Annotated in this window: 54 protein-coding genes, 1 pseudogene and 1 riboswitch; of the genes and pseudogenes, 39 read left to right on the forward strand and 16 right to left on the reverse strand. The window is 37.8% G+C overall.

Annotated features, from left to right (window positions below; genetic code table 11):
* Positions 1–121 precede the first annotated feature (121 nt).
* The 5 genes from CWR48_RS05740 to fabG all read left to right on the forward strand — a co-directional run bounded on the left by CWR48_RS05740 (position 122) and on the right by fabG (position 4,780).
* Complete coding sequence (locus tag CWR48_RS05740; protein WP_115772233.1) at positions 122–976, forward strand: branched-chain amino acid ABC transporter permease; 855 nt, start codon at positions 122–124, stop codon at positions 974–976.
* A gap of 98 nt (positions 977–1,074) precedes the next feature.
* A complete protein-coding gene (locus tag CWR48_RS05745; RefSeq protein ID WP_115772235.1) occupies positions 1,075–2,115 on the forward strand; it encodes a branched-chain amino acid ABC transporter permease in 1,041 nt (346 codons plus the stop codon).
* A complete protein-coding gene (locus CWR48_RS05750) occupies positions 2,093–3,118 on the forward strand; it encodes a 3-oxoacyl-ACP synthase (RefSeq protein WP_115772460.1) in 1,026 nt (341 codons plus the stop codon). The genes CWR48_RS05745 and CWR48_RS05750 overlap by 23 nt, the downstream gene beginning before the upstream one ends.
* A 1-nt stretch (position 3,119) precedes the next feature.
* Positions 3,120–4,025 (forward strand): intracellular short-chain-length polyhydroxyalkanoate depolymerase, encoded by a 906-nt coding sequence (gene phaZ, locus CWR48_RS05755; RefSeq protein ID WP_115772237.1) that lies wholly within the window; start codon positions 3,120–3,122, stop codon positions 4,023–4,025.
* An 11-nt stretch (positions 4,026–4,036) separates the two neighbouring features.
* Complete coding sequence (gene fabG / locus CWR48_RS05760; RefSeq protein ID WP_115772239.1) at positions 4,037–4,780, forward strand: 3-oxoacyl-ACP reductase FabG; 744 nt, start codon at positions 4,037–4,039, stop codon at positions 4,778–4,780.
* A gap of 152 nt (positions 4,781–4,932) precedes the next feature.
* On the opposite strand, the gene CWR48_RS05765 is transcribed toward fabG, so the two are convergent.
* The 4 genes from CWR48_RS05765 to CWR48_RS05780 all read right to left on the reverse strand — a co-directional run bounded on the left by CWR48_RS05765 (position 4,933) and on the right by CWR48_RS05780 (position 6,574).
* Positions 4,933–5,169 (reverse strand): type II toxin-antitoxin system RelE/ParE family toxin, encoded by a 237-nt coding sequence (locus CWR48_RS05765; protein ID WP_281270250.1) that lies wholly within the window; start codon positions 5,167–5,169, stop codon positions 4,933–4,935.
* Positions 5,170–5,268: 99 nt separating this feature from the next.
* Entirely contained in the window at positions 5,269–5,493 is a 225-nt protein-coding gene (locus CWR48_RS05770; RefSeq protein ID WP_115772241.1) for a type II toxin-antitoxin system Phd/YefM family antitoxin, read from the reverse strand.
* A gap of 619 nt (positions 5,494–6,112) precedes the next feature.
* Positions 6,113–6,247: a shikimate kinase gene (locus tag CWR48_RS21170; RefSeq protein ID WP_211316722.1), complete on the reverse strand. Its 135-nt coding sequence runs from the start codon at positions 6,245–6,247 to the stop codon at positions 6,113–6,115.
* A gap of 51 nt (positions 6,248–6,298) precedes the next feature.
* Positions 6,299–6,574 carry a hypothetical protein gene (locus tag CWR48_RS05780; protein ID WP_115772243.1) on the reverse strand — a complete coding sequence of 92 codons (276 nt, stop codon included), beginning with the start codon at positions 6,572–6,574 and terminating at the stop codon, positions 6,299–6,301.
* A gap of 168 nt (positions 6,575–6,742) precedes the next feature.
* Between CWR48_RS05780 and CWR48_RS20360 the strand changes: the two genes are divergently transcribed.
* On the forward strand, positions 6,743–6,892 hold the full coding sequence (locus CWR48_RS20360; protein ID WP_170140710.1) for a hypothetical protein: 150 nt from the start codon (positions 6,743–6,745) through the stop codon (positions 6,890–6,892).
* A 330-nt stretch (positions 6,893–7,222) separates the two neighbouring features.
* Here CWR48_RS20360 and CWR48_RS05785 read toward each other — a convergent pair.
* A pseudogene (locus CWR48_RS05785) lies at positions 7,223–7,748 on the reverse strand (phosphotransferase); the annotation flags it as partial.
* Positions 7,749–7,915: 167 nt separating this feature from the next.
* Here CWR48_RS05785 and CWR48_RS05790 point away from each other — a divergent pair.
* Positions 7,916–9,097 (forward strand): uroporphyrinogen decarboxylase/cobalamine-independent methonine synthase family protein, encoded by a 1,182-nt coding sequence (locus CWR48_RS05790; RefSeq protein WP_115772245.1) that lies wholly within the window; start codon positions 7,916–7,918, stop codon positions 9,095–9,097.
* Positions 9,098–9,596: 499 nt separating this feature from the next.
* Here CWR48_RS05790 and CWR48_RS05795 read toward each other — a convergent pair whose 3' ends face one another.
* The 3 genes from CWR48_RS05795 to CWR48_RS05805 form a co-directional block, all read right to left on the reverse strand.
* On the reverse strand, positions 9,597–10,079 hold the full coding sequence (locus CWR48_RS05795; protein ID WP_115772461.1) for an HXXEE domain-containing protein: 483 nt from the start codon (positions 10,077–10,079) through the stop codon (positions 9,597–9,599).
* A gap of 207 nt (positions 10,080–10,286) precedes the next feature.
* Positions 10,287–10,904, reverse strand: a complete 618-nt coding sequence (locus CWR48_RS05800; RefSeq protein WP_115772247.1) for a hypothetical protein — start codon at positions 10,902–10,904, stop codon at positions 10,287–10,289.
* A 525-nt stretch (positions 10,905–11,429) separates the two neighbouring features.
* Positions 11,430–11,939, reverse strand: coding sequence for a DUF3231 family protein (locus CWR48_RS05805; protein ID WP_115772249.1), 510 nt, complete (start codon positions 11,937–11,939; stop codon positions 11,430–11,432).
* 966 nt (positions 11,940–12,905) lie between these two features.
* Between CWR48_RS05805 and CWR48_RS05810 the strand changes: the two genes are divergently transcribed.
* The 22 genes from CWR48_RS05810 (at position 12,906) to CWR48_RS05910 (ending at position 40,732) form a co-directional block, all read left to right on the forward strand.
* A complete protein-coding gene (locus tag CWR48_RS05810) occupies positions 12,906–14,387 on the forward strand; it encodes an acyl-CoA synthetase (protein ID WP_115772251.1) in 1,482 nt (493 codons plus the stop codon).
* Positions 14,388–14,536: 149 nt separating this feature from the next.
* Positions 14,537–14,636, forward strand: a riboswitch (purine riboswitch).
* A gap of 174 nt (positions 14,637–14,810) precedes the next feature.
* On the forward strand, positions 14,811–15,302 hold the full coding sequence (purE, locus tag CWR48_RS05815) for a 5-(carboxyamino)imidazole ribonucleotide mutase (protein ID WP_115772253.1): 492 nt from the start codon (positions 14,811–14,813) through the stop codon (positions 15,300–15,302).
* Complete coding sequence (purK, locus tag CWR48_RS05820; protein ID WP_245976733.1) at positions 15,289–16,419, forward strand: 5-(carboxyamino)imidazole ribonucleotide synthase; 1,131 nt, start codon at positions 15,289–15,291, stop codon at positions 16,417–16,419. Before purE ends, purK begins: the two co-directional genes overlap by 14 nt.
* A 51-nt stretch (positions 16,420–16,470) precedes the next feature.
* Positions 16,471–18,696: a phosphoribosylformylglycinamidine synthase subunit PurL gene (gene purL / locus CWR48_RS05825; protein ID WP_115772257.1), complete on the forward strand. Its 2,226-nt coding sequence runs from the start codon at positions 16,471–16,473 to the stop codon at positions 18,694–18,696.
* 101 nt (positions 18,697–18,797) lie between these two features.
* Complete coding sequence (purF, locus tag CWR48_RS05830; protein WP_115772259.1) at positions 18,798–20,168, forward strand: amidophosphoribosyltransferase; 1,371 nt, start codon at positions 18,798–18,800, stop codon at positions 20,166–20,168.
* Positions 20,169–20,194: 26 nt separating this feature from the next.
* Entirely contained in the window at positions 20,195–21,214 is a 1,020-nt protein-coding gene (purM, locus tag CWR48_RS05835; protein ID WP_115772262.1) for a phosphoribosylformylglycinamidine cyclo-ligase, read from the forward strand.
* Entirely contained in the window at positions 21,211–21,777 is a 567-nt protein-coding gene (purN, locus tag CWR48_RS05840) for a phosphoribosylglycinamide formyltransferase (RefSeq protein ID WP_115772263.1), read from the forward strand. The genes purM and purN overlap by 4 nt, the downstream gene beginning before the upstream one ends.
* Positions 21,778–21,790: 13 nt before the next feature.
* Complete coding sequence (gene purH, locus CWR48_RS05845; RefSeq protein ID WP_115772265.1) at positions 21,791–23,326, forward strand: bifunctional phosphoribosylaminoimidazolecarboxamide formyltransferase/IMP cyclohydrolase; 1,536 nt, start codon at positions 21,791–21,793, stop codon at positions 23,324–23,326.
* Between the two features lie 31 nt (positions 23,327–23,357).
* Complete coding sequence (purD, locus tag CWR48_RS05850; RefSeq protein ID WP_115772267.1) at positions 23,358–24,605, forward strand: phosphoribosylamine--glycine ligase; 1,248 nt, start codon at positions 23,358–23,360, stop codon at positions 24,603–24,605.
* 153 nt (positions 24,606–24,758) lie between these two features.
* Positions 24,759–26,501: an adenine deaminase C-terminal domain-containing protein gene (locus CWR48_RS05855; protein WP_115772269.1), complete on the forward strand. Its 1,743-nt coding sequence runs from the start codon at positions 24,759–24,761 to the stop codon at positions 26,499–26,501.
* Between the two features lie 276 nt (positions 26,502–26,777).
* Positions 26,778–27,839, forward strand: a complete 1,062-nt coding sequence (locus tag CWR48_RS05860) for a DUF3048 domain-containing protein (RefSeq protein ID WP_115772271.1) — start codon at positions 26,778–26,780, stop codon at positions 27,837–27,839.
* 21 nt (positions 27,840–27,860) lie between these two features.
* A complete protein-coding gene (locus tag CWR48_RS05865; protein WP_115772273.1) occupies positions 27,861–28,163 on the forward strand; it encodes a YerC/YecD family TrpR-related protein in 303 nt (100 codons plus the stop codon).
* 153 nt (positions 28,164–28,316) lie between these two features.
* Positions 28,317–29,000 (forward strand): heptaprenylglyceryl phosphate synthase, encoded by a 684-nt coding sequence (gene pcrB, locus CWR48_RS05870; protein ID WP_425453884.1) that lies wholly within the window; start codon positions 28,317–28,319, stop codon positions 28,998–29,000.
* 17 nt (positions 29,001–29,017) lie between these two features.
* Complete coding sequence (gene pcrA / locus CWR48_RS05875; protein WP_115772275.1) at positions 29,018–31,243, forward strand: DNA helicase PcrA; 2,226 nt, start codon at positions 29,018–29,020, stop codon at positions 31,241–31,243.
* Between the two features lie 12 nt (positions 31,244–31,255).
* On the forward strand, positions 31,256–33,259 hold the full coding sequence (gene ligA, locus CWR48_RS05880; protein WP_115772277.1) for an NAD-dependent DNA ligase LigA: 2,004 nt from the start codon (positions 31,256–31,258) through the stop codon (positions 33,257–33,259).
* A 14-nt stretch (positions 33,260–33,273) separates the two neighbouring features.
* Positions 33,274–34,521 (forward strand): CamS family sex pheromone protein, encoded by a 1,248-nt coding sequence (locus tag CWR48_RS05885; RefSeq protein WP_115772279.1) that lies wholly within the window; start codon positions 33,274–33,276, stop codon positions 34,519–34,521.
* A gap of 283 nt (positions 34,522–34,804) precedes the next feature.
* Positions 34,805–36,088, forward strand: coding sequence for a tetratricopeptide repeat protein (locus tag CWR48_RS05890; RefSeq protein WP_342772436.1), 1,284 nt, complete (start codon positions 34,805–34,807; stop codon positions 36,086–36,088).
* An 18-nt stretch (positions 36,089–36,106) separates the two neighbouring features.
* The gene (locus CWR48_RS20365) at positions 36,107–36,244 is read left to right on the forward strand and encodes a hypothetical protein (protein WP_170140711.1); all 138 of its coding nucleotides are present in this window, start codon (positions 36,107–36,109) and stop codon (positions 36,242–36,244) included.
* A gap of 243 nt (positions 36,245–36,487) precedes the next feature.
* The gene (gene gatC / locus CWR48_RS05895) at positions 36,488–36,778 is read left to right on the forward strand and encodes an Asp-tRNA(Asn)/Glu-tRNA(Gln) amidotransferase subunit GatC (RefSeq protein ID WP_115772283.1); all 291 of its coding nucleotides are present in this window, start codon (positions 36,488–36,490) and stop codon (positions 36,776–36,778) included.
* A 14-nt stretch (positions 36,779–36,792) separates the two neighbouring features.
* On the forward strand, positions 36,793–38,259 hold the full coding sequence (gene gatA, locus CWR48_RS05900; RefSeq protein ID WP_115772285.1) for an Asp-tRNA(Asn)/Glu-tRNA(Gln) amidotransferase subunit GatA: 1,467 nt from the start codon (positions 36,793–36,795) through the stop codon (positions 38,257–38,259).
* On the forward strand, positions 38,259–39,689 hold the full coding sequence (gene gatB / locus CWR48_RS05905; protein WP_115772287.1) for an Asp-tRNA(Asn)/Glu-tRNA(Gln) amidotransferase subunit GatB: 1,431 nt from the start codon (positions 38,259–38,261) through the stop codon (positions 39,687–39,689). Before gatA ends, gatB begins: the two co-directional genes overlap by 1 nt.
* Before the next feature lie 137 nt (positions 39,690–39,826).
* On the forward strand, positions 39,827–40,732 hold the full coding sequence (locus CWR48_RS05910) for a diacylglycerol kinase (protein WP_115772289.1): 906 nt from the start codon (positions 39,827–39,829) through the stop codon (positions 40,730–40,732).
* A 591-nt stretch (positions 40,733–41,323) separates the two neighbouring features.
* On the opposite strand, the gene CWR48_RS05915 is transcribed toward CWR48_RS05910, so the two are convergent.
* The 3 genes from CWR48_RS05915 to CWR48_RS05925 are packed head-to-tail and all read right to left on the reverse strand — an operon-like array spanning position 41,324 to position 44,908.
* Positions 41,324–43,207, reverse strand: a complete 1,884-nt coding sequence (locus CWR48_RS05915) for a PTS fructose transporter subunit IIABC (protein WP_115772291.1) — start codon at positions 43,205–43,207, stop codon at positions 41,324–41,326.
* Positions 43,208–43,250: 43 nt separating this feature from the next.
* On the reverse strand, positions 43,251–44,162 hold the full coding sequence (gene pfkB, locus CWR48_RS05920; RefSeq protein ID WP_115772293.1) for a 1-phosphofructokinase: 912 nt from the start codon (positions 44,160–44,162) through the stop codon (positions 43,251–43,253).
* A complete protein-coding gene (locus CWR48_RS05925; RefSeq protein ID WP_115772295.1) occupies positions 44,159–44,908 on the reverse strand; it encodes a DeoR/GlpR family DNA-binding transcription regulator in 750 nt (249 codons plus the stop codon). The genes pfkB and CWR48_RS05925 overlap by 4 nt, the downstream gene beginning before the upstream one ends.
* A gap of 161 nt (positions 44,909–45,069) precedes the next feature.
* On the opposite strand from CWR48_RS05925, the gene CWR48_RS05930 reads away from it, so the two are divergent.
* The 5 genes from CWR48_RS05930 (at position 45,070) to CWR48_RS05950 (ending at position 48,750) form a co-directional block, all read left to right on the forward strand.
* Entirely contained in the window at positions 45,070–45,618 is a 549-nt protein-coding gene (locus CWR48_RS05930; protein WP_115772297.1) for an RNA polymerase sigma factor, read from the forward strand.
* Positions 45,615–46,073: an anti-sigma factor family protein gene (locus tag CWR48_RS05935; protein WP_115772299.1), complete on the forward strand. Its 459-nt coding sequence runs from the start codon at positions 45,615–45,617 to the stop codon at positions 46,071–46,073. Before CWR48_RS05930 ends, CWR48_RS05935 begins: the two co-directional genes overlap by 4 nt.
* Positions 46,073–47,146, forward strand: a complete 1,074-nt coding sequence (locus CWR48_RS05940) for a hypothetical protein (RefSeq protein WP_115772301.1) — start codon at positions 46,073–46,075, stop codon at positions 47,144–47,146. The genes CWR48_RS05935 and CWR48_RS05940 overlap by 1 nt, the downstream gene beginning before the upstream one ends.
* Positions 47,143–48,042 carry a hypothetical protein gene (locus CWR48_RS05945; protein ID WP_115772303.1) on the forward strand — a complete coding sequence of 300 codons (900 nt, stop codon included), beginning with the start codon at positions 47,143–47,145 and terminating at the stop codon, positions 48,040–48,042. The genes CWR48_RS05940 and CWR48_RS05945 overlap by 4 nt, the downstream gene beginning before the upstream one ends.
* A gap of 132 nt (positions 48,043–48,174) precedes the next feature.
* On the forward strand, positions 48,175–48,750 hold the full coding sequence (locus CWR48_RS05950) for a DUF6434 domain-containing protein (RefSeq protein ID WP_115772305.1): 576 nt from the start codon (positions 48,175–48,177) through the stop codon (positions 48,748–48,750).
* A gap of 126 nt (positions 48,751–48,876) precedes the next feature.
* Here CWR48_RS05950 and CWR48_RS05955 read toward each other — a convergent pair whose 3' ends face one another.
* The gene (locus CWR48_RS05955; protein WP_115772307.1) at positions 48,877–49,335 is read right to left on the reverse strand and encodes a CBS domain-containing protein; all 459 of its coding nucleotides are present in this window, start codon (positions 49,333–49,335) and stop codon (positions 48,877–48,879) included.
* 186 nt (positions 49,336–49,521) lie between these two features.
* On the opposite strand from CWR48_RS05955, the gene rlmD reads away from it, so the two are divergent.
* The gene (gene rlmD, locus CWR48_RS05960; RefSeq protein WP_115772309.1) at positions 49,522–50,901 is read left to right on the forward strand and encodes a 23S rRNA (uracil(1939)-C(5))-methyltransferase RlmD; all 1,380 of its coding nucleotides are present in this window, start codon (positions 49,522–49,524) and stop codon (positions 50,899–50,901) included.
* A 613-nt stretch (positions 50,902–51,514) separates the two neighbouring features.
* Here rlmD and CWR48_RS05965 read toward each other — a convergent pair.
* The 4 genes from CWR48_RS05965 to CWR48_RS05980 form a co-directional block, all read right to left on the reverse strand.
* Complete coding sequence (locus CWR48_RS05965; protein WP_115772463.1) at positions 51,515–52,423, reverse strand: sensor histidine kinase; 909 nt, start codon at positions 52,421–52,423, stop codon at positions 51,515–51,517.
* 20 nt (positions 52,424–52,443) lie between these two features.
* Positions 52,444–53,193, reverse strand: coding sequence for an ABC transporter permease (locus tag CWR48_RS05970; RefSeq protein WP_115772311.1), 750 nt, complete (start codon positions 53,191–53,193; stop codon positions 52,444–52,446).
* Complete coding sequence (locus CWR48_RS05975) at positions 53,190–54,104, reverse strand: ABC transporter ATP-binding protein (RefSeq protein ID WP_115772313.1); 915 nt, start codon at positions 54,102–54,104, stop codon at positions 53,190–53,192. The genes CWR48_RS05970 and CWR48_RS05975 overlap by 4 nt, the downstream gene beginning before the upstream one ends.
* Positions 54,105–54,199: 95 nt before the next feature.
* A complete protein-coding gene (locus CWR48_RS05980) occupies positions 54,200–54,880 on the reverse strand; it encodes a response regulator transcription factor (RefSeq protein ID WP_115772315.1) in 681 nt (226 codons plus the stop codon).
* A 446-nt stretch (positions 54,881–55,326) separates the two neighbouring features.
* Between CWR48_RS05980 and CWR48_RS05985 the strand changes: the two genes are divergently transcribed.
* From CWR48_RS05985 to CWR48_RS06000, 4 genes are all read left to right on the forward strand, one after another.
* Positions 55,327–55,689, forward strand: a complete 363-nt coding sequence (locus tag CWR48_RS05985; RefSeq protein ID WP_115772317.1) for a PadR family transcriptional regulator — start codon at positions 55,327–55,329, stop codon at positions 55,687–55,689.
* Positions 55,650–56,420, forward strand: a complete 771-nt coding sequence (locus tag CWR48_RS05990; protein WP_115772319.1) for a VanZ family protein — start codon at positions 55,650–55,652, stop codon at positions 56,418–56,420. Before CWR48_RS05985 ends, CWR48_RS05990 begins: the two co-directional genes overlap by 40 nt.
* A 62-nt stretch (positions 56,421–56,482) precedes the next feature.
* Positions 56,483–56,980 (forward strand): VanZ family protein, encoded by a 498-nt coding sequence (locus CWR48_RS05995; protein ID WP_115772321.1) that lies wholly within the window; start codon positions 56,483–56,485, stop codon positions 56,978–56,980.
* A gap of 154 nt (positions 56,981–57,134) precedes the next feature.
* Complete coding sequence (locus CWR48_RS06000; protein WP_115772323.1) at positions 57,135–57,566, forward strand: SRPBCC family protein; 432 nt, start codon at positions 57,135–57,137, stop codon at positions 57,564–57,566.
* Positions 57,567–57,671: the final 105 nt, after the last annotated feature.

Consider the following 57,671-nt stretch of genomic DNA (forward strand, 5'->3'; position numbering starts at 1 on the left):
TGGAAAGCAATTTTACATTATTGATGATGGCATGACCGTTCATAGCGGACAGATGGTTGAATTGAAAGAAGATAAGATCTTAATGAAAAAATACCTTGGTATTTCTTAAGGGGGAAATCACATGGAATTAATTAGTACATTAGTGATTAATGGGCTTGCGACAGGCATGCTAATTTTCCTCCTCGCTGCCGGGTTAACACTGATCTTCGGTCTAATGAGCGTACTGAACTTTGCTCATGGAGGATTATTCATCTGGGGTGCCTATACTGGTGTGTGGAGCTATCAGCTAAGTGGCAGCTTTATTATTGGGATTATTGTTGCGATATTAACTGGATTATTGTTCGGACTTGTTACGGAAAAACTCATTATTAGACCGGTATACGGCAATCATATTCAACAAATTTTAATCACATTAGGCTTCATGCTCGTTCTGCAGGAATTTATCAAAGTTGTATTTGGACCGAATCAAATAGCAGTCGCACCTCCTGCTTTCCTGCAAGGAAGTTTTTATGTTGGCGACGTCATTATCATTAAATATCGCTTATTCATTATCATCATTGGTATCCTCGTTTATTTTGTTTCGATGTTTATCTTAAAACGGACGCGGATTGGATTAATTGTTCGGGCAGGTGTGATGAATAAAGAAATGATTCAATCGCTCGGGATTAATATTCGCCTTGTGTTCATGCTGGTTTTCATGGTCGGTGCTGCGATGGCTGCCCTTAGTGGGATGCTGCACGCTCCATATTCCGGAGTGATTTATGCGGAGATGGGATTGGAATTTTCAATTTTAGCATTCATTGTAGTGGTGATCGGTGGGATGGGGAGCTTTTCTGGATCATTATTTGCAGCGATCTTAGTCGGTATAGCGCAAGCATTCATGGCATATTATGTCCCAGCGCTTTCACTTGCGGTAAATATGCTTTTAATGACAGTTGTGCTTATCTTTAGACCACAGGGCTTGTTCAGTAGGTAAGAAAGTATAACGACTTTCTTACTACATAAGTGCAACTAAGGCTGTCACCCAAAAAGCTCGGTGACAACCAAGTCTTCTAAAAGCGAAGGGGTGAAAATATGAATCTAGCAAGAGTTGAAAAAAGTACGTGGATTTATCTCGGTATCAGTTTGTTATTAATCGTTGTTCCGATCATCGTAACTGGAAGAAGTATGCAATTTATTATTATACAGTTTTTTATTTTCGCGATATTTGCAATGAGCTATGACATCTTATTAGGCTATACGGGAATAATTTCATTCGGACATGTCATGTTCTTTGGGATTGGAGCCTATGCCACTGCAATTATGATGAATCGATTTGATTCAACGATTCTTTCTTTTATTTTGGCAATAATGATTGCCACCGTGTTGGCAGCAATTGTCAGCTTAATTGTCGGTATGCTGACCCTAAGGCTGAAGAGTCATTTCTATGCAATGCTCACGTTAGCACTTGCAGGGTTATTCTTAGTTGGGGCTGAGAAGTGGCGATCTTTAACTGGTGGAAATGATGGGTTTACCTTTAAGCTGCCAGAAATACTCCGTGATTCTCATAACTTATATATGCTCTGTCTTCTCTCACTTGTGCTGATTTTCTTCGGACTAAGACGCTTAACGAAATCGCCGTTTGGTCGTGTGTTAATGGCGATACGAGAGAATGAAAATCGGACGGAATCACTAGGTTATAAGATTGTCCATTATAAGGTAATTGCGAATGTTGTCGCAGGGGTTGTTGCCAGCTATGCTGGCGTGCTTTATTCGATTTCCCTCCGTTTTGTAAATACGAGTGTTTTTGCTACAGACATGACGATTGACGTACTGTTAATGACGATTATCGGCGGTGTCGGAACGTTAATTGGACCGATCATAGGTGCGGGATTAGTAGAATTCGCTCATCACTGGTTATCTAGTTTGGCAGATGTTCACTGGATTTTCGAGCGCTGGATAATTTTATATGGAATTGTCTATATTCTCATCGTTATCTTTTTCCCACTTGGTATTGTAGGTACAATCCAAAAGAAATTCTTCCCCAGGCAGAATATCCAAAAGAAAAAGAAGCGAATGGACAGGGAAAATCCAGAGGAAGGAATGGATGAAGATGAACGCTATCGGAATGGTTAGTACAGGAATTTATCTGCCTAAAAAACGGATGACTTCAAATGAGTTAGCGAATGAGACAGGTATTCCTTTGCACGTTGTCGAAGAAAAAATGGGGATAAAGGAAAAAACATTGCCAGGTGACGAGGATCATACGGCATTAATGGGAATACATGCCGCAAAAAGGGCAATTAAAAAAGCAATGATTGACCCGAAAGAAATTGACCTCGTCATTTATATTGGTGAAGAACATAAGGAGTATCCACTTTGGACAGCGGGTATTAAATTACAGCATGAAATTGGTGCAAATAATGCATGGGCGTTCGATACGGCACTGCGCTGTGGGACAACAATTATGGCTTTGAAGCTGGCAAAAGATATGATGACAGCAGACGATGAAATCAATATAGTACTGCTCGCTGGCGGTTATCGCAATGTAGATTTTATCAATTATCAAAATCCAAAAACCCGTTTCATGTTCAATCTTGGAGCCGGCGGAGGAGCAATTATTTTGCGAAAGGGTTATGAGCGAAATCAACTGCTCGGAACGCATTTGATAACGGATGGCTCTTTTTCTGAAGATGTTGTTATTCCGGTTGGCGGCACGAAAAGTCCGATTACCCAAGATACATTAGCAGCTGGACACTATCAGTTCGATGTATTAGATCCACAAAGAATGAAGCAGAGATTAGCAGAAAAATCGATGAAAAATTTTATTATTTGTATTGAAAAGGCTTTGGCGAAAAGCGGCTATTCAAAACAGGATATTGACTATGTAGCACTCCTGCATATGAAACGTTCTGCACATTATTGCGTACTGGATCAACTAGGCGTAGCCCGCGACAAATCAATCTATTTAGAGGACTATGGTCATATCGGGCAAATGGATCAAATTCTTTCACTTGAATTAGCTGAGCAGCAAGGAAAACTAAAGGATGGTGCAATCGTTGTACTTGTGTCAGCAGGGATTGGCTATGCATGGGGAGCAAATGTAATAAAATGGGGAAAAACGAAGGAGGATATGTAAAATGGCAGTTGTTGAATTGAAGAGAATACTACTTAATAACGGGGAAGAGCTTGCATATCGTGAAAGAGAGGGTGGAGAGGATATTGTTGTTTTAGTTCATGGCAATATGACTTCATCCGTTCATTGGGATGTTGTAATTGAAAATCTTGCACCAGAATATAAAGTATATGCAGTTGATTTACGGGGCTTCGGCGAGTCAAGCTACAGGAAGCCGATTTCAGCGATTAAGGATTTTGCAGATGATTTAAAGTTGTTTGTTGAGACACTTCAGCTACAAAATTTTGCATTAGTGGGCTGGTCACTTGGTGGAACGGTTTGCCAGCAGTTCTGTGCAGATTATCCAGGGTATTGTAATCGACTATTTTTACATGCCTCTGGTTCTTCAAGGGGATATGGATGTTATCCACTAGGGGAGGATGGCCTGCCGGACGTTGCGAATCGATATCAGACATTGGCGGAAGTTAAAGAAGATGATAAAACAAAGATTGTTCAAACAGCCTATGATACGTTAAATTATGATTTCCTTAGACAAATGTGGGATATGGTAATTTATGTTGATCATAAACCAGACCCAGAAAAGTACCAAAAGTATTTAGAAGACATGACGACACAGCGGAATCTGGCAGAATGTTATCATGCATTAAATATCTTTAATTTGAGTTCCGTCCATAATGGGGTGGTTGATGGCGAAAATCGGATTAAAGATATTCAAATACCAGTGAAGATTGCTTGGGGAGAAAATGATATGGTCGTGACAAGGCAAATGACGGAAGAATTAATCGCCGATTTTGGGGAAAATGCAAGTAATCATGAGCTAAAAGGATGTGGCCATTCCCCGCAGGTTGATAATCTTGAGCAATTAATAGATGTGATGGAAACGTTCTTAAAAGGTGAGAAAACGAGGTAAGGGGTGCTGAGATGAAGCGATTGCAGGATAAAGTAGCAATTATCACTGGGGCGGCAAATGGAATTGGACTCGAGGCAGCAACAATATTCGCAAGGGAAGGCGCAATGGTTATTATTGCTGATTTCAACGAAGAACAAGGCTTATATAATGAAAAGAAACTATTAGAAAAAGGACTTACATGTAAGTTTATCCAAGTAAATGTCGCAGATCGGGCAAGTGTTGATCAATTAGTAGATGATGTCGTTCGTGACTATGGAAAAATTGATATTTTAGTAAATAATGCAGGAATTACACGGGATGCAATGCTTTCGAAAATGACGCATGCGGAGTTCCAGCAAGTGATTGATGTCAATTTAACAGGTGTATTTCATTGCACACAGGCAGTCCTTCCATCGATGGTCGCGCAAGGAAAGGGGAAAATTATTAGCACATCATCTGTTTCAGGAGTTTATGGAAATGTCGGTCAGACGAATTATGCTGCAGCAAAAGCGGCTATTATTGGGATGACAAAAACATGGGCAAAAGAGCTTGCACGCAAAGGAATTAATGTCAATGCGGTTGTCCCGGGGTTCACGGAAACGAGCATGGTGGAAGCAGTACCAGATAAAGTAATCCAAAAAATGAAGGAACAGATCCCAATGCAGCGGCTTGGAAGACCAATTGATATTGCAAATGCTTATTTATTCCTGGCATCTGATGAATCGGATTATGTAAATGGCCATGCATTGCATGTTGATGGCGGGATTATGATGTAAATACAAGAAGAGATCTATCCGATTCAGTTAAATAGTTCATTGTCATCTATAATAGGAAAAACCGTCAACCAAGAGAATGAATGCCTTGATTGACGGTCTAATGCCAGGTTACGTCCACAAATCTGTTAAACAAAAACTTAATCCACCTATTATTAACAAAATAACTTTGTATATTCTGTCTGTGTATCAGCGATATGATAAATATAAATTGAATCCTCGACCTTACGATAAATTGCTACATGCTTTTTAGAAATTAACATTCGATAACCTAGTTCACTCAACCATGTATCTGGTGTCATGGAACCCGAATCTGGGAAATCCTCCAGCCGTCCAATTGTATTCAATATATGGTCACTGGCCTTCGTTGCCGTTTGCAAATCAAACTGTATCGAATAATAATCCTAAATTTTTTAAAATCTTCCCAGGTAGAAGGCAGAATTTCAATTTTATACTTCATCTGCTCGCTCACTTAATCTTTTCCTTGCCTTCTAAATACTGAGGGTTTCTGCTCCACTGATTCTTTCCTGCTCTGCCTGCAGAACTTTTGCACGAAGCTGTAAAATTTGTTCCCTTTTTTCAAAGGCATCAATGCTCATGAGAACCATATCCCCTTCGCCATTCTTTGTTATATATATAGGTTCTTTGGTTTCCTTTGCAAGATTTGATATTGTGGAGTAATCATTTCTTAAGGCTGCTGATGGTTTTATTATCATAATTCCACTCTCCTTATATCAATTTATTGATATAATTACACCTTTATTTTTGTATGAGGTATAGTGATAAAATACCTACACATCAATACTAATATAATATTTCCATAGTATTATCAATGTTTTTAATAAAACAAGGTGACCATATCAATGATCTTCTTGTTTAATAATCGCACCTGTTTGTAGAATATTCATTGCTGTACTAATCGAAATAAAATCTCGGCATAGAGTTCTTCAACAGATATAGAACTTTCAAGCTTTAAAACCGGACTTTTTGAAATCTCCATTTTGTATTTCTGCTCAGCATAGGTACCCGCCATACTCTTATCTTTTGCTGACCAATATGTTTTGCACCATTCCAAAAAGTCATTTGTATATTCATCATTTTCATCGAGCCACATTTTCTAAGGCTGTTTCGATTAGATTCCCTATTTCTCAGTCTGTCCATACGAGTGCCTTCATCCAGAGAAAGAAAAACTAAAAGGTCTCGGTTAATAAACCCATTTGGACACCAAATAAAGATAGATCCCGAAATCACATAACTACTGTAAGAGTTAACATCTTTTTCATACAATACCCTGTGCATTTCAATCGGGTTATTTTCTGTAAAAGTATCATCTTTTCAAAGATAATTATCTGTATCAATCCATTTGATATTTTCCTTTTCACTGATATACCTTGCTAAGGTGCTTTTTCCAGTTCCCCTGAGCCGCCTATTATTTGAATTTTCACTTTCACCTTCCGTTTTTAATATTATTTCTTATCGAATTAACGCATCAGTTAGCACAATAACCGTTAATCTTTACATTTAAGGTTCTTGAAACCCGAATATAGCGACGAAAGAAAGAACTCCAAAGTAAATGAGCATCAATGAATTTATTAAAACTAAAACTTTTCGTGTCGTTCCTTTTGCACAAAAAGAAGCACTTATGACACCCAAAATATTTATAAAGATGGGTGTAAATAAACTTATTCCAAATAAAAAATCAACAAAGGCAATTTCCCAACCTTGGGAGAGATACATAAGCATAAAAAATGTAAGTAAGAAACAAATAACCGATAGAATCGCAAAGAACTTTTTCATACACTCAATCCCCTTATTTCGACCTTATTCAATTAAACTGCACCTCCAATAAGAAAGAGTGCTTCTCCTTGTTTAACAAACGCACCCGTTAAAACAGTAACCGGAAGTATACGCTTACATAATAAATGAATTAGTAGAAATAATAAACAAAAAGGGTGGAAATCTCAAATGAAAAAAATAACTATACTAATTTTTCTATTAACATTATTATCCTTAAATGCTCAGTTTGCTTTAGCTGAGTCTATAACTGATAAAGAGCCTTGGAGTAAGTACCCTGATAATTCAGGATTGACTTTCAAAGATGTTGATTTTTTTTAAACTTCTCTTGATAAGAAGGAGTATGTTGAATTTGAAGATGCAAAGTTAAATATTCGGGAAAAAATTTATTATAAAGACATTAACAAAATCTTATCCAAAGCTGACAAGTACGGTGAATCAAGATCTGCTGGAGAGGGATATCATCCTAAAAGACAAGTAGATGTATTTGTAATGGTAAGTGAGGATGGAAAAAAATGGCTACTGCGGTTTTTGATGCTGAAACTAAGAGACCCATTTCAGGAAATTCAAACTAAAGATTTTTGAACTTTTAGCATAAAATCGATTAACTTGTTGAACAATCGCACCAGTTCGTTCAACAAAACTTTCCCCTTAAATCCAATTCTTTCCATTTTCACGATTGGATTTAATATCGTTAAGATAAGGTTCAAGATGCCCTTCATCTATCATTTTTTCAAACGCCATATCGTCTTCTTCGGCTTTTCTTTTAATTGTTTTACATAACCATTCTAATCGTAGCAATACCATTTCCAAATAACCTTCGTCTATTCCCTCGATACCATAGGATTCAAAAAATAATTTAACCCTTTGTTTTATACGATCAGCATGCTGTAAGGAATTATAATGAACTGCCTCACCTGTTTCAAAATGATTAACTCTACTTAATGGGATGCAAGTGTAAAGAGTAAAGAGTATAGGCTATGTCCCAAAGTCTTGGACCAGGACCAGCAACATCAAAATCAATAATACCTACTGGATTTTCGTGATTAAAAATAATGTTATAGATGGCAAAATCATTGTGACATAGCACTTCAAATGGCTAAGGGGTGTTATCGATTGGATGCCAACTTTCTTCGATTAAAAAATCACTTACAGTATCATGATAAAGACGGAGCATCAACTAGCTAATATATATCCAGTACCTAAAAGAATCCATAGAAAAAGAAAGAAGCTTGATATAGGTAAAAGCTATGGCAAACGGTAGTTTTTAGGTGTTACACTATGGATGCGTTTTTATGTTAGGATTTATTTAACAAAAAGTTTAAGGGAAAGGAAGTTGATTGAATGTCAGGATCAGAACGTTTTTTACTTGTTGGTTCGCTCTTGCGACCAGATGAATTACAAACTTATAACCGCGAAATTGAAAGTCGAGATGATATAACTTATCCCTTCTATGATGACTTAGAAGGCTACGCAGAAACAGAAGGAAAAGCCGTTTCAGAAGTTGTCAATAAGCAAATCGAAGCTGGTATTCCAGAAGTAACGGATGGAGAATTCCAACGTTCTATCTGGCACTTGGACTTTGTTTGGGGCTTGGATGGTGTGGAGCGTTCAATCGGTGATTCAGGTTGGAAGTTCCAAAATGATACGGATGGTTTTGAAGAAGGAACATTTGAAACTCGTAAAGATATCGATGTCAAAGTCGTAGCTACTCTTCACTCTAACAACCATACTTTCATCGACCACTATAAACGTGTTAGTGAAGAGGCCGGGGATCACTCAGTTAAATTAACCATACCATCACCTGCTCAAATTTATAACGAATTTGTGCGTTCAATGTCTGACGAGAACGGTTATTCAAACGATGTTTACCCAACGACAGATGATCTTGGTGAAGGCTTGGTTCAAGCTTGGAAAGAATTCGTAGACGAGTATACAGCTGTGGGTGGTGAAGTACTTCAGTTTGATGACTGTACTTGGGCACTCTTCTCTAAAGACAACCCAATTGGCTACTATACTCAAGATGGAGCTACTGACGAAACTGTTAAAGCGCATGCAGAAAAACTTGTTTCCTTAAACAATGCAGTAGTTGACTATGCCCATGAAAAAGGCTTAACAGTATATACTCATAACTGTCGTGGTAACTACGGCTCTCGTTATGCTATGGGTGGTTCTTACGAGCATGTTGCTAACTATTTCTTAGCTAATCAAAACTATGACCGTTTCTACTTAGAGTGGGACGATGACCGTGCAGGGAACTTAGTAGCCTTAGAAGCTTTCAAAGATAAACCTGAAACAGAAGTAGTTATTGGGTTCTTATCATCGAAAAAATCTGGTCTAGCAGATAAAGAAGCTGTTTTAGCAGAGCTTGAAGAAGCAGCAAAATACATCCCTAAAGACAAACTGTACCTCTCACACCAGTGTGGTTTCGCATCATGTGACGGCGGAAATGACCTTACTCACGAACAACAGTGGAATAAAATCAAACAAGGCCAAGGAATCGCCCAAGCATTCTGGGGCGAGTAGATGAAAAGTTAGTTCCAGACGGTCCCACCATTTTTAACAAAAGAACGAAGCTCTATCGGAATAAATATATAGAATAATAAGATAACAAAAAGAGTGCAGAAATCTGCACTCTTTTAGCATCATTTATGATACGGTTCTCCGTGACGTATCTAAGTGCGGTTTTTAATAATTGATTCTTACTTTTTATAACCTTAACGGATTTGTCTATTTTGGCATTTAATTCATGTATGGGTAGGACAGTAAATTTCCTGCATATCCAAAAGACCCTCAACATACCACCAATGTATAAAATGGTGTATATTAAAGGTCTTCTGATTATGGAGCTTATTTAAGTAAAGCACCAATTGAAGGATATACCTTCACAAACTTTGTTGATTATCTACTGTATAGGGTCGAACAACAGAAAAAACTACATCAGCAATTTCCCGACGAGTATTTTTCTACAAACCTACTTTATTAGTATGAAAAATTGATTTTCCTGTGTTAAAGATTTCATTCGTTAATAATTTATTAAACTTCCCCCTAACATAAACAAAAGAGGTATCATAGCTAATAGAATCATTCCAATTACAACTGTTGAAATAACTATTTCTTTGAGAGTAACCAAATTTAAATTATATAATTTATATAGTATAACAGTGTTGATTGGTATATTTAATAATAGGGCTGTGGCTAAACCAGGTGCGTACGTTTTCATTAATAATGTAACAATTAAATGCGGAAAAATTGCATTAAAAATCATAGAGCCTAAAAAGCCAATAAATGCCCACTTTATTACATTTGATTCGGAAAAGTATAAATACAGAAAGGTCATTAAATATGCAAGTGCGGTAATAATCAGAACAGCAAAATGAAATTCATTGGTTGTTACTGCTTTTTGAAAAGATGAATCGAGCTGAGACCATCTAGGTAACCATAAGGCTTCTTCTAAATTATGTAGTGTAATTGCTAAGCAAAAGAATATCACATAATAATTTTTCATATTATCCACCTTTAATTTTAAGGATTGCGTGTTCAACTAATCTTCCCCTTTAGTTCAATAACTCTAAAAAATAGTAACGTAATATTCGAAAAAATCGTTCAAAGAAAAAGACGATTGTTCTGGTAATCGCCTTGGTTAACTATTGCACCCATTAGTTGAGTTAATTTTCCATTGCTGTTTCCAAGAATGTATGAAATTTGCACGAAATCACTTCGCTTCAACATTTAAAATATTGCCGGTACGTTCCATATATGTAAACCGGTATGTTTTGCCTTCTTCTATCCGAAATACGTCCAGCAGCAGCGTAAGCTCACGTTCTTCTGTTTCGATAAGTGCTACCTCTGACTTGCCGTCACCGGTATATACATCCACAACTTCAAATTCATCTACCTTCGTCACACCATTTAGGTAATCCTTCATATCTCCAACACTATTAGTTGTTAAAGAGTATATTTCGCGAAAAATAAATACAGCTATAGCTAAAAAAATAATTCCCGCTACTCCCCATGCAAACACCTGATTCTTGCTTACTTTTTGGGGATTTTTCATTGTGGTGAGGAGGCTGGCATAAATAAAATAGAGCATTATGGTCATCCCAGCCAAGTATAAAAAGACAGTTCCTATGTAATTGAACATAAATGCGTAATAAAGATTTGTAATAAAAAATGTACTATTTAAGACAATAAAAAATACACCTAACAAAACAAAAGCAACCATTGTAATAAGGAAACCATAGATAATTCTTAACCTCTTGCGATTTGCAAAATCACGTTTCGTTTGATCTGGGTCTTGCGAATACCTCCGCTTTTTTCTCGGCCGACTCACTTAATCTCCCCCATTAAATACTCTTTAGCTTTTAGTGTTTCTACGATAAAAATAAAAAACCCTTATTGAAGAAAAAGACGATCTTTTCGATAATCGCCTTATATAACTTTTGCACCCGTTAGTTGAGTAAGAAATATATGTAATACGTTAAAATTACTTCCTACCTTCAACATTTGTGAATGATTCATAATCAAATAATATCACGAAGTAATCAAGTATTGACCAGTTGATTCCAAAACTACGGAAGGTGAGTTTCCATTAGCTGCTTCTTGAGGAATTTCTAGTAAAATCCATAGTCCGCATTGAATATAATAACTATTCCCGCTCCAAGAAATACAGATCAACATCATTATCGAAAAAGCCAGCTATTATTATAATTCTATTGTTCGTAAAAGTCACATTTTCCATAATGGAAATAAACGCTGTTTTATAGGTCATAAACGGCATGAATGCATAGGACAAATCATATTATTATGATGCATAGAATAAAAAAATAGAGCAGATTAATTAATCTGCTCTATTCATTCAGCTTTCTGCTTTACCCAGGTGAAGTGGTGGTGGAACGAGCCAGCCCTTCTCTTTATTTAAACGTAGAACTTTTGCTCCAAATGCTGCTTTCTGTGTATGAAACTGTCCAAACATCATTGCAATATCCTCACGTATGGACTGACCCATCACTCCACTACATGCAACCAATCCTGCCGCTACGTCTGCAGAAAGTCCCGCTGCAATTTCCGGATCCGTAATACGCGCTCCTGCTGGAATATCCTCCAAAGCTGCTTTTGGTCGATCCGGAGGGGTTGGTGGAAGTCCTACACCATTTGCTATTAAAAGTTTTTCCATTTCTGTAACTTCTTGTTTCCCTTGCTGGATAGCCTCATCAATTAGTTCTACAAGGTCTGCATCACCTGCATGATTACGAGCTGTTTGGTATCCTGCAATTTTACCTTTTGATGTCATAACCGCTGTCCAGATACCATACACTTCACCGTAATGCATCGGTTCGTCTGTCGGATTTCCACTAAGAATTCCCATTGTAATCCTCCTAACCAGATTTATATTATGTGCCATCTTTCCTTAATCTGCACATTTAATGATTATCATTCCCAGAAAAGGTTGGCTTATTCTACAGTAACCATAGATAATTGGCCAAGACCAAACCGGTTAAGAAAAAAGTTGAGAAATTAACTTATCTATACATCGGAAACTGCCTCTATTACTACTATATCCGTTATTACTATACAGCTCCATTTCCGTTTGAAAGTGTTTTTGATAAAAATACATATGTCTTTGAGGGTCACTATACTCATACCTCTTTGCTAGCAGGCCATATAAGTTTGATTCTGATTATAGATTTTTAACTTTTGAAACAAATGCATGTGAAAAGTCCACCCAAGATAATTTAGTTCCTTAGACAGGATATTCGCCCATCCGTATTTGGCTTCGCTAAACCGTCTTTCCTTTATTGGAAAATAAAATTTGTTTATTTACAGTGCTGTTTAAACTTCATTTATTCATAAATTTTATCTGCATTTTTGTAAGGTAATTTTTCAGATTGAATGATATCTTCACTTAAGAACTTGTTAGAAGTCCAAGAAAATAACAGCATATATGCAAATTTGTTTCAAAAAAGGCAGGTTACCCTGCCTTTTTTATACTATTTTATAATTAGTATTTATATAGGAATATTAGATATTAGATTCATACTCTTCTTCAACTGCACCGTTAGTTTAGGAACTTCTCTTCACAAACTCTATTTTTAATATATCATATTTGTTATTCAGCTCTGAATTATCTTATATCTAATTTGGAAAATAACATACGAAATACCAAACTAGTTCTCATAAGAATTAGCACGTTGATAATATCTATTGTCACTCTGTTAATTGTCGTGTGAATTCATATGTTAATTGATGTCTTAACGATGTAACCACCATGTAACTCCTTAAGTCTATACTTTTCTTACAGAATTATTTCCGGACTTAAAGGAGGAGTAGTTATATGGATTATAATATCAATTGGTTTGAGAACCGTGTGAAGTTAACGCCAAATGCGGTCGCAATTATTGATTCAGATACAGATGATGCATGGACATATGAACAATTGCAGCAACGCGTCACTAAAATGGTGAATTATTTCCATCTGCATGATGTGCGGAAAGGGGATCGAGTGGCAATCCTGGCTCCAAATCATATCGGCTATTTTGATTTTCTGTTTGCTGCAATGAAGATAGGGGCTATTTTCCTTCCAATAAATTGGAGATTATCTGAGGCGGAATTGGAATATTTGCTACAAGATGCAGAACCGAAAATCATTGGGGTGGCGCCAGCATTGGCAGGAAAAATAAGTATACTTCCCAATAATGCTAGTTTCATTAATATTAGCCACAATCAATATATCGATCATTTACCATCGAAGCAAATGACAGTAACTACGATTCTAAATGAAGCGGATCCACTCGTAATGATCTATACAGGTGGAACGACTGGGAAACCAAAAGGGGTAATTTTGTCCCATCGATCGATATTATGGAATGCTTTCAATACCATTATCAGCTGGGACTTGAACAGTGAGGATACGACGCTTACCTGCCTGCCAATGTCCCATACTGGTGGATTAAATGTGTATACATTGCCACTTTTGCTAGCTGGCGGAAAGGTGGTTATTGCTTCTGAATTCCATGCCGAAAAGGCTGTCAGCGATCTCGTGAAATATAAATGTACTGTCGTATTATTTGTTCCTACGATGTATCATATGATGATTCAAACGGATGCATTTAAACAAACAACTTTTCGTGACATGAAGGTGTTTGTATCGGGAGGCGCACCATGTCCGCATAAAATTTATGAAGCATTTGCTGAGAAGGGACTTGCGTTTAAAGAGGGCTATGGATTAACAGAGGCGGGTCCTAATAATTTCTACATCCATCCCAGCGTTGCAGGCGCCAAGTTAGGATCAGTCGGGAAACCAATGCTGTTTAATGATATTCGCATCATGAATGAGCATGGGGAAGCAACAGAAATAAATGAAGTCGGAGAATTATTAATACGTGGAAATCACGCGTTTGAGTATTATTGGAACAAGCCAGAAGAGACGAAACAAACAATAGTCAATGGCTGGATTCACACTGGGGATCTTGCGAGGAAAGATCAAGATGGCTATGTATATATTGTTGGCAGAAAGAAGGATATGATTATAACTGGCGGGGAGAATGTTTATCCGCTGGAAATAGAACAGTGGCTTGAAGCCCATTCTAATATTGATGAAGCGGCTGTAATTGGTCTACCGGAAGAAAAGTGGGGAGAGGTTGTTACTGCATTTGTTGTTTTAAAAAATAAAATGACAGAAACAGAGCTGGAAACCTATTGCAATCAAAAATTGACAAGATATAAGGTGCCGAAGAAATTTTTTATTATTGCTGCTCTGCCAAAGACAGCTATCGGGAAAATAAATAAAGTTGCATTGCAAAAAGTGAACGAGTAAAAATGCCTGGATTCATACATCTTTTCATAAATCTGGGCAGTAAATATAAAGGTTATTTAACCAAAAACCGAACGTTAAACGAAATTAATAATAAATCGTTCGATATTTTATTGACAGTGCTACATTGAATTTGTTATGCTTAACACGACAAAAGAATACGGAAAACACCTCGTATATACCTAAGGATATGGCTTAGAAGTTTCTACCTAGCACCGTAAATGCTAGACTATGGGGAAGATGAGTCATTGTGGAGTGCAATGACCTGTTTTTGCAACGAAGTTTATTCATCTTCTCATAGCTACTGAGGAAGGGGAATGAACTTTTTTCTTTTTAATCTGGGAAGTGGCATAAAACTATCCTTGTGTACTGTGTTCGATGAAACTATCGTTATCTAAAAATTTAAATAAAAGAAAGAGGGATTTCATGGCAAATGTTGGTGTGATAATGGGAAGTATCTCAGACTGGGAAACAATAAAGCATACATGTGAAGTACTTGAGGAATTAAACATCGATTATGAAAAAGATGTCATTTCCGCCCATCGTACACCAGATGAAATGTTTACATATGCGAAGTCTGCTCGGGAACGAGGCTTAAAGGTTATTATTGCAGGAGCGGGTGGTGCAGCACATTTACCTGGCATGGTTGCATCGCAAACAACGCTGCCTGTAATCGGCGTTCCTGTACAATCAAGAACCTTGAATGGTTTGGATTCCTTATTATCAATTGTACAAATGCCTGGTGGTGTACCGACAGCGACAGTTGCTATTGGCAAGGCGGGGGCTACTAATGCTGGGATTCTAGCAGCACAAATTCTTGGTGCTTTTGATGAAGGTATTGAAGAAAGATTAGTAAACTACCGGAAGAAGATGCAGGAAAAAGTGAAAGAAATGAGGGATGAACTTGCTAGAAAGTAAAGTGATATTCCCATCACTCACGATAGGGATTATTGGCGGTGGGCAGCTTGGCAGAATGATGGCGATTGCCGCTAGATATATGGGATATAAGGTTGCAGTATTGGATCCAACACCAAATTGCCCAACAGCCCAGGTTGCAGATAAACAGATTATTGCACCGTACGATGACATGAATGCAATTAAAGAGTTAACGGCAATCAGTGATGTTGTAACCTATGAATTTGAAAATGTTGATTTGGAAGCTGCAAGATTTATAGAAGCAGAAGGAAAATTACCACAAGGAGCATTTGCGCTAGAGATTACACAGAATAGGGAAAAGGAAAAGCTGTTAATGAAAGATGCTGGTTTACCAATTCCGCCATTTCGGGTTGTGACAAGTGGAAAGGAATGTGAAGCAGCATTACAAAACATCACATTTCCTGCAGTAATCAAGACCTGTCGAGGCGGTTATGATGGAAAGGGACAAATAAAATTAAATTCAAACGAAGATATACCGCAAGCAATCGATTTTGCCAAGAAGAATAAGCACTGCATTATCGAACAATGGATAACATTTGATCAAGAGATTTCCGTCATCTTTACAAGAACAACTGCAGGCCAAATTGAATTTTTCCCAATTGCGGAAAATGTGCATCGTGATCATATTTTATACAAAACGACGGTACCGGCAAACATTAAAGAAACGATTCGTGCACAAGCATATAATGCAGCGGAAATTCTGGCGGAAAAGATGAATATTGTTGGAACATTCGCGATTGAAATGTTCGCTAAAGAAGATGAGATTTATTTGAATGAAATGGCTCCACGCCCGCATAATTCCGGGCATTACACGATTGAGGCATGCAATATTTCGCAATTTGCCCAGCATGTCCGAGCAATCTGTGGGTTACAGCTGCCAGCGGTTCAACTCCTTCAGCCTTCTGTGATGATCAATATTTTAGGCGAAGCGATGGAAGGAGTATTAAACGCAATGCCCTCTGTGAAAGATGGCTTCATCCATCTATATGGAAAAGACGAACCGAAAACGAAGCGGAAGATGGGGCATGTCACTTTTATTGGCCAAACAAAAGAAATAGTAGATGAGCAGGTACAGCATTACGAAGCAACAATAATGTAATTGGAATTTGCATACAAAATATCATCATTCAATTTTTGGAGGGAACCATTGATGTCACAACATAAAATTAATCCAGAGCAAATTGGAAACGAGAAGATTTATAGAGAAATGGGATTGACAGACCAAGAATATGAAATGGCAAAAGAAGCTTTAAAGCGTCAACCCAACTATACCGAAACAGGAATTTTCTCTGTTATGTGGTCTGAGCATTGCAGCTATAAAACCTCGAAACCATTACTTAAGAGGTTCCCTACAAAGGGTAAACATGTATTACAAGGACCTGGTGAAGGTGCTGGAGTTGTCGATATCGGTGATAATCAAGCAGTTGTATTCAAAATTGAAAGCCATAATAGTCCTTCAGCAGTAGAACCATTTGAAGGTGCTGCAACAGGTGTTGGCGGAATCGTTCGTGATGTATTTTCCATGGGTGCAAAGCCAATTGCTGCACTGAACTCACTGCGTTTTGGCAATTTAGATAATGACCATACAAAAATGTTATTTTCAGAAGTTGTTCGTGGGATTGCTAGTTATGGAAATGTTATTGAGGTTCCAACGGTTGGCGGTGAAGTTCAGTTCGACGCACAATATGAAGAAAATCCACTCGTAAATGCAATGATTGTTGGACTTGTTAATCATGAGGACGTGCAAAAGGGAATTGCTGCAGGTGTTGGAAATACGGTCATCTATGCTGGTGGTGACACAGGGAAAGACGGTATTCATGGTGCAACTTTTTCTTCTGATGTTGTCGATGGAGGACAAGAAGAAAATTCTTCTGCAGTCGCAATCGGCGATCCACATATCGGCAAGAAGCTAATCGCAGCATGTTTAGAAGTGATTCATTCCGATGCATTAGTAGGAATTCAAGACATGGGTGCGGCTGGATTAACTTCATCTGCAAGTGAAATGGCGGCGAAAGCAGGAACAGGAATTGAAATGAATCTTGACCTCGTGCCACAACGTGAAGCAGGAATGAATGCATATGAAATCATGCTTTCCGAATCACAGGAACGGATGCTGCTTGTAGTTAAAAAAGGGCAAGAGCAGGAAATCCTAGATATTTTTGCGAAGCATGATGTCGATGCAGCAATTGTCGGGGAAGTAATTGAAGATAAAGCTTTCCGCATTAAGCAGCATGGCGAGCTAGTAGCAGATATCCCTGTATCTGCACTAACAGATGATGCGCCTGTATATCATTTGCCATCACAAGAAGCTGCATATTATAAAAAGTTTCAAGCAATCGAAAATACTGTACCACAGGTTGGTGATCATCAGGAAATGCTCCGAAGCTTATTACAGCAGCCAACGATTGCGAATAAAGAATGGGCATACAAGCAATATGATTCAAAAGCACAAGGAAACACAATTGCAGGACCAGGCTCTGATGCAGCAATTGTAGGAATTGAAGGTACAGACAAAGCAATTGCGATGACGACGGATTGTAATTCCCGTTACATTTACTTAGACCCTGAGGTTGGTGGAAAGATTGCTGTTGCTGAAGCAGCTCGTAATCTCGTTTGCTCTGGCGCGAAGCCATTGGCGATTACAGATGGCTTGAATTACGGAAACCCTACAAGTCCCGAAGTATTTTGGCAAATGGAGAAGAGTATCGATGGTATCAGTGAAGCATGTTTAGCACTTGAAACACCTGTTATTAGTGGAAATGTTTCGCTTTATAATCAATCTAAAGGGGAAGCAATCCTGCCAACACCAATCATTGGCATGGTCGGGCTAATTGAAAATACAACGCATGTAACAGCGAATCACTTCCAAGAAGATGGTGACCTTGTTTACTTAATCGGTGAGACGCTTCCTGAATTTGGTGGAAGTGAATTGCAAAATATTGTAAAAGGAAATTATTCAGGGAAAGCTCCAGTAATCGATTTGGAAGTTGAAGCAACACGACAACAACAGCTTAGCGATGCAATCAAGCAGGGGATCGTACAATCTGCACATGACTTATCTGAAGGTGGATTGGCAGTAGCTTTAGCGGAAAGTACATTCAATGGCCAGGATCTAGGTGTTCAAGTAAGTCTATCAGGTGAAGCAACTGTAGTATTATTTAGTGAATCACAATCACGATTTTTAGTAACGGTAAAAGAAGAAAATAAAGCACAATTTGAAAGTTTAATCAGTGATGCAAATCAAATTGGTCTTGTTACAGGCGATGGTAAACTATCAGTCAATGTAAATGACAAAACAGTAATCGATGATAAGGTTGCGGAACTTCATAAACTATGGAATGAAGCGATTCCTAATTTAGTAGCAGAGAAGCATTAATTAAAGGAATAAGCCAGGCTAATATTTATTTGCTTCGTGACCTTGAATAAAGTTTCAAGGAGCAATTGGTCTATAAATCTGGGGAAAAAGAGGAATGCATAATGTTTGGAATTTGGGGGCATGAAAAAGCAGCCGAACTAACGTACTATGGATTACATTCCCTTCAGCATCGTGGACAAGAGGGAGCTGGAATCGTTGTTAGTAGTGGGGAAAAACTAGAGCTTCATAAGGATACGGGATTAGTTAATGATGTTTTCACGCGTGCAAATTTCCCCGATCTCTTAGGAAATGCTGCAATTGGTCATGTTCGATATTCCACCAATGGGGCGAAGGGGATCGATAATGTACAACCATTATTGTTCCGGTCGCAAACGGGAAGTATGGCACTCGCTTTAGAAGGGTACATCATGAACGGACAAGAGCTTAGGCGTGAGCTTGAGAACGAAGGAAGTATTCTGCAAACCTCATCAGATACAGAATTACTTGCACATTTAATTCGCAGGAATGGGCATGAGGTCAGTGAAGAAACCATTGCAAGTGCATTACAATTGTTTGTCGGTGCATATGCATATTTAATTATTAAGGAAGATAAAATGTATGCAGCCCTTGACGCCTCAGGAATTCGCGCATTGTCAATTGGGAGATTAGGAGATTCCTATGTTGTAGCGTCGGAAACCTGTGCATTTGACCAAATCGGCGCGACATTTGAACGAGAAGTTATGCCAGGTGAACTCGTTACGATTAGTAATGAGGGAATAAAGTCTACAAGATTTGCAATTCGCGAGCCGCGGAAGATGTGTGCGATGGAATATGTTTATTTATCAAGACCAGATAGCGACGTGAATTATGTGAATGTTCATGCATCTCGCAAGCGCATGGGCAAGGAATTAGCGAAGGAAGCCCCAGCTGATGGAGATATTGTAATTGGTGTTCCAGATTCCAGTATTTCAGCTGCAATTGGCTATGCAGAGCAATGCGGTCTGCCATACGAAATGGGAATAATCAAGAATCGTTACGTTGGTCGGACGTTTATCCAGCCATCACAAGAATTACGTGAGCAAGGGGTAAGGATGAAGCTGGCACCTGTTCGCGGAATTGTTGAAGGGAAACGGATCATCATGATTGACGATTCGATTGTACGTGGAACGACGAGTAAGCGAATTGTCCATATGCTGAAAGCAGCAGGGGCAAAAGAAGTGCATGTTCGTATTGCCTCACCGTCGATACAGCATCCATGCCATTATGGGATCGACATGTCAACAAGAGAAGAATTAATTGCAGCCAATCATACCGAAGAAGAAATAGCAAAGATTATTGGTGCAGATAGCATTGCATTTCTATCGGATACAGGACTTGAGGAGGCAATCGTTAAAGATAAAACGATCAATCAAGGCGTATGCATGGCATGTATGACAGGAAAATATCCAGTCATGGAAAATGAGAAAATAGATAGTAAGTTTACAACGCATTAATATAGAAGAGGATGTGTCATCATATCATGTCAGATGTTTATAAGGAAGCTGGGGTAGATGTAGAAAAGGGTTATGAAGCTGTCGAGCGGATGAAGAAGCATATCGCAAAAACGACTCGGCCTGAAGTATTAGGCGGCATTGGTTCATTTGCAGGGCTATTTGATTTAACAAACTTTAATTATAAAGAGCCTGTGATGGTTTCTGGAACAGATGGCGTGGGAACGAAGCTGAAGCTTGCCTTTCAATTAGATAAACATGATTCTGTTGGCATTGATCTCGTTGCAATGTGTGCGAATGATATTGTTGCCCAAGGTGCGCAGCCACTATTTTTCCTTGATTATATTGCTTGTGGAAAAAATGAGCCGGAGCGGATTGAACAAATCGTTGCAGGTGTTGCCACTGGATGTGTAGAAGCAGGTGCAGCATTAATTGGCGGAGAAACTGCAGAAATGCCAGGGATGTATCAGGATAATGAATATGATCTAGCAGGCTTCGTTGTTGGCATTGCGGAGAAATCAAAGCTTATTACTGGGGAATCGATTGAAGCAGGTGATGTTGTGATTGGGCTAGCATCAAGTGGCATTCATTCGAATGGCTATTCACTCGTACGGAAAATCATCAATGCACTTGATTTGAATCAAACATATGAAGGATTATCCCAGCCGCTTGGCGAGTCATTACTTACACCAACGAAAATTTATGCGAAACCGGTAGCAGCAGTTCTAGAAAAGATAGAGATAAAAGGGATTTCGCATATTACCGGTGGGGGTTTTTATGAAAACTTCCCACGAATGATGCCAGCAGGACTAGGGGTAGAACTCGCAAAAAATAGTTGGGATCTTCCAGAAATTTTCCCGTTCTTACAAGAAAAAGGTGCAATACCGGAGAAAGAAATGTACGGCGTATTTAATATGGGGATTGGTATGGCATTAGTTGTGGCAGAAAAAGATGTTGATAGTACCATCGCTATCCTTGAAGAAAAAGGGGGAAAAGCAACAGCAATCGGCAAGGTAGTCGCGAATGAAGGGGTGCATTTCACATCATGAGCAAGGTGAGGGCAGCGGTATTTGCATCTGGGACAGGGAGTAATTTCCAAGCAATAATAGAAGCTAGAGATTTAGCTTGTGAAATTGTTCTACTGATTTGTGACAAGCAAAATGCCTTTGTTATTGAGATAGCAGAGAAATATCAGATTCCAACGTTCGTTTTTAATGCAAAGGAATTTGCATCAAAACAAGCATATGAAGCGAAAATCGTAGACGAACTAAGAAAAAAAGAAGTATCGTGGATTTTCCTTGCAGGCTATATGCGAATTGTTGGTTCAACATTATTACAAGCATTTCCCGGAAAAATCGTAAACATTCATCCGTCATTATTACCGGATTTTCCAGGAAAGGATGCAATCGGGCAAGCATATCAAGCGGGGGTCAATACAACTGGTGTAACGGTACATTATATTGATGAAGGAATTGATACGGGTCCAATTATTGCACAGGAATTGGTAGTCGTTTTCAGTGAAGATACAGAAGAGACTTTGAAAATGAAAATTCAAGAAGTAGAACATCAACTATATCCAAGCGTAATTAATCAACTTTTACAAACAAAGTGAGGGCTAACATATAATGAAGAAACGTGCATTAATTAGTGTTTCAAATAAGGATAATTTGCAAGCATTTGCTAAAGGCCTTGATCAATTAGGCTACGAGATTATCTCAACAGGTGGCGGAACATTCCAAACGATTAAGGATGCTGGTGTCGAGCCAATCCTAGTAGAAGAAATCACAGGATTTCCGGAAATTATGGATGGTCGTGTAAAAACATTACATCCGCTTGTCCATGGAGGAATTCTAGCGAAACGTGCAAATGAAGCACATATGAAGCAAATGGCAGAAAATAATATTGAACCGATTGATATTATTGTCGTGAACCTTTATCCATTCAAAGAAACGCTGGAAAAGATAAGCGTATCGAAAGAAGAAATCATTGAAAATATTGATATTGGTGGACCGACAATGCTTCGAGCGGCTGCGAAGAACTTCGAGGACATGATTGTTGTTGTCGATCCAGCAGATTATGAAAGTGTCTTGACAGGATTACGAGATGAAACATTAGATTTTGAAAAGCGCAAACAGCTTGCAGGGAAAGTGTTCCGTCATACAGCATATTATGATGCAATGATTGCACAGTATTTCATGACGGAAACAAACGAGGAATTCCCTGAAACCTACACCGTTACATATGAAAAAGTTCAGGATTTACGCTACGGGGAAAATCCGCATCAGCAAGCAGCATTTTATAAAAACCCGATCGTCAACACAATGAGTTTAGCCACGGTGAAACAGCTTCATGGAAAGGAATTATCGTATAACAACATTCAAGATGCAAATGCAGCATTAGAAATTTTATCCGAATACAAGGATCCAGCTGCGGTTGCTGTTAAGCATATGAATCCATGTGGGATTGGTGTTGCAGAAACAATTAATCAAGCCTTCTTAAAAGCGTATGAAGCAGATTCTACGTCTATCTTCGGTGGAATTGTTGCCTTGAATCGTGAGGTTGATGTGGCAACAGCTGAGAAGCTAAGTGAAATTTTCTTAGAAATTGTGATTGCACCAAGCTTTGCAGATGAAGCATTTGCAATTCTTTCCAAAAAGAAAAATATCCGTTTACTGGAATTAGAATTGAATGAAGAAAAGTCGGCAAACCATAAGCTGACAACGGTTGATGGTGGTGTGCTAATCCAAAGCCGTGACAATGGAAAAGTAGCGGCAACTGATTTAAAGGTTGCGACTAAACGTGAACCAACAGAACAAGAAATAGCAGATTTATTGTTCGGCTGGAAAGCTGTAAAGCATGTGAAGTCCAATGCAATTGTGCTTGCGAAGGATAATCAAACAATCGGTGTTGGTGCAGGGCAAATGAATCGTGTCGGCTCAGCAATGATTGCAATTGAACAAGCAGGTGAAAAGGCGAAAGGGTCTGTCATGGCATCTGATGCATATTTCCCTATGCCCGATACGGTAGAAAAGGCAATAGAGGCAGGGGTAACTGCAATCATTCAGCCAGGTGGCTCGATTCGTGATCAGGATTCCATTGACGTTTGTGATGCGCATGGAATTGCAATGGTTTATACAGGAATGCGTCATTTTAAACATTAATAAAAATTCCGATTAAAAGGAGGTATTCTTGATGAATGTATTAGTAGTCGGTCGTGGCGGACGTGAGCATAGTATTGTGATGAAGCTTGCTGAGAGTGCACGAATTACAAACCTATATGTCGCTCCGGGAAATGGGGGCATGAGTGGACAGGCAAAGATTATCGCGATTGATGAAATGGATATTGAAGGATTAGTAAAATTTGCGAAGGAAGCAGCAATTGATCTGACAATCGTCGGGCCAGAAGCGCCACTTAATGCAGGCATTGCTAATCGTTTCCATGATGCAGGATTAGCTGTCTTTGCCCCAACGAAAGAAGCGGCATTATTAGAAGGCAGCAAACGATTTGCTAAAGAATTTATGGAAAAATATGATATTCCAACAGCAGCGTATGCGACATTTACCGATGCTAAAACAGCAAAGGCATATATTGAAACAAAAGGTGCACCGATTGTCATTAAGGCAGATGGACTTGCAGCAGGGAAAGGTGTTATCGTCGCTGAAACGAAAGAGGATGCACTCCAAGCTGTTGATGATATGCTAATAACCAAAAACTTTGCTAATGCAGGCGCAACAATTGTAATTGAGGAATTCCTTGCTGGAAAGGAATTTTCACTAATGGCCTTTGTTCATGAAAATAAAGTGTATCCAATGGTAACAGCAAGGGATCATAAGCGTGCATATGATCAAGACGAGGGACCGAACACTGGCGGGATGGGGGCATATGCTCCTGTTCCAGATGTAACAGCAGCACATCTAAGCTTTGCAATGGAAAATATTTTACAAAAAACGGTGGAGGGTTTGATTGAGGAGGAACGTTCCTTCACTGGTATCCTTTATGCAGGGTTGATCATGACAGAGAATGGTCCAAAGGTAATTGAATTTAATACGAGATTCGGTGATCCAGAAACCCAAGTTGTACTTCCGCTATTAAAAAATGATTTACTTCAAGTGTTTCTTGAGGTGTTAACAGGAAAGGACCCGCAATTAGCATGGGAGGATACTACATGTGTTGGGGTTGTCTTGGCATCAAATGGGTATCCCGGTGCATATAATAAAGGGAGATTAATCCCTTCTTTCAATACTCGCAGTAACGCATTTATTGTGCATGCAGGTACAATAAATGATGGAGAATCACTTGTGTCTGATGGTGGTCGGGTGCTTTTGGTAGGTGCAAAGGATACAGCGTTAGCTGGAGCTTCAAGTGCCGTTTACAACGTACTAGCATCAGCAAATGATACGAGTGACTTCTTTTACCGAAAGGATATCGGTAAAGCGTAAGGAATCAACTTACAAGGGTGAGTGAATTCTTCCTTGTAAGTTGATTTTTCTTTCTTTTAAGAAACTGTAATATTATCTAAAAGAACTTTACAACACTAAAGCGAAGAATTGTGATAAGATTAATCTAAATTATTATATTGGAGAGTTGATTCTATGTCAGCATATGAATATAATTGGAGAAATCGAGAATTACGGCATCATGTGAAAGTGGTAGATGGTATAGTGGAGCCTACCCTTATTTTAAAAAATGGCACATACTTGAATATGTTTACAAAACAATGGATAAAAGCAAATATTTGGATATATAATGATCGTATTGTCTATGTAGGTGATTTATTTCCTGAGAAATCAGCAACAGCTGAAGTTGTGGATTGCAAAGGGAAGTATCTTGTTCCAGGATATATTGAGCCACATTCCCATCCATTTCAGTTAACAAATCCAGAGCAATTAGCAAATCACGCCGCAAGATTTGGAACAACGACATTGATTAATGACAATCTATTGTGGCATTTTTTGTTAGATAAAAAGAAAGCGTTTTCTATAATTAGTGATATTGAAAAAATTCCATCATCTATGTATTGGTGGGCCCGATTTGATTCTCAGACTGCATTGCAGGATGAAGAATCTCTGTTTAACATGGACGATGTATTAGCTTGGATAAAACATCCCGCCGTTGTTCAAGGTGGAGAATTATCCAGTTGGCCTAGTTTACTAGCGGGGAATGAACGATTATTGTATTGGATGCAAGAAACGGCGAAACGGGGTAAACCAATTGAAGGGCACTTTCCAGGGGCATCGGAGAAGACATTAACGAAAATGAAACTCTTAGGTGCAAGCAGCGATCACGAAGCTATGACAGGGGAAGATGTGCTGAAACGGCTGCAGCTAGGCTATCATGTTGCACTCCGGAATTCTTCTATTCGACCTGATCTGCCAAAAATAATCGAGCAAATGCTTGAATTGAACCTCACGTCATTTGATAATTTATCCTTTACAACCGATGGTTCCACCCCTGAATTTATTGAAAAAGGGCTGATTAATCGTTGTATTGAAATTGCCATTGACAAAGGAATTCCGATTGAGGAAGCATACCGGATGGCGAGCTATAATGCTGCAAGACATGTTAATCTAGATGAATATGTCGGAAGTATTGCGCCAGGAAGGACTGCACACATTAATATTCTAGCAAGTAAGGAAAATCCACATCCTGAAAGTGTGTTAGCAAAAGGAAAGTGGATGGTTAGAGAGGGCAAGATTCAAGAACTTCCTACAATTATCAATTGGAAGAAGTATGGAATCCGTCCGAATACATACGACTTTGATCTAGATGAGGATGATTTGCAATTTTCGATGCCGATGGGATTGGAAATGGTAAATGATGTGATTGTGAAGCCGTATACAATTGAAGCAGACGTTTCCTCCGATTTGTTGCCGAGTTCCATTAAAGATGCTTTTCTATTATTAATTGATAAACATGGGAAATGGCGTGTCAATACGACAATTCAAGGATTTACCCATAACCTAGGAGCATTAGCCACGACCTTCTCCACAACAGGTGATATTATCTTCATTGGTAAATGTAAACAGGATATCTTGCTCGCGTGGGAACGCTTGAAAGCAAACGGTGGGGGGATCGTTATTGTCCACGATGGAGAGATATTAGTTGAGTTACCACTGGCGCTAGCAGGGATGATGTCAGATGTATCGATGGATGAACTAATCAAGCAAGAAAAGCAATTGAAAATCGTTTTAAAGAAATTTGGTTATCATTATAATGATCCAATTTATAGTCTGCTCTTTTTGTCAGCAACACATTTGCCATATGTTCGAATTACCCAGCAAGGTATTATTGATGTAATGAAAAGAGAAGTCCTCTTCCCAGCCACGATGAGATAGCATATAATAGGAAAAGCGAAAGAGCCTATTTAGCGACGTACGGACTGGACTGAGCCGGAGGAGATAAAGGAAACTGTTTGGGAGCTTAGGCGAATCGATGTTGACTTTATCGTACGGAGGTGAGGGAAGTCTCGCTAGTCGGTGGGCTCTGGAGCTGGATAATAGGAAAAGCAATCAGGCATTTGAACAGGAGAAACTTTCCGATTGATATGTCTAGTGAAGGCTGTCACCTAAAGACTTGATGACAACCAAGTTTTCTAAGAAGGTGTTGGGAGCATGTGGAAATACTTATTTACTATTCTACTTCTGTCTATTCTATTAGCAGCATGTAACAATGGTGAGAAACAGGAGCAAAATAGTGTGGAAAAGGAAAGTATTGAAGAAGAAGAACGAGACAATGTTGAACCGCCGCAAGCAGAGACGTTAGCAAACCTTTATCCGTTGACAGGAATACCTACAGATGATGCTATCGATCAGCGAATTGTCGGCGTGATGGTGAATAATCATTCAGCAGCAAGACCACAAACGGGTTTATCGCAAGCAGATATTGTATTTGAAATTCTTGCAGAGGGAATGATTACACGTTTTCTCGCGTTTTATCAAAGTGAAATGCCCCAAGCTATTGGACCTGTTCGCAGTGCAAGAGAGTATTATGTTGAATTAGCAAACGGTTATGATGCACTATATCTTTATCATGGTGCAGCCGATTTTGTTAATGAACTTATCGCAAACAGTGGAATAGAATTTCTTAATGGTTCCACATATGATAATGATGGGAGCTTATTTAAACGAGATACAACGCGTAATGCACCACATAATTCCTATTTACTTGTCGATGGAATCGATAAAGTAGCAGAGAGTAAGGGTTACAGGTTAACAGACGCCAGCGAACCACTAGCGTTTTTAGCAGATAAGGAAGTGACGGAGCTTCCTGGAGAGCCAGCAAAACATGTGGAAATCGTTTATTCGACGAATCCAATGGAAATTGTCGAATTCGATTATGATACAACGAATGAAACCTATATGAGGTACAATGACCGGGAGCAGACAGTGGAACGAGATACTGGGGAACCAATTCATGCGGATAATGTTTTCATAGTCGAGACGTATCACGAAGTTATTGATGATGTCGGACGGCGTTCAATTGATCTGCAGTCTGGTGGAAATGCTTATTTACTCCAAAAAGGGAAGCTGCAAGAAGTGCAATGGGCAAATCGTGATGGAAGAATTGTTCCAGTAATTAATGACCAGATTATCGGCTTTGTTCCTGGTAAGACATGGATAAATGTCATCCCAACGAATCCGGGTATACAGCAATCAGTTACAATATCAAATTAGTTGAAATTGGGGGGATTTGCATTGCAAATAGATAAATTACGTGGAGAACAATTGGATCAATTGTTTGATGCCATTTTATCATTGGAAAATCGAGAAGAATGCTATCAATTCTTTGATGATATTGCGACGATGGCGGAAATCCATGCATTATCACAACGCCTACAAGTTGCAAAAATGCTAACAGAAGGAAATACGTATAACGAAATTGAAAAAGAAACAAAAGCATCCACCGCAACAATCTCCCGTGTTCGCCGCTGCATTAATTTCGGCAGTGATGGCTATGGAATGGTGATCGAGCGAATTAATAAAAGCGAAAAAGAATAAGATTACCGCTACCCCCACGGGTGGCGGTTTCATGTTTTATCTGCCGAAAATAATCCTAAAAAAAAGATTCACCTTCCAGCTAAATTTCACCACGGATTTTTGGTATAATATATTAATGGATAATGACAATGGAGGAATTCCCATTTGATTAATATGATGCGAGAATGGAAACACATATTTAAGCTTGATCCAGCAAAGGAAATATCAGATCAACATTTGGACTTAATTTGTAATTCAGGTACAGATGCGATTATGATTGGTGGTACGGATAATGTTACACTTGATGGAGTTCGTGAATTATTGATGCGGATTAAGAGTAAACATGCGCTAATCTGTATTCTTGAAGTGTCGACAATGGAAGCAGTTATTCCTGGGTTTGATGCATATTACATTCCAATGGTATTAAATTCGCAAGAGAAATCATGGATGATGGATATCCAGCATCAAGGGATTAAAGAATATATCGATTTATTGGATTATACGGAGCTTATTTTCGAAGGATATTGTATCTTAAATGAAGAAGCGAAAGCATTTAAATATACGAATAGTCAATTACCAGATATAGAAGATGTTAGGGCTTATGCCTATATGGCGGAGCATGTTTTCCATTTGCCGGTTTTTTATGTTGAGTATAGTGGCAAATATGGGGACCCCGAAGTCGTGAAGAAAGCAAAGGAGCAATTAGACCATACACTCCTTTTCTATGGTGGTGGAATTGAAAATGGTCAGCATGCAAAGGAAATGAAAGAGCATGCGGATGTAATTATTGTTGGAAATCATCTTTATAAGAATATCGATGAGGCATTAGAAACAGTGGAAGCAGTAAAAGTTAAATGATTTAAGGCGGTGTAATCATGAGTCAATCAATGGATGACTTAATCAATGGATTAAATAAAGAGCAGCAAGAAGCAGTAAAGCATACAGAAGGACCACTCTTAATTATGGCAGGTGCTGGTAGTGGGAAAACGAGGGTGCTAACACATCGAATCGCATATTTAATGCGTGAAAAGGAAGTTTCCCCCCGAAATATTCTCGCAATCACTTTTACCAATAAAGCGGCACGAGAAATGCGCGAACGTGTAAAGAAACTAGTTGGTCAGGACGGCGATAACATGTGGGTGTCTACCTTCCACTCCATGTGCGTAAGGATACTAAGAAGGGATATTGACCGGATTGGCACGAATCGTAATTTTACGATTCTTGATAGTGGAGATCAATTATCAGTCGTAAAACAAGTATTGAAAAACCTGAATGTCGACCCGAAGAAGTTTGATCCACGGGCAATGCTTGGGCAAATTAGCGCAGCGAAAAACGAATTGATTACTCCTGAAGAATATAGTAAAAATGCAGGTAATTTCTACGATCGCCAAATCTCACAAATCTACGAGGCCTATCAGAAAATCTTAAATAAAAATCAATCACTTGATTTCGATGATTTGATCATGCAAACCATCCATTTATTTAAACGAATCCCGGAAGTTCTTGAGTATTATCAACGACGATTTCAATATATTCATGTCGATGAGTATCAAGATACAAACCATGCACAATATTTCTTGGTCAAACAGCTCGCGAGTCGTTATGAGAATTTATGTGTGGTTGGTGATTCAGATCAATCGATCTATCGCTGGCGTGGTGCGGATATCGGGAATATTCTTTCGTTTGAGAAGGATTATCCAGCAGCCAAAACGGTATTCCTGGAACAAAATTATCGTTCAACGAAATCAATCCTAGCAGCTGCGAATAAAGTAATTACAAATAATGCAGGACGTAAGCCGAAGAATCTTTGGACAGAGAATCCAGATGGTAAGAAGCTAAACTACTTCCAAGGGATGACAGAGCAGGAAGAAGCTTTATTTGTAACCGAGAAGATTCAGGAATTGACAAGAAAGGAAGGCTATTCACCGGGTGATGTTGCGATTTTATACCGGACGAATGCACAGTCACGTGCGATTGAGGCTGCATTTATGAAATCGAATATCGGCTATCAAATGGTTGGTGGGCATAAGTTCTATGACCGAAAAGAAATTAAGGATTTAACGTCATACCTACGCCTAATCACTAATCCTGACGATGATATTAGCTTTGTTCGGGTCGTTAATGAACCGAAGCGTGGAATTGGAAAGACATCGATTGAGCGCCTGCAGGCATATTCTGCAGATAACGATCTTTCTTTATACCAAGCAGTAAAAGAGGTAGATTTTACTGGGGTGTCTGCAAGGGCAGCAAATGCGTTAGCGGAATTTGGTAATTTAATTAAAACATTAAGCCAGCAACAAGAATTTTTAACGGCAACAGAAATGGTTGAAGCGGTTTTAGAACGGACAGGCTATGAAGAAATGCTGAAGAATGAACAAACGATTGAATCGCAAAGCCGCTTGGAGAACTTAGAAGAGTTCATGACTGTTACCAAGGATTTTGAGAAGACAAGTGAAGAAGATAAGACACTCGTTGCTTTCTTAACAGACCTAGCATTAATTGCAGATATTGACCGTGTGGATGAAGACGATCCTGAGAACGAGGAAAAAATCACATTAATGACCTTACATGCAGCAAAAGGGCTAGAATTCCCAGTTGTTTTCCTAATTGGGATGGAGGAAAATGTTTTTCCACATAGTCGTTCGATTATGGATGAAGAGGAAATGGCGGAGGAACGCAGGCTTGCTTACGTTGGAATAACAAGGGCAGAGAAAGAGCTTTACCTAACCCATGCGAAAATGCGTACATTATTCGGTCGTACGAATATGAACCCGGTTAGCCGTTTTATTAATGAGATTCCAAAAGAACTCATTGAAGGAGTGGAAGACACAAAACAAACGATGTTCGGTAGAGGATCTGCTGCTGGGACGCAGGATCGCCCAACACCACTGAAACGAAAAGCAGAAAGAATGCAGCAAACAACTGGAGCAGAAAATAAATCATGGAGTGCCGGCGATAAGGCTGAACATAAAAAATGGGGTGTCGGTACCGTTGTGAAGGTTCAAGGTGAGGGCGAGGGCATGGAATTGGATGTTGCTTTCCCAGCACCAGTAGGAATTAAACGACTACTCGCTAAATTTGCTCCAATTACGAAACAATAGGAAGTGACCGTTTTGGATAAACAACAAGCACAAGATCAAATAAATGCTTTGAAGGAAGTTTTGAATCAATATGGCTATGAATATTATGTTCTTGATAACCCAAGTGTTCCAGATTCGGAGTATGATGAGAAATTACGCGAGTTACGGGATTTAGAAACGGAATTCCCAGAGTTCTTAACCGATGATTCTCCGACACAACGGATTGGTGGAGCCCCACTTGATTCGTTTCAAAAGGTACAACATACGATTCCAATGATGAGCTTAGGAAATGCCTTTAATGAAGGAGACATTCGTGACTTTGTCCGACGTGCATCCCAAGGTACGGATGAGCCAATTACCTTTGTATGCGAATTGAAAATTGATGGACTTGCCGTTTCATTAACATATGAAAATGGAAAATTTGTTCAAGGTGCAACACGTGGTGATGGAACAACGGGAGAGGATATTACCTCTAATATCCGAACGATTCGGAGTATCCCGCTGTTGATTAGAGAAAATGAAACACTTGAGGTACGCGGGGAAGCATATATGCCCCATCAATCTTTTTTGAAATTAAATGAAGCTAGATTAGCGAATGAAGAAGAACCGTTTGCTAATCCGCGAAATGCTGCAGCAGGTAGTTTGCGACAATTGGATCCAAAAATTGCGGCACAACGTAATTTAGATGTTTTTCTTTACGGTGTAGGTGAATGGAATACGAGTGAGATTACGACCCATAGCGGACGACTTGAAAAACTGAAGGAGCTTGGTTTTAAGACAAATTCAGAATGGCGAAAATGTGCGACAATCGAGGAGATTCTTGAATTTATTGCGTACTGGACTGCAGAACGTCCCAATCTTTCTTATGAAATCGATGGGATTGTAATTAAAGTAGATAGTCTTGAACAACAGGAAGAGCTTGGCTATACAGCAAAGAGTCCGCGCTGGGCAATTGCTTATAAGTTTCCTGCTGAAGAGGCAATCACGAAATTGGTAGATATTGAATTAAGTGTTGGAAGAACTGGCGTGATCACGCCAACGGCAATCCTTGAGCCGGTAAAAATCGCTGGATCGACGGTTGGACGTGCCTCCTTGCATAATGAAGATTTGATCCGCGAGCAGGATATTCGGATTGGCGATACGGTCGTCATTAAGAAGGCTGGGGACATCATTCCCAAAGTTGTCCGAGCAGTAGTTGAAAAGCGGACAGGTGAAGAACAGGAATTTGAAATGCCAAATGAATGTCCAGCGTGTGGCAGTGAGGTTGTTCGCCTTGAAGGAGAGGTTGCAATTCGTTGCATCAATCCGAATTGCCCTGCCCAGCTAATGGAAGGTCTAATTCATTTTTCATCAAGAAATGCCATGAATATCGATGGATTAGGTGAAAAAGTTGTCATCCAGCTTTTTCAAGAAAAACTAATTGAGACGATTGCTGATTTGTATCGATTGGATCGAGAAGAACTTCTAAAACTTGAACGAATGGGTGAGAAATCAGTCGATAATTTACTTCAAGCGATTGAAGTATCGAAGGGAAACTCATTAGAGAAGCTCTTATTTGGCTTAGGAATTCGCTTCATCGGTGAAAAGGCGGCGAAAACCCTCGCTATCGAATTTGAGACGATGGAAAAGTTATCGTCTGCAACATTTGAGGAGCTTGTCGCTGTCGATGAAATTGGTGAGAAAATGGCTGATTCCGTTGTTAAATATTTTTCTGAGCAAAAGGTCATCGATCTATTGTCCGAATTAAAGGAACTCCGTCTTAATATGGAATATAAAGGTCCAAAGAAAGCAGAGCAAGCGATTGACTCCACTTTTGCTGGAAAGACAGTTGTACTGACAGGAAAGATGGAAACCTATACGCGTAATGAGGCGAAGGAGTTAATTGAATCAATGGGTGGATCTGTTACTGGAAGTGTGAGTAAGAAAACAGATATTCTTGTTGCAGGTGTTGATGCAGGCTCTAAGTATGATAAAGCAAAGAAATTAGGAATTACAATTTGGGATGAACAACAGCTGAAAGCAGCAATCGAAGGGTAAGGAGTGTTATCCCCATGAAAAGAATAAGTATCGGTTTATTATGTGCCCTTCTATTGCTTGCAAGTTGTGCACCTAATAATCGAAATGACGAAGAAGAAGTAGTAAATAAGGATGATCAAAAAACGAAAACATCAATTGTCCCAAGTTATCGATTAGCAGATGACAATTATCGAATTATTATTCCATATGAACCGAGTGAGGCTAGAGGGGTTATTGTTAACCAAGTCGCCAATCGATTGGATATTGACGAAATGGAAGAGGGGTTACGACGCCATTCCACAGAAGTATTTGATCCTAAGGAATTATATTTCCAAGAAGGACAATATTTAACATCCGATATGGTTTATGAATGGCTTGGAAGAGGGCTGACAAAGGAACAATTAGAAGAGAAAGTACAAGCAGAGATTGCCAGACTTAAAGGGGCAAAAATGACGGTTAATGAGGAAAAAATCAGAGCGGAGTTCCAAAACGGATTAAACCCGCCAATCGAAGATATTCCGGAAAATGCAGATCAAGATGAAAAGGTAGAATTAAATCGAGAAAGTCCACGTTACCTATCACATATTTTAGAACAAAATTATTTAAAGCCAAACGATAACAATAACACGGTTGAACTAGCTGGGATTTCAATTGGACTTGCATTAAAGTCAGTTTATCGATTCCAAACCGAAACAGGTGGACCATACTACTACGAGGACATTCCGCTTAATGAAGCAATGAAGCAAGGGAATGAAATTGCCGGGAAGATTTTGGAAAGAATTCGTGGAATAGAAGGGCTAGAAAACATTCCGGTTATGTTTGCATTGTATCGAGAAGAGGATCAATCCTCACCTGTCCCTGGTAATTTCGTTGCCAAAACGAATGTTGCAGGCGGATCTGCGACGATTGGGAAGTGGGAAGATATTACTGAAGAATATGTTCTTTTTCCATCGGCAGAAGGACAAAAAAATTATATCGATGACCATGAAATTGTCACAAGCTTTGGCAATGAAATCGCAAAGTTTTTCCCGAACTATGTAGGGATCATTGGAGAAGGATTCTATGTTAATAAAGAGCTGCAAGAGCTAACTATAGAAATTCCAATTGAATTTTATGGAGAATCAGAGATTATTGGCTTTACCCAATATGCATATGGACTTGTCCAGAATATGTTCCCAAATTACTATGATATCGAAGTAAATGTTACGTCGATTAACGGAAATGAGAGCTTGATATACCGCGAGGCGGGAGAAGATACGCCAATCGTTCATATTTTCCATTAAACTTTTACACGGTATTACTTTAGTCTGGGGAAAGATTACCTGTAAACATCAGCCAAAATCTTAAATAGTTTTCTAAAAAAATAGTTTTAAAATAAAAATTCACCATTTATTAAGAGGATATTACTCAAATAAGTGGTGAATTTTCCTATTTCAGGAAAACCGGAAACTATTTAGAGCGATAATCGCACTATTTTTGCGTGATTTTCCCAATATGAATTTTCTGAATCCATGGTATAATAAAACCATAAACATAATATATGGAAAATTTTAGAAAAAGGATAGGGTGGGTATTTTGATAGAAATCGGATCCTTTATTAAACTACAACGTACCAAACAGGAAAAGACATTAGGCGAACTTGCCGATGGTGTTGTTTCCGTATCCTATTTATCTAAAATCGAAAACTTAAAAACACAGGCAAGCCCCGAGATTATTCAATTGTTATGTGACAGACTCGGTATCAATGTTAATAATTGTGAAGAGGGATTAATTAAGGAAAAGCTTGAACAATGGTATAGCATGCTGTTCGAGGTTAATAACAAGGAAGAAATTATTACAGCATATGAAGAAATTCAAGAGATATTAGATCGGAACTTATCAGAAAACCTAATGTTATTCGAAATTCATAAGATTCGTTACTTCCTAATATTGGGTGAGTATGAAGAGGCTGAAAAGAAGATTGATGAACTAAAGGGTTTGTCAAATAACTTTGATAGTTTGCAGCAGTTTTATTGGTTTAAGTTTCGGGGGAATTTCTATACAGCTCATTCTGATTATAGTTTAGCAATGCAAATGTATAAGAAATCTGAGGAAAAAAGTGGATATATTGAATTTGAATTAGAGGAAATTGAAGTTGCAGATTTAAAATATACCATTGCAGTAACACATAGTAAATTACGAAACACATTAGAGGCAATTGAATATGCCAATAAAGCATTAGACATTTATATGAAATTATATAATTTTCTCCGGTGTGCACAATGCCATAATATATTAGGAATATCTTACCGTAGAATCAAAATGTATGATAAGGCGATTAAAAATTATAATTTAGCATTACATTTAGGAAAGTTGAATAATAATAATCAGCTTATTCAATTAACGAATCAAAATCTAGGTTACCTGTATTCAACAAAAGGGAACTCAATAGAAGCGATAAAACATTACACAGAAGTAATTTATGATAAAGCAGTACAGCCTGTTGAAAGATTAGCTACTGTTTCTTCACTGATAAGAGAATACTATACTATTAAAAATTACGAAGATACAAGAAAGATTATTGATTATGGACTAGAGCTAATAGAGGAAATCTCAGATATAGAATCATATAGAATATTTTATTATGTAATTTACACTTATCATTACCTACTAAATAATGAAGATGATAAATTTGAAAAGTTAGTTAAACAAGACTTTTTGCCTTATCTTCAGAAGCATGAAGACTATGCAAGTTTAATTATTTACTCAAAACTATTGGCTAATCATTATGAAAAGATACATAAATATAAAGATGCATCTAAGTATTATAAAGAGGCTAATTTTGCCTATGAGCAAATTATCAATATATAAAAACTAGGAGGGTATATAATGAAGAAAATTTTAGCTGGCTTATCATTAGGAGCGCTTCTTGTAACTGGTTTTGTTTTTGCTGATGCTCCAACAGATTTATCAATGGATAGAGAACCAAGTGTATTCTCAATTCAACAAGCAACTGTAAAATTGTAAATTAATACAGTAAGTCAAAATTATTTACTCTATTACACAGTGATGAATTTACCTGAAACGGTTTGGAACCCGTTTCAGGTGTTTTTTCGTTATCTAGACAAAGAAATTGACGATTTTTCCATCCGAAATGTCGACATTATTTGCCTTGATGTGACTATCTTTGCTATTATCAATAGTGGTATAATAATATAATGAGCAAATAATGTATTACCGATATAAATTACGATTTGGAGGTATTATCGCGTGGCAGAAATTACAAAAGAACAAGTAGAGCACGTCGCACATCTTGCAAGGCTTGCTGTTACAGAAGAAGAGGTTGAGCATTTAGTAGATGAATTAAGTGCGATTATTGAGTATGCAGAATTGTTGAATGAACTGGACACAGAAGGTATTGAACCTACAACGCATGTTCTTGACTTAAAAAATGTTATGCGTAAAGACGAACCGAAAGAATGGATCACACAAGGGGATGCACTTAGAAATGCTCCAGATCATAAAGACGGTCAATTTCGCGTACCATCGATATTGGAATAAGGAGGTAACACTAGATGTCACTATTTGACCATACAATAAAAGAATTAGAAGCAATGCTACATAGTAAAGAGATTACGGTGCTAGATCTTGTTGAAGAATCCTATCAAAGGATTGAGGAAGTAGACGGACAAGTTCATGCATTTTTAACATTGGATAAGGAAAATGCATTAGCGAAAGCAAAGGTGCTTGATGAGCATCCAGATGCCGCGGCTAAATTATTTGGTATCCCTGGTGGAATAAAAGATAATATCATGACAAAAGGACTTCGTACAACATGTGCAAGTCAGTTTCTTGATAATTTCAATGATCCACTTTATGATGCAACGGTTGTGGAAAAGTTAAATAATGAACAATACATTGCAGTTGGAAAATTGAATATGGATGAATTCGCAATGGGTTCTTCTAACGAGAATTCAAGCTATGATCCAACAAGAAATCCTTGGAATACGGACTATGTACCAGGAGGCTCTAGTGGTGGTTCTGCAGCAGCAGTTGCGGCCGGCGAAGTACTATTTTCTTTAGGGTCCGATACAGGAGGTTCCATTCGCCAACCTGCAGCTTTTTGTGGGGTAGTAGGAATGAAGCCGACTTATGGACGTGTTTCACGTTCTGGCTTAGTTGCGTTTGCATCATCACTTGATCAAGTTGGACCAATTACACGTACGGTTGAAGACAATGCTCGTGTTTTAGAAGTTATTGCAGGTCATGACAAGATGGATTCAACAAGTGCGAATCTTGAAGTTCCGGCATATACCGAAGCATTAACAGGTGATGTGAAGGGTCTTAAAATCGCAGTGCCAAAAGAGTACCTTGCTGAAGGTGTAGCACCAGAAGTTAGAGAATCCGTTCTAGAAGCATTAAAAGTATATGAATCACTAGGTGCAACATGGGAAGAGGTTTCAATCCCACATTCGAAATATGCGGTTGCAGCATACTATTTAATTTCATCTTCGGAAGCATCTGCAAACCTTGCACGATTTGATGGTGTGCGTTACGGTGTTCGCACAGAAAACGCTGATAACATGATTGATATGTTTAAGAAATCCCGTAGTGAAGGCTTTGGTCCGGAAGTAAAACGTCGTATTATGCTTGGAACATTTGCCCTAAGCTCAGGATACTATGATGCGTACTATAAAAAAGCACAACAAGTACGAACATTAATTAAAAATGATTTTGATAAGATCTTTGAAGAATATGATGTAATTATTGGACCAACTTCACCAACAACTGCATTCAAGGTTGGCGAGAAGATTGATGATCCATTAACAATGTACGCAGACGATGTTTTAACGGTTCCCGTGAACTTAGCAGGTGTACCGGGTATTTCCATTCCATGTGGATTCTCTCCTGAAGGTTTACCAATCGGACTGCAAATTATTGGGAAGCATTTTGACGAGAGTACAGTATATCGTACTGCACATGCATTTGAACAAGCAACAGACTATCATACAAAACGACCTCAATTAGGAGGTGCCAACTAATGAATTTCGAGACAATTATTGGACTTGAGGTACACGTTGAATTAAAAACAAAATCAAAAATCTTTAGCCCAAGTGTAAATGAATTCGGATCTGATCCAAATACGAATGTAAACCCGATCGATCTTGGTTATCCAGGAACACTTCCGGTATTGAATGAAGAAGCGGTAAACTTTGCAATGAAGGCGGCAATGGCACTAAACTGTGAAATTGCAACCAATACGAAGTTCGATCGTAAAAACTATTTCTATCCAGATAATCCGAAAGCATATCAAATCTCACAATTTGATCAACCGATTGGTGAGAATGGCTGGATTGAGATTGAAGTAAATGGCAAGAAGAAACGTATTGGTATTACACGTCTTCATTTAGAAGAGGATGCTGGTAAACTAACACATGGTGATGACGGTTATTCCTATGTTGACTTTAACCGTCAAGGAACACCACTTATTGAGATTGTGTCTGAACCAGATATGCGTTCACCAGAAGAAGCATATGCATATTTAGAAAAGCTGAAGAACATTATTCAATATACAGGTGTATCTGATGTGAAGATGCAGGAAGGTTCGCTAAGATGTGATGCGAACATTTCCCTTCGTCCAATTGGTCAAGAAAAGTTTGGTACGAAGGCAGAACTGAAGAACTTAAACTCTTTCTCCTATGTACAAAAAGGGCTTGAGTTTGAAGAGAAACGCCAAGAAAAAGTTCTATTATCAGGTGGCGAAATATTACAGGAAACACGTCGCTATGATGAGAAGACAAAAGAAACACTTCTTATGCGCGTGAAGGAAGGGTCAGACGATTATCGTTATTTCCCTGAACCGGATTTAGTTCCACTTTATATCGATGATGCATGGAAAGAGCGTGTCCGCAGTGAAATTCCAGAGCTTCCAGATGCACGTAAACAACGTTATGTTGCAGAACTAGGATTATCTGAATATGATGCAGAAGTATTGACGAGCACGAAGCAAATGTCTGATTTCTTTGAAGAAGCCGTTGGTCATGGTGCAGAAGTAAAACAAGCATCAAATTGGTTAATGGGAGAAGTTTCTGCATACATGAACAAGCATTTAAAAGAGTTAAATGACTTAGCAATCACGCCAGAAGCTTTAGCAAAAATGATTCAATTAATTGAAGATGGAACAATTTCATCGAAAATTGCTAAGAAAGTCTTCGCAGAGCTTGTTGAAAATGGTGGAGAACCTGAGCAAATCGTGAAAGAAAAAGGTCTTGTTCAAATTTCTGATCCTGCACAGTTACAAGAAATTGTGAATAAAATCTTGGATGAAAATGAACAATCAATCATTGACTTCAAGGCTGGTAAGGGAAAAGCGCTTGGTTTCCTAGTAGGTCAAATTATGAAGGCAACAAAAGGACAAGCAAACCCACCAATGGTTAATAAAATATTAGGTGAAGAAATAAATAAGCGATAGAAGAGACATACTAGACTACAATTACCGATGTGATTGTAGTCTAGGCTTTTCAAAAGCATTCATAAACACTATGATGATAAGTAAAGAATAAGATACTATATACCGTTTGTTTTGAATGATTATGGGAGGAAAAGGTAATGAAAAAGGCTCGAATCATTTACAATCCAACATCTGGACGTGAAGCAATAAAAAAGGAATTGCCTGCGATTCTAGAGAGGCTTGAGATTGCTGGATATGAAGCATCAGCTCACGCTACAGTTGGTGAGGGCGATGCAGTAAACGCTGCTAAGCTTGCGGTCGAGAGAGAGTATGAACTTGTTATTGCTGCAGGTGGAGATGGGACAATTAATGAGGTAATCCATGGCATGGCGGAACAGGATCATCGTCCGAAACTGGGAATCATTCCAGTTGGGACAACAAATGACTTTGCCAGGGCACTGCATATTCCACGTGATATAATGAAAGCTGTCGATATTATTTTAGCAGGAAATTCCATGTTGTTGGATGTTGGTAAAGTAAATGATCAGCATTTTATCAATATTGCTGGTGGTGGAAGACTTACGGAATTAACGTATGATGTCCCAATTAAATTGAAGACGATGCTTGGCCAATTGGCTTATTATGTAAAGGGAATAGAGATGCTCCCATCCCTAAAGCCAGCACGCACGAAAATCGAATATGACGGTAATGTAATCGATGAAGATATTATGTTATTCCTCGTTTCGAATTCTAATTCTGTTGGTGGATTTGAGAAGCTTGCGCCAGGTGCTAAGCTAAACGATGGCTACTTCGACTTACTTATTCTTCGGGAAACAAATTTGGCGGAGTTCATTCGGATTGTCACTCTAGCATTACGTGGTGCACATTTGGATGATAAAAATGTCATCTATGCCCAAGCAAAACATATTAAAGTAACACCACACGAAAAAATGCAATTAAATATCGATGGCGAATACGGTGGATTACTGCCAGGAGAATTTATCAACCTGCAGCAACATATCGAATTTATCGTGCCAGAGGAATATATGGAGAAGGAAGGCTAAGCAATGATTTAGTCTTTCTTCTTTTTATTTTACGGATAGACCGTAATCATGAGGGTGGAGTTAACAACAGGAGAGCTTATCATCGCCAAGGAAATTGTTATATCAGCAGAAGAAAGAATATATCGCCCAGAGAGAAAATAAATCAGCAGAGGAAAGAATATATCGTCCAGAGAGAAAATAAATCAGCAGGAGGAAGAATATATCGCCCGGAGAGAAAATAAATCAGCAGGAGAAAGAATATATCGACCAGAGAGAAAATAAATCAGCAGGAGAAAGAATATATCGCACGGAGAGAAAATAAATCAGCAGGAGAAAGAATATATCGCCCGGAGAAAAGATAAATCAGCAGGAGGAAGAATATATCGTCCGGAGAAAAGATATATCAGCAGAAGAAAGAATATATCGCCCGGAGAGAAAATAAATCAGCAGGAGAAAGAATATATCGCCCGGAGAAAAGATAAATCAGCAGGAGAAAGAATATATCGTCTGGAGAAAAAATAAATCAGCAGGAGAAAGAATAGCAAGCAAACCTATTTAAAGTACTGCAAAAAAGGAGATAGATCCCAGCAGATCTATCTCCTCTAAAACATATTATCTTACAGGCCTCTTCCAAAGTCCGAGAATAATTGCAGCCACGAAAGTACCAATTACAAGTGCTAATAAGAATAACAGTGCATGATCTGCTAACGCAACAACAAAGATTCCACCATGTGGTGCAGGGATTGCTGTGTTCCAGAATTGTGTTAAACCACCAGCAACAGCAGCGCCAATTACGGACGATACAATAATACGCAATGGATCTGCAGCTGCGAATGGGATTGCTCCTTCAGTGATGAAGGAAAGACCCATGACATAGTTTGTTAACCCAGATTTATGTTCTTCTTCTGTAAATTTATTTCTGAATAGAGTAGAAGCCACCGCGATTGCTAATGGTGGAACCATTCCACCTGCCATAACAGCTGCCATTAAACTTCCATCACCAGTGTCTGTAAATATTCCAATCGAGAAGGCATATGCTGCCTTGTTGAAAGGACCACCCATATCGATTGCCATCATGCCACCGAGAATTACACCAAGAATAACTGCATTTCCTGTTCCAAGATTTTGTAAGAAATTGATCATTGCTGTATTAATACCCGAAAAAATTGGACCGAAAACGAAATACATGAGTAGGCCAGTTAGGAAAAGCCCTAGAACTGGATAAATTAAGATTGGTTTTAGACCTTCTAATGACCTTGGTAAGCCACGGAAAAGTCGTTTCAGTAAAATGACGAGATAACCAGCTAAGAAACCGGCAACTAATCCACCAAGAAATCCTGCATTACTATTAACTGCAATCAGTCCACCGACCATACCAGGCATTAAACCAGGACGGTCCGCAATACTCATTGCAATAAATCCAGCAAAAATTGGAATTAGGAAGGAGAAGGCATTACCACCAATTGAATTCAGAAAAGTAAAAACGCCACTATCTTTGCCAAGAACACTTTCAACTAAGAAAGAAATTGCTAGTAGTATCCCACCACCAACAACGAATGGGAGCATATTGGAAATACCATTCATTAAATCTTTATAAATTGTACCCCAGACAGAAGTTGACTTCTCCACTTTGTCAGATGATTTATCATTGCTATCTCCATGATAAATTGGGGCATCTTGATTGATTGCTTTCGTGATTAATTCCTCTGTCTTATTGATACCATCCGTTACAGGCCGATCGATTAGATGCTTACCAGAAAATCGACTTAAATCAACTTTTTTACTAGCAGCAATAATGACTGCTTCTGCTTTCTCAATTTCTGAAGCTGTTAAAGCATGTTTCGCACCTTCAGATCCCTGCGTTTCAACGCGAATATCAACATTCATCTCTGCTGCTTTTTTCTTTAATGCATCCTCAGCCATATATGTGTGGGCAATTCCAGTTGGACAGGCAGTAATCGCAACGATGAAGGGCTTTTGCTGAGAGTTGTCAGATGCTTGCTTCGCCGCTTGTGCCTGCTCTTTTTCATGTTCATTTTTTTCAGCTTCTGCTTGATTGAAAATGGCATGCACTTCATCTGGAGAAGTCGCTTGCTTTAATTTATCAACAAATTCCTTTTCAATTAATAATCTGGAAAGTGCTGCTAATGTTTGTAAATGAGTGTCATTTGCACCATCTGGAACAGCAATCATGAAGAACAAAAATGCTGGTTGCCCGTCAAGTGATTCATATTCTACCCCTTTATTGCTTTTAGCGAAAAGTACAGTTGGTTTATTAACCGCTTTGTTCTTCGCATGTGGCATCGCGATTCCATCACCAAGACCTGTTGTTGACTGTGCTTCGCGGTTCATGATCCCTTCTTTAAATGTTTCGCGATCATTGATCACGCCATTATTCATGAGACTGTTTATCATCTCATCTATGACAGGCTCTTTTGTTGTTGCTTCAAGATCCATAATCATAATGTCTTTTCTTAATACATCTGTTATTTTCAAGGCTACCATCCTTTTTTTATCAAATATGTTTGTAGTTCGAGCCCTAGATACGCGTTACTTTCACCTTATCAAGTAATGAGAGAATGTCATTTTTCTTCGCAAGGTCATTTGAAAATGCTGTTGCACTGCCGGAAGCAAGTCCCATTTTAAAGGCAGTTTCAACATCCCCTGTTTTCCGATATTCGCCAATAAATCCTGCAATCATCGAGTCACCTGCACCGACAGAGTTTTTCACTTCACCACTAGGACTGATCCCTTGATAAACTGCATCCTCTGTAAATAGTAATGCACCATCACCAGCCATTGAAACAATGACATTTTTCGCACCTAATTCCAATAATTGCTTTCCATAATGTAAAATATCTTCTTTTTTACTGAAGGTTACATCAAATAGTTGCTGAAGTTCTTCTAAATTTGGTTTCACGAGTAATGGGCCATAAGGTAAAACGGATTTCAATGCATCGCCAGTCGTATCAATTACAAATTCTGCACCAGATGCAATCATTCGTTTCACTAGTTGTTCATAATAATCCTTTGGTAGCGCTTTGGGCATGCTACCAGATAGAGCAATCATATCCTCACTTGATACTTTTTCCACTTTATCTAAAAGCAGATTTGCTTCTGCCACAGAAATTACCGGTCCTTTTCCATTGATTTCCGTTTCAGAATCAGCTTTCAGCTTAATATTAATTCTTGTATCTTCTTGAATGTTAACGAAATCGGTGTTTACGTTATCGCGTGATAACCAATTTGTAATAAATTCCCCTGTAAAGCCGCCAATAAAGCCAAGTGCAGTTGTACCTACTTCTAATTCGTGAAGGATACGGGAAACATTAATCCCTTTTCCGCCTGGCAGCTTTAGGTCACTGCTCATATAGTTTAGTTCACCAAGCTTTACATCATCTGCATGAACGATATAATCAATCGATGGATTGAGTGTCACTGTATAGATCATTGCTTCGCCTCCATAATTTCTGTTTTTTGTTTAAAGGAATCAATGTTTCCCTTTATTTCATCCGTAATGATTGTGACTTCCTCCAAGTCACATACATTCGCGAAATTTACTTTATTCCATTTGCTCTGGTCCGCCAACATATATGTAATCGAAGCCTGTTTAATTGCTAAGCTCTTTAATGCTGCTTCCTCAGGATCCGGTGTTGTACAGCCAAATTCACGGTCAATTCCATTAATACCTAAGAATGTTTTATTAAACCGATAATTCCTTAATTCATTAAAGCTTGTAGGACCAATGATTGCTTTTGTTGAAGGTTTAATTTTTCCACCAATAAGATAGGTAGTGATATTCCTGTCTGTAAGTAAAGAAGCATGTAGAATACCATTCGTTACAACAGTAATATTCCCATTTTCAATATAATCAATCATTGCTAACGTCGTTGTACCAGCATCAATAAAAACAATATCATTCTTCTCAATGAGGGAAGCGGCGAGCTTCGCAATGGCTACCTTTTCCTGAACGTTTTTGAGTGTTTTCTCATTATTTGATAACTCATCATCTAGTCGGTAGATTCGTTTTGCTCCACCGTGAACACGTCTTAACTCCCCGTTCTTCTCTAGTTGATCAAGGTCCCGTCTAATGGTAGATTCCGAGCATTGAAGCGCCATCATTAATTCATGCATTTTTACGATACCATTATGTTTTAATTCATTTAATATGAAAGCATATCGTTCTTCTGTTAACATAGTAAACCTCCAATTCAGTATTTTACCATTAAAATCGTTCAAAAACAATCATTGTATTTTGGTTGTATGTAAGAGAAATAAATAAATAATCTTTTTAGTGTAGGGGTCCATAAACTTTGTTTCGTCTATTATAATAGAGATGCCTGAAGGGGGGGTGAAGTGTGGATGAAACATTAATTGAAAAAGCGAAGAATGGTAATGATCATGCTTTCCGGCTGCTCGTTGAAAAGTATCGAGCACAAATCTACAAAAGTGTTTATCCTGTTTTGCGCAATCAAAAGGATGCAGAGGACGCGGCACAAGAAGTGTTTCTGAAAATCTATACTTCTCTCCCGAAGTATGAAAACCAAGGTTTTAAAACATGGATAACCAGAATAGCCGTGAATCATGCGATTGACATAAGGCGTAAAAAGGTAAGAAGACGTGAAGAGAGTGCAAACGATATGGAACCTATTGAGCACGAAGCTTCGCAAGTAGAAAAGAGTACGGAACAAACGATAATCGAAAAAGAGAGAAAACAATATATTAGAAGCCGATTAGAAGAACTTCCAGAATCGTATCGTGGAATTATCATTGGATTTTACATAATGGAAAAAACGTATCAGCAATTGGCCGAGGAGCAGCAGGTTCAAGTAAAAACGATTGAAACAAAACTATATCGTGCTAGAAAGTGGATGAAAAAACATTGGAAGGAGAATGATTTTTCATGAAACACATCCAATATGAAGAGTGGCTTTCCTATATAGAAGATACATTAGATGAAAAGACACGTGAGCACTATGAGAATCACCTCTATGATTGTGATGCATGTATGTCACTCTACCTAGAGGCAATCGAAGCAATGGAACAGAAAATCCCAGTGATGGCTACGAATGCAACCTTTACGGATGAAGTGATGCAGAAAATATCAGATGATCAAAAGCAAGAATCGAAAGTAAAAACGGCTAAATCGAGCTTTTATCAGAAAGCAATCGTGCATTATGTTGTTGCTGCAGCAATTACACTTTTCCTTATGTCGCAGGGGGCATTTTCACAGCTAATGAATGTAGTTACAGACTTTGAAGCATCTAATAAAAATGAAACGTCAATTTTTACAAACATGCTGGATCAATCTGCTTCGATTATCGATAAATTTGAAATGAAAACAGAGAAGGGTGAACAATAATGAATAAGAAAAATCCAATTATCGCGTTTTTACTGGCATTTTTCCCTGGTGGGGGATTGTTTTATTTAGGAAAAATACGGGGTATCTTTTATACGCTTACTGTGTTTGGATTGCCAATTATGGCATTAGCAATTCACAGTATTATTGGTAATTTCGAATTGCCATTTTTAATAATCGCTTTGGCATTCGGATTATATTTTATTAATTTTATCGATACCGCCGTAACAGCCTCACGCCTTTATCATTCTAAAGGCGATGTAGAAGAAGGAAGTATGACTCAAAATCCAGAGTCCGAGCGATTTTTTACAATAGTTTTATCCTTTGTTCCTGGGCTTGGGCATTTCCAATTAGGCTTGGTGAATCGTGGCCTTACGCTACTCGTTACATTTATTGGCTTAGCGGTAATGGTTGTCTTTGTTACTGCACTATCCAGCCGCAGTGAGTTTCTTTTATTTTTGGCATTTTTACCGATTATTTGGGTATATGGATTCTTCGATGTAATGCAACAATTAACAAAAAAACAAGCTGGTGAGGAATTGATGGATCGCTCGATTATGGAAGAATTCGAGATGCGCCAGGATGATGGGAAAAAGAGCAAGACGCTTGCAATATTATTATCGATTTTCCCAGGTGCTGGCCATCTTTATCTAGGACTGCAAAGAAGAGGGATTCAGTTAATGGCAGGCTTTCTCTTTTCTATTTACATACTCGATGTATTAAGGCTAAGTATTTTCTTATTCCTAATTCCAATCATCTGGTTTTATAGCTTCTTTGATGGGTTACAAAAAGCTTCAAGATATGGTAAAGAAGCAATTGAGGACATACCTGTTATTTCCTATTTTATCAATCATCAAAAGTGGGTCGGTATCGGCCTCGTATTGCTTGGGCTTTATTATATATTTGCAGATATGGTCATTCCAGCAATCACACCAGTTGTTGAACGGATGCTGAATTTTAATGTCCAACATTGGTTCTATAGTTATTTCCAAACAACGGTTGTTTGTCTGCTACTGATTGGCGGCGGAATTAAGCTTATCGCTGGCAATAAGCGAAAGAGGGAGGGTAAAGAATGAGAACATGGCGTGTTGGCAGTATTTCGATGGGGATTGCACTTCTTATGTTAGGCATCGTGCTCCTATTATCGCAAGTTCTTCATATAGAAGCAGTCACAATCCTGCTAACATGGTGGCCAATCATCTTAATTATTTTAGGTGGAGAGATTCTTCTATACCTCTTTTTGTCGAAACAGGAAAAGGCAAAGGTGAAGTACGACTTTATTAGTATTTTCTTTGTAGGTATCATTGGAATGGCTGGCATTGGCTTGACGATTCTTACAACGACAGGGATTCTTGATAAAGTGAATAACTGGGCAAATATCGAAACAAAAACATTGCATCTCCCTGAATATGCAGCGGCAATTGATGAAGAAATCTCAAGAATTGTTGTCAATACGGGAAATCACGCTGTTACGTTTGAAGATAGTCAGCCAGATAATGTGAACATATTTGGTTCCTATCGCACGCAAATACTAGATAAAGAGGCGACGATCAAATCACAGGATGATTATTTAGTTATAAAAGAGCAAGGGGATACATTATATATCGATTTTAAGGAGGTATACAGCCTTCCGCAGCCATTTAATGACCCGGTACATTTATCTGCTACGATTCTAATTCCATCAGATCTGCAATTGGAGGTAACTGGCAATTATAATTCTATTAATTTAAAGCCAAGAAATATCACGAAAGCATGGATCGTCAATCACGTTGCCGATGTAAATATGCTTATTGGTCAGGATGCAAATGTGCTGATTGAAGCAAATGATGTTTACGAATTAAATGGGGATGACTGGGAGAATCGTTCTTCCAAGCAAGATGATGCACTGCATTCAGGTACGATGAAAATTGGCGAAGGGAAAGCTACCCTTTCGATTACTGATGCAGAGGGTGTATCAGTATCTGTGCCGTAGTCTTAATGGATTTTTAAATGAGAATGTAGGGAGCAGTATTGCTCTCTATTTTTTTTCTTTTTTTTTTTGACTATATTTTTGATAAACGCAAACATTTGTTCTATAATAGTGATAAATATTAGGGGGGAGACAATGCAGTCAAATCTAACAAAAAATATAAGTATAGATAAATTTAGAGACTTTTACTGGCTAAAAGAAGAGCTGCAATCATTTTGCAGAGAAAATGGAATTAGTGCGTCAGGTTCTAAATTAGAGATTGCCGATAGGATTGAAGTCTATCTTCTTACAGGTGAAATAAAAAATCCTTCCAGAAAAGCGGCGAGGGCCGGAAAAACAGGGAAGCAAACAGAACTAAGCCTTGATACAGTTATTACGGAGAACCACCGCTGCAGTCAGGAGGTACGGGCCTTTTTCCAGTCGGTTATTCCTAAATTTCATTTTTCTACTTATATTCAAGATTACTTTAAGAATAATACTGGAAAAACATACAGAGATGCAGTAGATGCTTGGTATGAAGAGGAGAAGCGCAAAAAGGATCCTACTTACAAGAAGAAAATTGCTCCCCAATTTGAGTACAATCAATTTATTCGTGATTTTTTCGCTGACTCGAAAAATATAGGGAAGAATCGTGAGGAAGCAATTTCTGCTTGGAAAGAGATTAAACAGCTTCCTGGGAGTAATAAATATAACCCTGATAAGAATCTGTAGATGATATTTTAGTTTAGTATCTTGATAGAGGAGAATCAGAGCCTTTTCCTAATAAATTCCACGAACCTTTAGCAGAGAAATCTTCTGCTAAAGGAAAGGGCAAGAAAATTATCCTTAGGGGCTGACTTAAAGTGAAATCATTTTCTGAGAAATATTAAATATTAAATCACCACGGCTGATTACACCAATAACTCGTCCAGCTTCATTCACGACAGGGAGCTTCTTGTAGTGATGCTGCGATAAAAGACGAATCGTCTTTTCGAATTCTTCATCAGGCGATACCTTTAAAATAAATCGCTTCGTCATGATTTTCTTTACAGGTGCATCTAAATTATGTTCTAATACATCCTCAATTGTTTCAGCTTCTACATACATAGCGTTGTATAAATTGATCAATTGTAATGGTTTTGGCGCGAGAAATCTTAATATATCACCATCAGATACCATACCAACTAGGTTGCCTTGGTCATCGACTACAGGTAAACCACCAATTCGATTGTCCACCATGATGGATAGTAATTCCTTTATCGTAGCGGTTGCCTTCACGGTAATAACGTCTGTTATCATAAAATCACGAACTTGCATATCATTTTCCTCCTTTTGAAATGGAAAATCCTTTACAGTTTAATTATACTACAATATTATTTTTAAACTGTGGAAAGTGCATACAATAATATTCAGAGTTGCAAGGAGCTAATAAAAATGATTTAGCAGTTCAAAATATGATAAGATAATAATCACAAATAATGTTCGTAAAAGGAAGATATATATATGGCTAAACAAGCAACACCAGTGAAAAAGAACGAAATAATTACACTTACATTTGAGGATTTAACACATGAAGGAAATGGCGTAGGAAAAATTAACGGCTATCCTTTATTTGTACCGAATGCATTACCAGGTGAAATTGGTACGGTTAAGATTGTAAAAACAAATAAAAACTTTGGTTTTGGTAAATTACTCGAATTGACGAAGCAAAGTCCAGAACGTGTAGAGCCAAGCTGCCATGTTCATTGTGGCGGATGTCAGCTGCAGCATATGAGTTATAAACTACAGCTTGAAATGAAACAAAATCAAGTGAAAAATGTGATGAAGAAAGTGGCGCATCTCGAGCATGTTCCGGTACATCCAATCATTGGAATGGAAAGCCCGCTTCATTATCGGAATAAAGTACAAATTCCAGTTGGCGAAAAAAATGGCGAGCTAATTACAGGATTTTATCAAAAACGCAGTCATCGTATTCTTGAAAATATGGACACCTGCAGTATTCAAGCTGAAACGATTAACGAAATTGTCCCAGCAGCTAGAGAAATCGCTAATAGAATTGGGATTAAAGCGTATAATGAGGAAAACCATCGCGGAGAATTACGCCATATTATGGTGAGAAAAGGCTTTGCAACGAATGAAGTTATGGTCGTGTTCGTGACACGTACAGATAAGCTAACAAATAAGGATGTACTAATCCATGAGTTAACTGAAAAGTTCCCAGAGATAAAATCAATTGTACAAAATGTGAATGATAAGCGCACAAGCGTCATTTTAGGTGAGAAGACCAAGGTATTATGGGGCGAGCAATATATTTACGATAAAATTGGCGACATTACATTTGCTATCTCTGCTAAGTCATTTTATCAAGTGAATCCAGTACAAACAAAGGTACTTTATGATAAGGCGTTAGAGTATGCAAAGATTGATAGTAGTGATGTGGTTGTCGATGCTTATTGTGGTATCGGTACAATTTCGTTATTTTTAGCTCAAAAGGCAAAAAAAGTTTATGGCGTAGAAATAGTTCCAGAAGCAATCAGCGATGCGAAAATGAATGCCAAATTGAATGGCATCGACAATGCAGAATTCTTTGTTGGTGAAGCCGAGAAAGTAATGCCATGGTGGAAAGCACAAGGACTAAGCCCAGACGTTATTGTTGTTGATCCACCAAGAAAAGGCTGTGAACCAGAATTCCTGCAAGCGATGATTGAAACAGAACCGAAGCGAATTGTATATGTTTCTTGTAATCCATCAACATTAGCAAGGGATCTTAGAATTCTGGAAGATGGCGGTTATGAGACGAAAGAAGTGCAGCCGGTGGACATGTTTCCTCAGACGCCGCATGTTGAGGCGGTTTGTTGGTTGGAGAGGAAAGTGTCTAACTAAAATAAACATCACCGAACCAAAATAAACATTACCGATTCAGACCCCGATTTCGTGAAAATAAACATTTCCGATTTCAGGGTCTTTTTCATGCCCAGTCCTTGTCCTGTCTCGGTTTCTCGGTGTTTCCCATATGCAACAAATTGAGAGAACTTTATTCCAACTCTCGAAAAAGCGGTGATAAAACAGGTGAAAAAGCGGCGAAAAACAGCCATTTTTGTACCAAAAAAGTGTGAAAATGGGGGTTCCGTAGGTAAACTTTATTTTAACTCGGACGGTGGAATGCGGGTTTGAGGTAGGGGGTTTGGGAGATGTTTATTTTGGTTGTACAGAAAGTGTCTAACTAATTTAAACATCACCTAAACATAATATACATTACCGATTCCGACCCTGATTTCGTGAAAATAAACATTTCCGATTTCAGGGTCTTTTTCTTTCAATTCTTGTCCTACCTATCTGTTCTCGGTTTTCTATTCCCTCTATTATGGCAAAACTTTATTCCAACTCAAAAAAAGTCCTTTTCGAACTGAAAAGTGTGGATAATGGAGGGGCAATGCAATACTTCATCAACCCATTCCGTCATATCATTACACCTTTACTACCTAATTTCCCCAGACTAATCCCATTTCTTAAACGATACGTCAATCCTAAATTCATTTTCATGAACATCGGCAACTACTTTACCTCCCTGTTTGTTGATAAGCTGCCTGACAATATGCAGGCCTAATCCAAGGTGCCCACTAGTTCGGCTGGTATCCAATCTAAATGTTCGATCAAAAATTCGATCGATTTCAGTACGATCAAATGCATCAACATCATTTATTGCACTTAACCGGACATATTCTTCTTCTTCAATTAAGTTAATTGTGAAATAGCTTTTGGCATACCGCAGGGCATTTTGAATAATGTTTATCACAATTCGATTTGTTGCCTTCTTGTCAGCTAAAATAGGACATACCACAACTTCATTTACGTGTACCTTTAACTGGCTGTTCTCAAAGTCATCGTAGAACATTAGCATAGCCTCTATGACAGTTTGATCTAAAAACTGCTGCTCCATGATCAATTGCTTGTCCGAGGAGTCAATTTGTGAGAGTTCATAGAACAAATCGACAATCATTGTGAGATTGTCAATCTTTTTTTGAATAACAGCTAGAAACTCTTTCTTTTCTGTTTCAGATAAAGATGGATCGGTTAACAATTCCGAAAATCCTTTAATTGATGTTAAAGGCGTTCTCAAATCATGAGAGATATTTGCTATTTCTTGCTTTAGTTCCTTTTCTCTCTTTTGAGTATACTGCTGATCTTGCTTGAATAAATGAATGAGCTGATTGATTTTGGCAGCAAACCGAATGAGGCTTTTACTATGTGTATTTGTACGAACCAATTCATTTGTACCGAAATTTTCTATGATTTCCTCTAATTGGTTCGTCATCTTTCTAATATCCCAATGCAAAAGCAGAAGCATCCCGATATTAATAATTAGCAGTAAAATCAAAGTAATGATTATCAACCAGCTACTCACTTCCATTCATCCCTTCTCCATCAGTCAATATTTAGCTTAGCGAACTTTCTCGCCCCTATTAGTAAAGAAACGATCGAAATAACGATGCCAGTAACCCAGTAATTATAATTGAATTGAGCCGCCTGGTCGAAAAAGCTCATTAAATTCTCATTTAATAGTGTACTTGGTGCATATTTATATAGCTCATTAAACCCTGTAATCGGGCGGAATAGTATCCGTAACAAGTCACCGGAAAATATAAAAAGGAAGAGTAACATGATAATGATATAGATTTCACTAATCCTTAACATTCTCAGCACATGAATGATAAAAAATCCACTAAGCACAATCGGCACCATGTTAACACTAGCTATCAAGAAATTCTTTACTGACTGTTTCTCGCTAGCCAAAATGCTCTCACCCAATACAATCATTAAAAGTAGTCCGACTACACATATCAACAGATAATAACTTAAAGTAAGGATTAATTTTGACCAAAAGATGGTATTCCGAGAAACACCAAAAGATACAGATTGTTTGATTAGAGACGTATCTTTTCCAGTGAGGGCCAAATTAAAGAGAAAGCCTACAATTATAATTAGTACACCACTACCAATTATGTTCGAATAAAGAAACATACTAGTTGCATAGGGAAAATTCGGGTCTTGCTGTTGAGAATAATGCAATACAACTGCTGCTACAACAATTAATAATAAACAAATCACACTCGTAATATACAGATTTTTTTTGTGCAGTAAACGATAATTTTCGCTTTTTATATAATTAATCATTTTTCATTCCCCTCCACTAATTCCAAGAAGTACTCTTCTAAATTCAGTGCTTCCATACGAAACTCCATCACTAACACACCGTTGTCGATTAAGAGGCGGTTGATTTCGCCACCTGCTTCTACATGATTTTGGATGGTTATTATATGATTAGGAAGGATTTTAAATTGAATATCGTTATATGCTCGTCCTAACAATTGTGCAGCTTTTGCTGTATCATCGACTTTAAGCTGAATTTGTTTCTTACTTTTTTCATCTAGGTCCTCTTTACTTAAATCATCGACAATTACACCATTTTTGATAAATACAAAACGTGTAGCTAGTAATTGTAGTTCAGTTAAAATATGACTAGAAACTAAAATCGTTATTTGTTTTTCTTGATTTAGTTTCAATAATAACTTACGAATTTCTATAATTCCTTTAGCATCTAAACCATTAATTGGTTCATCTAGCACTAAACAATCTGGACTGCTTAGCAGGCAAAGAGCAATTCCTAATCGTTGTTTCATTCCCATTGAGTAATCTTTAAACCGTTTCTTTTGTTGATTTGCTAAATCAACAATTTGCAAAACCTCATAAATGCGTTTCTTTTCAACAACGCCTCGTTGAATTCGGAAATACTCTAGGTTTTGAGTTGCAGTAAAATCCGGGAAAAACTCGGGTGTCTCTATCATGAAACCCATTCTTTTTCTGGATTGAGTCATCTCTTTACCTGACTTACCAAAAAAGTGAATGTCCCCTTCAGTTGGCATTAATTGTCCCGCAAGCATTTTAAAAAATGTCGATTTGCCAGCACCATTTTTACCAATTAATGCACAAATTTCTCCTTTCCTTAATGAGAAATCTAGGGGTTTAATGATTTCTACTTCTTTAAAGGTTTTTTTTAATTGATACGTTTGAATAATGGTATCCATTTTGTTGACTCCTTTACTAAATTTATTGATACATTTAGTTTAGCTCAGGTGCCTTTAATTTCCTTTAAACAAAACATAAAGAATTCATAAAGAAATTACTTCAGCATGAAGCCTACTCCCCATATTGTCTTTATGTACTCATCAGAAGTGATTTCGGCAATTTTTTTGCGTAGATTTGAGACATGAACACTAATAGTATTATCATCACCTAAGTAGGTGCCTTTCCAGATTCTTTCATAAATCTCCTTTTTGGAAAAAGCATGCTCTGGCTGACTCACAAATAAGGACAGAATATCAAATTCTGCATTCGTTAATTGTAACTCGCTGTTTTCTAAAGAAACAGATAGTTTTTCCGAATTGATTTTAAGTCCTCGCCATACTTTCTCCGCTGTTCGTAATGGATTTGCACTGGATTTTCGTAATTGGACTTCAACTCTAGCTACAACCTCTTCCTGATTAAAGGGCTTAGTTATATAATCGTCTGCTCCCATTTTCAACACTTGCACCTTATTTTCTATATCAATCTTGGCTGAAATCACAATAATTGGGATCATACTCTCTTCTCTGACCTGTTTTATTAATTCCTCCCCAGTTTTACCAGGTAACATCAGGTCTAATAAAATTAAATCGAACGTATTATTTTGCAGTTGTAACAGTCCTTCTGTACCAGAATATGCTACAACCGAATCCATACCTGATTTTGTTAAAATAAAGCTTAGTAGTTTACTAATCTCTTCATCATCTTCAATTACTAAAATTCTTTTACCTTCATTCATAATGATCACCCGTCTTTGAAAAACATTATCGTTTTACATTATTTCTATTGATTATTACTAATTATAGCTTATTTAGTTTGGACAAATGCTGATTCATTCGGTATTAAATGTTGACTGAATCATTTTGGGGAAGGAAAAAATGATACGACTCCATGATTAATTAGGAAGCTGTTACGATTTTCCATTATCATTTTGTAATATTATAAGGAATATGAAGTGATGAGGCCAGTACCTATATTTATGTAAATTCCCATATGCTTATCCTTTTATAGAATCTGATTGTGTTTAAGTTATAAAGCCATTGTTGGTTACAAGATGTAAACAGTTACGTAACCTGAAATGGTTGCTAATCAAAATTTAGATGTTATTATTATTTTTAACCCTAGTAATACGATGTACTATGGTGTACGATGTAAACAGGATTAGTTTGAAAATGAGGTGGATTTATGGATAAAGAGATAATGAAAGGCAGTATAGATATTTTGCTTTTATCCCTTCTAAATAAAAGGGAAATGTACGGTTATGAAATTGTAAAAAAGTTAAAGGAAAATAGTAATGAACTATACAATATGAGTGAAGGAACACTATATCCCGCTTTGAAGCGTTTAGAAAATAAAGAATGGCTTCAATCATATTGGGGAAGTTCAGAGAGTGGGGGGAGAAGGAAATACTATAGGATTACCCAAGGCGGAAAGAAAGAGTTAAATAAAAAATTAAAAGAATGGAATCAAATTAGCAATTTAATTAAAGTATGTTCGGAGGGAATGGCTTGGATAAAAAAATCGAAACCTATATTAATCAAATTGTGAGTCAGTTAAATTGTGACGAGGATGAAAAAAGAGAGATCATTGATGAAATGCAAGATCACCTAACCTTATTGAAAAATGAATATTTAGACCAGGGTTTTACAGATGAAGAAGCTACACAAAAGGCATTGGCGAGTTTCGGAGAACAAGAACCATTGACAAAGGGTTTACAGGAATCACTGTATCCATTCTTTAAGGTATCTAAGAAGGATACATGGATATTATTTAGTCTATACTCATTTATCATTCTATTTATGTTGCTGTTTCAACGAATCATTATTCGAATGACTGATTATTACATAAATGGAATTACATATAACAGATATATTTTATCTCCACTCGATTCAGAAGGGTTGTTTGATTTTTTAAAGTACAATTCGAATATCATTCCATTTAAAAATACAATTGGATATTTGACTGGATATCACCATTTTAATATGGACATAATCATCAATAACACTTTAGGAAACATTTTAATTTTCCTGCCGTTGGGAATTTTTCTTCCATTGCTAACTAAAAAATACAGTAGATTTACGAAAGTAATTGTTGTTTCAACAGTTATCAGCTTTACAATTGAAGTTTTACAGATTGCTTTAAAAATTGGTCGATTTGATATTGATGATGTCATTTTGAATGTTATTGGCAGCATCACTGGTTTCTTGCTTTTAAAAATGATAAAAAGTGTTATAACCTTTTATCGAAAATTACAAATTGATTCTCATGAAATTAAATAAGGACAATTTAACTGCTCCTTTTAAGATACATAGAATGGTTGGAAATTGGGGAGATATTGCTTATGAAAATTGTAATAAAAGTAGGGTTAACAATTGCATTATGTCTATATTTGTTAGTGCTTTCAAAACTAATTCTATTCAAATACCTTACGATTCAAGACATCATAAGCCAATTAACTTTTAGTTTTGATGGTTATTACTGGAATAGCTATAACTTTATTCCTTTTAAGACGATAACGTATTATTTGTTTTTGGCAAATGATATAAATTTCAACATACGGGTTGAAAATCTAACTGGAAATATCATCGGGTTTATACCATTTGGATTTATTCTTCCGTTATTGTTAAGTAAATTTCAAAGCTTTAAAAAAGTTACAGTGGCAACGTTTTGTTTAAGTTTGGCATTCGAATTGCTTCAACTTATTTTTAGATTCGGAAGTTTTGATGTTGATGATCTGATTTTAAATACACTTGGTGGAATGATAGGATATATGCCAATTAAATTAGTTAGTATGTATATAAAACATAGATGGGGAGAACAAAAGAATGTAATGGATTAAATTATGAATTTAGGGTCCTCTTCCTGAAATCCCTTGTCCAATAAGGATATAGGCATAATAGTGAAACGAGACAATTTAGCTATATAGAAGACAAAAAATATAATCTGAACGAATAGAATACATTTAATTAAAAAAAGTCCGAGGAGAAAACTTTATGAACAATGTTACGAAAATGAAAATATTCAAGCCAGTTAATGAAGTGTTTGAAGCCTTCGTTGATCCTTCAGAAATAGGTAATTTTTGGTTTTCGTCGAGCTCTGAAAGATGGGAACAGGGTAAGACGATCACACTGCGATATGATGAATATGATGCAAAAGGCGATATAAAAATAAAGGAAATCGAGTTAAATAAGAAAATCGTATTTCACTGGGGTACAAATGGAGAAGGGCATAGGGTTACGCTTACCCTGGAGAAACTTGGTGATTTAGAAAGTATCATTGAAATCACTGAAGAAGGTTTTAATGAAAATGATGAAAATATCATAAGTCAGATGTTAGATAATAAAGAAGGTTGGGTCTATATGTTGACTTGTTTAAAAGGATATTTGGAATATGGTGCTAATTTGAGAGCTTCATTGATTCATTAGTCTTTAAAAAGAATCGCTTTTCTATTGATGCAACGCAGTGTATCTGAAAAAAGTATATTAAAAGAAAACTAAGATTGTTACCAAAGCACAATCTTAGTTTTCTTT

This window comes from Oceanobacillus arenosus (assembly GCF_003369575.1).
Lineage (GTDB): Bacteria > Bacillota > Bacilli > Bacillales > Amphibacillaceae > Oceanobacillus > Oceanobacillus arenosus.

Excerpts from the sequence above, each read along its gene's own strand:
- CWR48_RS05740 (WP_115772233.1), top strand. The coding sequence starts at position 122 with ATGGAATTAATTAGTACATTAGTGATTAATGGGCTTGCGACAGGCATG.
- CWR48_RS05745 (WP_115772235.1), top strand. The coding sequence starts at position 1,075 with ATGAATCTAGCAAGAGTTGAAAAAAGTACGTGGATTTATCTCGGTATC.
- CWR48_RS05750 (WP_115772460.1), top strand. The coding sequence starts at position 2,093 with ATGAACGCTATCGGAATGGTTAGTACAGGAATTTATCTGCCTAAAAAA.
- phaZ (WP_115772237.1), top strand. The coding sequence starts at position 3,120 with ATGGCAGTTGTTGAATTGAAGAGAATACTACTTAATAACGGGGAAGAG.
- fabG (WP_115772239.1), top strand. The coding sequence starts at position 4,037 with ATGAAGCGATTGCAGGATAAAGTAGCAATTATCACTGGGGCGGCAAAT.
- CWR48_RS05770 (WP_115772241.1), bottom strand. The coding sequence starts at position 5,493 with ATGATAATAAAACCATCAGCAGCCTTAAGAAATGATTACTCCACAATA.
- CWR48_RS05780 (WP_115772243.1), bottom strand. The coding sequence starts at position 6,574 with ATGAAAAAGTTCTTTGCGATTCTATCGGTTATTTGTTTCTTACTTACA.
- CWR48_RS20360 (WP_170140710.1), top strand. The coding sequence starts at position 6,743 with ATGAAAAAAATAACTATACTAATTTTTCTATTAACATTATTATCCTTA.
- CWR48_RS05790 (WP_115772245.1), top strand. The coding sequence starts at position 7,916 with ATGTCAGGATCAGAACGTTTTTTACTTGTTGGTTCGCTCTTGCGACCA.
- CWR48_RS05795 (WP_115772461.1), bottom strand. The coding sequence starts at position 10,079 with ATGAAAAATTATTATGTGATATTCTTTTGCTTAGCAATTACACTACAT.
- CWR48_RS05805 (WP_115772249.1), bottom strand. The coding sequence starts at position 11,939 with ATGGGAATTCTTAGTGGAAATCCGACAGACGAACCGATGCATTACGGT.
- CWR48_RS05810 (WP_115772251.1), top strand. The coding sequence starts at position 12,906 with ATGGATTATAATATCAATTGGTTTGAGAACCGTGTGAAGTTAACGCCA.
- purE (WP_115772253.1), top strand. The coding sequence starts at position 14,811 with ATGGCAAATGTTGGTGTGATAATGGGAAGTATCTCAGACTGGGAAACA.
- purL (WP_115772257.1), top strand. The coding sequence starts at position 16,471 with ATGTCACAACATAAAATTAATCCAGAGCAAATTGGAAACGAGAAGATT.
- purF (WP_115772259.1), top strand. The coding sequence starts at position 18,798 with ATGTTTGGAATTTGGGGGCATGAAAAAGCAGCCGAACTAACGTACTAT.
- purM (WP_115772262.1), top strand. The coding sequence starts at position 20,195 with ATGTCAGATGTTTATAAGGAAGCTGGGGTAGATGTAGAAAAGGGTTAT.
- purN (WP_115772263.1), top strand. The coding sequence starts at position 21,211 with ATGAGCAAGGTGAGGGCAGCGGTATTTGCATCTGGGACAGGGAGTAAT.
- purH (WP_115772265.1), top strand. The coding sequence starts at position 21,791 with ATGAAGAAACGTGCATTAATTAGTGTTTCAAATAAGGATAATTTGCAA.
- purD (WP_115772267.1), top strand. The coding sequence starts at position 23,358 with ATGAATGTATTAGTAGTCGGTCGTGGCGGACGTGAGCATAGTATTGTG.
- CWR48_RS05855 (WP_115772269.1), top strand. The coding sequence starts at position 24,759 with ATGTCAGCATATGAATATAATTGGAGAAATCGAGAATTACGGCATCAT.
- CWR48_RS05860 (WP_115772271.1), top strand. The coding sequence starts at position 26,778 with ATGTGGAAATACTTATTTACTATTCTACTTCTGTCTATTCTATTAGCA.
- pcrB (WP_425453884.1), top strand. The coding sequence starts at position 28,317 with ATGATGCGAGAATGGAAACACATATTTAAGCTTGATCCAGCAAAGGAA.
- pcrA (WP_115772275.1), top strand. The coding sequence starts at position 29,018 with ATGAGTCAATCAATGGATGACTTAATCAATGGATTAAATAAAGAGCAG.
- CWR48_RS05885 (WP_115772279.1), top strand. The coding sequence starts at position 33,274 with ATGAAAAGAATAAGTATCGGTTTATTATGTGCCCTTCTATTGCTTGCA.
- CWR48_RS20365 (WP_170140711.1), top strand. The coding sequence starts at position 36,107 with ATGAAGAAAATTTTAGCTGGCTTATCATTAGGAGCGCTTCTTGTAACT.
- gatA (WP_115772285.1), top strand. The coding sequence starts at position 36,793 with ATGTCACTATTTGACCATACAATAAAAGAATTAGAAGCAATGCTACAT.
- gatB (WP_115772287.1), top strand. The coding sequence starts at position 38,259 with ATGAATTTCGAGACAATTATTGGACTTGAGGTACACGTTGAATTAAAA.
- CWR48_RS05910 (WP_115772289.1), top strand. The coding sequence starts at position 39,827 with ATGAAAAAGGCTCGAATCATTTACAATCCAACATCTGGACGTGAAGCA.
- pfkB (WP_115772293.1), bottom strand. The coding sequence starts at position 44,162 with ATGATCTATACAGTGACACTCAATCCATCGATTGATTATATCGTTCAT.
- CWR48_RS05925 (WP_115772295.1), bottom strand. The coding sequence starts at position 44,908 with ATGTTAACAGAAGAACGATATGCTTTCATATTAAATGAATTAAAACAT.
- CWR48_RS05935 (WP_115772299.1), top strand. The coding sequence starts at position 45,615 with ATGAAACACATCCAATATGAAGAGTGGCTTTCCTATATAGAAGATACA.
- CWR48_RS05940 (WP_115772301.1), top strand. The coding sequence starts at position 46,073 with ATGAATAAGAAAAATCCAATTATCGCGTTTTTACTGGCATTTTTCCCT.
- CWR48_RS05945 (WP_115772303.1), top strand. The coding sequence starts at position 47,143 with ATGAGAACATGGCGTGTTGGCAGTATTTCGATGGGGATTGCACTTCTT.
- CWR48_RS05950 (WP_115772305.1), top strand. The coding sequence starts at position 48,175 with ATGCAGTCAAATCTAACAAAAAATATAAGTATAGATAAATTTAGAGAC.
- CWR48_RS05955 (WP_115772307.1), bottom strand. The coding sequence starts at position 49,335 with ATGCAAGTTCGTGATTTTATGATAACAGACGTTATTACCGTGAAGGCA.
- rlmD (WP_115772309.1), top strand. The coding sequence starts at position 49,522 with ATGGCTAAACAAGCAACACCAGTGAAAAAGAACGAAATAATTACACTT.
- CWR48_RS05970 (WP_115772311.1), bottom strand. The coding sequence starts at position 53,193 with ATGATTAATTATATAAAAAGCGAAAATTATCGTTTACTGCACAAAAAA.
- CWR48_RS05975 (WP_115772313.1), bottom strand. The coding sequence starts at position 54,104 with ATGGATACCATTATTCAAACGTATCAATTAAAAAAAACCTTTAAAGAA.
- CWR48_RS05980 (WP_115772315.1), bottom strand. The coding sequence starts at position 54,880 with ATGAATGAAGGTAAAAGAATTTTAGTAATTGAAGATGATGAAGAGATT.
- CWR48_RS05985 (WP_115772317.1), top strand. The coding sequence starts at position 55,327 with ATGGATAAAGAGATAATGAAAGGCAGTATAGATATTTTGCTTTTATCC.
- CWR48_RS05995 (WP_115772321.1), top strand. The coding sequence starts at position 56,483 with ATGAAAATTGTAATAAAAGTAGGGTTAACAATTGCATTATGTCTATAT.
- CWR48_RS06000 (WP_115772323.1), top strand. The coding sequence starts at position 57,135 with ATGAACAATGTTACGAAAATGAAAATATTCAAGCCAGTTAATGAAGTG.